General features: G+C 60.6%; 47 protein-coding genes (2 of these 47 cut by a window edge). 21 read left to right on the top strand and 26 right to left on the bottom strand.

Features of this window, described 5'->3' with window-relative positions; genetic code table 11:
• Positions 1 to 489, top strand: partial view of an ABC transporter permease gene (locus ACJJV2_RS10125; protein WP_284891729.1) — the 3' portion only. It extends 411 nt beyond the left edge of the window; the window shows 489 of its 900 coding nt (coding positions 412–900); its start codon lies beyond the left edge, outside the window; the stop codon is at positions 487 to 489.
• Positions 490 to 512: 23 nt separating this feature from the next.
• The gene (locus tag ACJJV2_RS10130; protein WP_284891727.1) at positions 513 to 2,471 is read left to right on the top strand and encodes an ABC transporter ATP-binding protein; all 1,959 of its coding nucleotides are present in this window, start codon (positions 513 to 515) and stop codon (positions 2,469 to 2,471) included.
• A gap of 392 nt (positions 2,472 to 2,863) precedes the next feature.
• Here ACJJV2_RS10130 and ACJJV2_RS10135 read toward each other — a convergent pair whose 3' ends face one another.
• The 9 genes from ACJJV2_RS10135 to ACJJV2_RS10175 all read right to left on the bottom strand — a co-directional run bounded on the left by ACJJV2_RS10135 (position 2,864) and on the right by ACJJV2_RS10175 (position 10,740).
• Positions 2,864 to 3,211 (bottom strand): hypothetical protein, encoded by a 348-nt coding sequence (locus tag ACJJV2_RS10135; protein WP_175090546.1) that lies wholly within the window; start codon positions 3,209 to 3,211, stop codon positions 2,864 to 2,866.
• Positions 3,212 to 3,288: 77 nt separating this feature from the next.
• Positions 3,289 to 3,627: a hypothetical protein gene (locus tag ACJJV2_RS10140; protein ID WP_175090547.1), complete on the bottom strand. Its 339-nt coding sequence runs from the start codon at positions 3,625 to 3,627 to the stop codon at positions 3,289 to 3,291.
• Between the two features lie 69 nt (positions 3,628 to 3,696).
• Positions 3,697 to 4,035, bottom strand: a complete 339-nt coding sequence (locus ACJJV2_RS10145) for a hypothetical protein (protein ID WP_054555881.1) — start codon at positions 4,033 to 4,035, stop codon at positions 3,697 to 3,699.
• Between the two features lie 66 nt (positions 4,036 to 4,101).
• Positions 4,102 to 4,446, bottom strand: coding sequence for a hypothetical protein (locus tag ACJJV2_RS10150; protein ID WP_043334022.1), 345 nt, complete (start codon positions 4,444 to 4,446; stop codon positions 4,102 to 4,104).
• An 837-nt stretch (positions 4,447 to 5,283) separates the two neighbouring features.
• The gene (locus ACJJV2_RS10155; RefSeq protein WP_043334023.1) at positions 5,284 to 6,378 is read right to left on the bottom strand and encodes an ADP-ribosylglycohydrolase family protein; all 1,095 of its coding nucleotides are present in this window, start codon (positions 6,376 to 6,378) and stop codon (positions 5,284 to 5,286) included.
• A 309-nt stretch (positions 6,379 to 6,687) separates the two neighbouring features.
• Positions 6,688 to 7,728, bottom strand: a complete 1,041-nt coding sequence (locus ACJJV2_RS10160; RefSeq protein ID WP_284891725.1) for an Ldh family oxidoreductase — start codon at positions 7,726 to 7,728, stop codon at positions 6,688 to 6,690.
• Positions 7,729 to 7,759: 31 nt separating this feature from the next.
• Positions 7,760 to 9,088: a TRAP transporter large permease subunit gene (locus tag ACJJV2_RS10165; protein ID WP_054555879.1), complete on the bottom strand. Its 1,329-nt coding sequence runs from the start codon at positions 9,086 to 9,088 to the stop codon at positions 7,760 to 7,762.
• A complete protein-coding gene (locus tag ACJJV2_RS10170) occupies positions 9,085 to 9,600 on the bottom strand; it encodes a TRAP transporter small permease subunit (RefSeq protein ID WP_043334025.1) in 516 nt (171 codons plus the stop codon). Before ACJJV2_RS10170 ends, ACJJV2_RS10165 begins: the two co-directional genes overlap by 4 nt.
• Before the next feature lie 81 nt (positions 9,601 to 9,681).
• On the bottom strand, positions 9,682 to 10,740 hold the full coding sequence (locus tag ACJJV2_RS10175) for a C4-dicarboxylate ABC transporter substrate-binding protein (protein ID WP_284891724.1): 1,059 nt from the start codon (positions 10,738 to 10,740) through the stop codon (positions 9,682 to 9,684).
• A 327-nt stretch (positions 10,741 to 11,067) separates the two neighbouring features.
• On the opposite strand from ACJJV2_RS10175, the gene ACJJV2_RS10180 reads away from it, so the two are divergent.
• The gene (locus ACJJV2_RS10180; protein ID WP_165873916.1) at positions 11,068 to 11,676 is read left to right on the top strand and encodes a helix-turn-helix domain-containing protein; all 609 of its coding nucleotides are present in this window, start codon (positions 11,068 to 11,070) and stop codon (positions 11,674 to 11,676) included.
• A gap of 136 nt (positions 11,677 to 11,812) precedes the next feature.
• Here ACJJV2_RS10180 and ACJJV2_RS10185 read toward each other — a convergent pair whose 3' ends face one another.
• Positions 11,813 to 12,208, bottom strand: a complete 396-nt coding sequence (locus ACJJV2_RS10185) for an RcnB family protein (RefSeq protein ID WP_043334027.1) — start codon at positions 12,206 to 12,208, stop codon at positions 11,813 to 11,815.
• Between the two features lie 807 nt (positions 12,209 to 13,015).
• Between ACJJV2_RS10185 and ACJJV2_RS10190 the strand changes: the two genes are divergently transcribed.
• On the top strand, positions 13,016 to 14,776 hold the full coding sequence (locus tag ACJJV2_RS10190) for a cytosine permease (protein ID WP_213115214.1): 1,761 nt from the start codon (positions 13,016 to 13,018) through the stop codon (positions 14,774 to 14,776).
• Positions 14,777 to 14,915: 139 nt separating this feature from the next.
• Complete coding sequence (locus tag ACJJV2_RS10195) at positions 14,916 to 16,397, top strand: mannitol dehydrogenase family protein (RefSeq protein ID WP_347421073.1); 1,482 nt, start codon at positions 14,916 to 14,918, stop codon at positions 16,395 to 16,397.
• Positions 16,398 to 16,513: 116 nt separating this feature from the next.
• Here the strand turns inward: ACJJV2_RS10195 and ACJJV2_RS10200 are convergent, their stop codons facing one another.
• The 8 genes from ACJJV2_RS10200 to ACJJV2_RS10235 form a co-directional block, all read right to left on the bottom strand.
• Positions 16,514 to 17,410 (bottom strand): drug/metabolite transporter, encoded by an 897-nt coding sequence (locus ACJJV2_RS10200; protein ID WP_347421072.1) that lies wholly within the window; start codon positions 17,408 to 17,410, stop codon positions 16,514 to 16,516.
• 359 nt (positions 17,411 to 17,769) lie between these two features.
• A complete protein-coding gene (phnX, locus tag ACJJV2_RS10205; protein WP_347421071.1) occupies positions 17,770 to 18,588 on the bottom strand; it encodes a phosphonoacetaldehyde hydrolase in 819 nt (272 codons plus the stop codon).
• A 13-nt stretch (positions 18,589 to 18,601) separates the two neighbouring features.
• Complete coding sequence (locus tag ACJJV2_RS10210; RefSeq protein ID WP_347421070.1) at positions 18,602 to 19,741, bottom strand: 2-aminoethylphosphonate--pyruvate transaminase; 1,140 nt, start codon at positions 19,739 to 19,741, stop codon at positions 18,602 to 18,604.
• Between the two features lie 49 nt (positions 19,742 to 19,790).
• Positions 19,791 to 21,479 carry a putative 2-aminoethylphosphonate ABC transporter permease subunit gene (locus ACJJV2_RS10215; protein ID WP_404326922.1) on the bottom strand — a complete coding sequence of 563 codons (1,689 nt, stop codon included), beginning with the start codon at positions 21,477 to 21,479 and terminating at the stop codon, positions 19,791 to 19,793.
• Positions 21,479 to 22,702: a putative 2-aminoethylphosphonate ABC transporter ATP-binding protein gene (locus ACJJV2_RS10220; protein WP_347421069.1), complete on the bottom strand. Its 1,224-nt coding sequence runs from the start codon at positions 22,700 to 22,702 to the stop codon at positions 21,479 to 21,481. The genes ACJJV2_RS10215 and ACJJV2_RS10220 overlap by 1 nt, the downstream gene beginning before the upstream one ends.
• A 62-nt stretch (positions 22,703 to 22,764) precedes the next feature.
• The gene (locus ACJJV2_RS10225; protein ID WP_347421068.1) at positions 22,765 to 23,811 is read right to left on the bottom strand and encodes a putative 2-aminoethylphosphonate ABC transporter substrate-binding protein; all 1,047 of its coding nucleotides are present in this window, start codon (positions 23,809 to 23,811) and stop codon (positions 22,765 to 22,767) included.
• A 145-nt stretch (positions 23,812 to 23,956) separates the two neighbouring features.
• Positions 23,957 to 24,670: a UTRA domain-containing protein gene (locus tag ACJJV2_RS10230; RefSeq protein ID WP_054555867.1), complete on the bottom strand. Its 714-nt coding sequence runs from the start codon at positions 24,668 to 24,670 to the stop codon at positions 23,957 to 23,959.
• A 162-nt stretch (positions 24,671 to 24,832) separates the two neighbouring features.
• On the bottom strand, positions 24,833 to 25,042 hold the full coding sequence (locus ACJJV2_RS10235; RefSeq protein ID WP_347421067.1) for an antibiotic biosynthesis monooxygenase: 210 nt from the start codon (positions 25,040 to 25,042) through the stop codon (positions 24,833 to 24,835).
• A gap of 429 nt (positions 25,043 to 25,471) precedes the next feature.
• Between ACJJV2_RS10235 and aldA the strand changes: the two genes are divergently transcribed.
• From aldA to ACJJV2_RS10255, 4 genes are all read left to right on the top strand, one after another.
• Positions 25,472 to 26,896, top strand: a complete 1,425-nt coding sequence (gene aldA, locus ACJJV2_RS10240; protein ID WP_347421066.1) for an aldehyde dehydrogenase — start codon at positions 25,472 to 25,474, stop codon at positions 26,894 to 26,896.
• 173 nt (positions 26,897 to 27,069) lie between these two features.
• Positions 27,070 to 28,305 (top strand): mandelate racemase/muconate lactonizing enzyme family protein, encoded by a 1,236-nt coding sequence (locus ACJJV2_RS10245; protein ID WP_347421065.1) that lies wholly within the window; start codon positions 27,070 to 27,072, stop codon positions 28,303 to 28,305.
• A 5-nt stretch (positions 28,306 to 28,310) separates the two neighbouring features.
• Positions 28,311 to 29,939 (top strand): GMC family oxidoreductase N-terminal domain-containing protein, encoded by a 1,629-nt coding sequence (locus ACJJV2_RS10250; protein ID WP_347421064.1) that lies wholly within the window; start codon positions 28,311 to 28,313, stop codon positions 29,937 to 29,939.
• A 178-nt stretch (positions 29,940 to 30,117) separates the two neighbouring features.
• Complete coding sequence (locus tag ACJJV2_RS10255) at positions 30,118 to 30,876, top strand: IclR family transcriptional regulator (RefSeq protein WP_107335081.1); 759 nt, start codon at positions 30,118 to 30,120, stop codon at positions 30,874 to 30,876.
• 307 nt (positions 30,877 to 31,183) lie between these two features.
• On the opposite strand, the gene ACJJV2_RS10260 is transcribed toward ACJJV2_RS10255, so the two are convergent.
• The 5 genes from ACJJV2_RS10260 to ACJJV2_RS10280 form a co-directional block, all read right to left on the bottom strand.
• Complete coding sequence (locus tag ACJJV2_RS10260) at positions 31,184 to 32,617, bottom strand: aldehyde dehydrogenase family protein (protein ID WP_347421063.1); 1,434 nt, start codon at positions 32,615 to 32,617, stop codon at positions 31,184 to 31,186.
• Between the two features lie 108 nt (positions 32,618 to 32,725).
• Positions 32,726 to 33,685 carry an NAD(P)-dependent oxidoreductase gene (locus tag ACJJV2_RS10265; protein WP_131431804.1) on the bottom strand — a complete coding sequence of 320 codons (960 nt, stop codon included), beginning with the start codon at positions 33,683 to 33,685 and terminating at the stop codon, positions 32,726 to 32,728.
• A gap of 350 nt (positions 33,686 to 34,035) precedes the next feature.
• Positions 34,036 to 34,950: a LysR substrate-binding domain-containing protein gene (locus ACJJV2_RS10270; protein ID WP_347421062.1), complete on the bottom strand. Its 915-nt coding sequence runs from the start codon at positions 34,948 to 34,950 to the stop codon at positions 34,036 to 34,038.
• A gap of 291 nt (positions 34,951 to 35,241) precedes the next feature.
• The gene (locus tag ACJJV2_RS10275) at positions 35,242 to 36,489 is read right to left on the bottom strand and encodes a Xaa-Pro peptidase family protein (RefSeq protein ID WP_215824260.1); all 1,248 of its coding nucleotides are present in this window, start codon (positions 36,487 to 36,489) and stop codon (positions 35,242 to 35,244) included.
• 82 nt (positions 36,490 to 36,571) lie between these two features.
• The gene (locus ACJJV2_RS10280) at positions 36,572 to 37,477 is read right to left on the bottom strand and encodes a phytanoyl-CoA dioxygenase family protein (protein WP_324692257.1); all 906 of its coding nucleotides are present in this window, start codon (positions 37,475 to 37,477) and stop codon (positions 36,572 to 36,574) included.
• A gap of 98 nt (positions 37,478 to 37,575) precedes the next feature.
• On the opposite strand from ACJJV2_RS10280, the gene ACJJV2_RS10285 reads away from it, so the two are divergent.
• The 5 genes from ACJJV2_RS10285 to ACJJV2_RS10305 all read left to right on the top strand — a co-directional run bounded on the left by ACJJV2_RS10285 (position 37,576) and on the right by ACJJV2_RS10305 (position 45,089).
• Positions 37,576 to 38,493 (top strand): LysR substrate-binding domain-containing protein, encoded by a 918-nt coding sequence (locus tag ACJJV2_RS10285; RefSeq protein ID WP_225347896.1) that lies wholly within the window; start codon positions 37,576 to 37,578, stop codon positions 38,491 to 38,493.
• 362 nt (positions 38,494 to 38,855) lie between these two features.
• The gene (locus ACJJV2_RS10290) at positions 38,856 to 40,466 is read left to right on the top strand and encodes a BCCT family transporter (RefSeq protein WP_131431800.1); all 1,611 of its coding nucleotides are present in this window, start codon (positions 38,856 to 38,858) and stop codon (positions 40,464 to 40,466) included.
• 315 nt (positions 40,467 to 40,781) lie between these two features.
• The gene (locus ACJJV2_RS10295; protein ID WP_215824259.1) at positions 40,782 to 42,404 is read left to right on the top strand and encodes a BCCT family transporter; all 1,623 of its coding nucleotides are present in this window, start codon (positions 40,782 to 40,784) and stop codon (positions 42,402 to 42,404) included.
• 813 nt (positions 42,405 to 43,217) lie between these two features.
• Positions 43,218 to 44,921 (top strand): sodium:solute symporter family protein, encoded by a 1,704-nt coding sequence (locus tag ACJJV2_RS10300; protein ID WP_347421060.1) that lies wholly within the window; start codon positions 43,218 to 43,220, stop codon positions 44,919 to 44,921.
• A 39-nt stretch (positions 44,922 to 44,960) separates the two neighbouring features.
• The gene (locus ACJJV2_RS10305) at positions 44,961 to 45,089 is read left to right on the top strand and encodes a putative transporter small subunit (RefSeq protein ID WP_215824257.1); all 129 of its coding nucleotides are present in this window, start codon (positions 44,961 to 44,963) and stop codon (positions 45,087 to 45,089) included.
• A 97-nt stretch (positions 45,090 to 45,186) separates the two neighbouring features.
• Here the strand turns inward: ACJJV2_RS10305 and iolB are convergent, their stop codons facing one another.
• From iolB to ACJJV2_RS10320, 3 genes are all read right to left on the bottom strand, one after another.
• Entirely contained in the window at positions 45,187 to 45,990 is an 804-nt protein-coding gene (iolB, locus tag ACJJV2_RS10310; protein ID WP_192838006.1) for a 5-deoxy-glucuronate isomerase, read from the bottom strand.
• 48 nt (positions 45,991 to 46,038) lie between these two features.
• On the bottom strand, positions 46,039 to 47,034 hold the full coding sequence (iolG, locus tag ACJJV2_RS10315) for an inositol 2-dehydrogenase (RefSeq protein WP_215824256.1): 996 nt from the start codon (positions 47,032 to 47,034) through the stop codon (positions 46,039 to 46,041).
• Positions 47,035 to 47,159: 125 nt separating this feature from the next.
• Entirely contained in the window at positions 47,160 to 48,047 is an 888-nt protein-coding gene (locus tag ACJJV2_RS10320) for a MurR/RpiR family transcriptional regulator (RefSeq protein ID WP_215824255.1), read from the bottom strand.
• 283 nt (positions 48,048 to 48,330) lie between these two features.
• On the opposite strand from ACJJV2_RS10320, the gene ACJJV2_RS10325 reads away from it, so the two are divergent.
• The 7 genes from ACJJV2_RS10325 to ACJJV2_RS10355 all read left to right on the top strand — a co-directional run.
• Positions 48,331 to 49,323: a sugar ABC transporter substrate-binding protein gene (locus tag ACJJV2_RS10325; RefSeq protein ID WP_225347893.1), complete on the top strand. Its 993-nt coding sequence runs from the start codon at positions 48,331 to 48,333 to the stop codon at positions 49,321 to 49,323.
• A 79-nt stretch (positions 49,324 to 49,402) separates the two neighbouring features.
• On the top strand, positions 49,403 to 50,521 hold the full coding sequence (locus ACJJV2_RS10330; protein WP_192838003.1) for an ABC transporter permease: 1,119 nt from the start codon (positions 49,403 to 49,405) through the stop codon (positions 50,519 to 50,521).
• Positions 50,522 to 50,631: 110 nt separating this feature from the next.
• Positions 50,632 to 51,414, top strand: coding sequence for an ATP-binding cassette domain-containing protein (locus ACJJV2_RS10335; protein WP_192838264.1), 783 nt, complete (start codon positions 50,632 to 50,634; stop codon positions 51,412 to 51,414).
• A 117-nt stretch (positions 51,415 to 51,531) separates the two neighbouring features.
• Entirely contained in the window at positions 51,532 to 53,523 is a 1,992-nt protein-coding gene (iolC, locus tag ACJJV2_RS10340) for a 5-dehydro-2-deoxygluconokinase (RefSeq protein ID WP_215824254.1), read from the top strand.
• Entirely contained in the window at positions 53,520 to 55,397 is a 1,878-nt protein-coding gene (gene iolD, locus ACJJV2_RS10345; protein WP_347421059.1) for a 3D-(3,5/4)-trihydroxycyclohexane-1,2-dione acylhydrolase (decyclizing), read from the top strand. The genes iolC and iolD overlap by 4 nt, the downstream gene beginning before the upstream one ends.
• Before the next feature lie 111 nt (positions 55,398 to 55,508).
• Complete coding sequence (iolE, locus tag ACJJV2_RS10350) at positions 55,509 to 56,414, top strand: myo-inosose-2 dehydratase (protein WP_347421058.1); 906 nt, start codon at positions 55,509 to 55,511, stop codon at positions 56,412 to 56,414.
• Between the two features lie 198 nt (positions 56,415 to 56,612).
• Positions 56,613 to 57,671: the 5' portion of a CoA-acylating methylmalonate-semialdehyde dehydrogenase gene (locus tag ACJJV2_RS10355; protein ID WP_192837999.1), read on the top strand. It continues 447 nt past the right edge of the window; the window shows 1,059 of its 1,506 coding nt (coding positions 1–1,059); it begins with the start codon at positions 56,613 to 56,615; the stop codon falls past the right edge of the window.

Below are 57,671 nucleotides of genomic sequence, written 5' to 3' on the forward strand. Positions count from 1 at the left end.
CTGTCGATTCCCTGGCTACTGTTCCTCTTGCTGGTCATCGGCGTGATGGGCCCCGGCCCGCTGGTCTTCATCCTGACCCTGGGCATCTTCTATGGCGTGGCGGTGGTGCGCGTGATGGTCACGGCGTGCCGCGAAGTGCTGTGCCTTGACTATATACAGGCCGCACGACTGCGCGGCGACAGCCTGAGGCGCCTGCTGTGGCGCGAGATCAAACCCAATGTGCTCGACACCATCCTCGTCGAGTTGGCGATGCGCTGGTCCTGGGCATTGCTGGCCTTCAGCTCGCTGTCGTTTCTCGGCTTCGGCGTCTCCCCGCCGACCCCGGACTGGGGACTGATGGTCGCCGATGGCCGCGGCTTCATGTCGTTTGCGCCCTGGGCCGTGCTGCCGCCCATCGTGGCGCTCTCCAGCCTGATCATCGCCATCAATCTGGTCGCCGACACCCTGGCCAAGACACTGGGCATCGACCGTGCGGGGCGCCCCGAATGATTCCGAACTCCAAAGGTGACGCCATGACGGACAACGCCGTGATCCGCGTTCGCGATCTCAACATCGGCTTTCATGATCGCCAGCAGACCTGGCGACCCGTGCTGCGCGGTATCGACCTGAGCCTGGGCCAGGGCGAGATTCTGGGTCTGGTGGGCGAGTCCGGCAGCGGCAAGAGCACCTTGGCCACGGCCATGCTGGGCCTGTTGCGTCGGGGCAGCCTGGTGCGCACCGGCGAGGTGAGTGTCGCCTCATCTGCGCCCGCCACTGCCTCCACTTCTGCCACTGCCTCTACCTCTGCCACTGCCTCTACAAGTCATGACCCTCTTCACGACGAGCACCGCCAGCTGAGCTTTCATCATCAACCGGGGCGCTGGCTGGGCGAACTCAGGCTCGGGCTGGTGTCCCAGCATGCCGAAAAGGCCATGACGCCTCACCTCACGCTCGGCAGCCTGCTGTGCGAGACGCTGCTGTCACAGGGCGTGAAAGGCAAGGCGGAACGTGAACAGCAGGCCGTGGCATGGCTGCGACGCGTCCACCTCCCTCACCCCGAAGTGCTGATGCAGCGCTATCCGCACCAGCTTTCCGGCGGACAGCAGCAACGCGCCAGTCTGGCGCTGGCCCTGGCGCAACGCCCACGAGTGCTGGTGATGGATGAGCCGACCACCGGCCTGGATGCCAGCACCCAGAATGAGATTCTGGCGCTGTTGGCCTCGCTGCGCGCTGAGCTGGGCATGAGCATCGTCTTCGTCAGTCATGATTTGGGCGCGGTATCTCACCTGTGTGACCGCGTCGCGGTGATGTACGCCGGTCAGCTGGTGGAGGTCGCCGCGACTCGCGACTTCCTCAACGGCCCGCGCCACCCCTATGGTCACGCGCTGCTGGCCGCGACTCCGGGCAGTCAGTGCTATCGACCTGACGCCGCGCTGGAAGGCACTCCGCCCCTGGTGGGAAGCGCCATCAAGGGCTGTGCCTTCGCACCGCGCTGTCCGCGCGCCAGTGAGACGTGCCGTGACAGCGTGCCGAGCTGGCAAGGTCGCTACGCCTGCCATCATGCGCTGGAGGGTCATGAATCAGTGGGCAGAGCGCATGCGGAGAGCGGAGAAAGTGCGAAAAGTGCGGAAAGTAACGCAGCAACCGATGAGCGGGCCGATCGCGTAAAGAACGACTCGCAGTCAGCCACGTCACTGGACATCGCGCCGCTGCTGGCCGTGGAGTCGCTGAACCTGTGCTATCGCATGCCCGGCTGGCTGGCGCGCCTGCGCGGTGAAACGCCGGCGCTCACCGTCAGCGATGTGGCATTCTCGCTCCAGCAAGGCGAGACGCTGGCCTTGATCGGCGAATCCGGCAGCGGCAAGACCTCGATCCTCAAGGCGCTGGCCGGCCTGCTCTCCCCCGTCTCCGGACAGCTCAGTCTGCGTCAGGAGTCCTTGGCGGGATTGGTCGCCGAGCGGCGTCCGGTGCAGCGTCAGAAGATCCAGTACATCTTCCAGCATGCCAGCACGGCGCTGAATCCTCGTCTGACCGTGTTCGAATCCCTCGCGCCGGTGCTGTCTCGCTGGTTCGATCTCAAGGGCGATGGCGCCCGCCAGCGTGCCCAGTCGCTGCTGGAAGAGGTGCGCCTGCCCGCGCTTTATCTCGACCGTCTGCCCAGTCAGCTGTCAGGGGGGGAGCAGCAGCGCGTCGCCATCGCCCGCGCGCTGGCCGCCGAGCCCGACATCCTGCTGTGTGACGAGATCACCTCGGCGCTGGATGTCTCGGTACAGGCGGCCATCATTCGCCTGCTGCAACGCCTCAAGCGTGAGCGCGGCCTGAGCCTGGTCTTCGTCACCCATGACCTGGGGCTGGTCAGTCATTTCGCGGACCGCGTACTGGTGCTGCGCAATGGCCGCACCGAGCATCTGGGAGATGTCGCAAGCCTCGCCACAGGGGACCTGCCGCCCTATGTGCAAACCCTGATGGAGGCCAAGCTGGTCGCGGCATGACCCGGCTTTCTGTCCCACCATTCTGTCCGGCCCGCCTGTCCCGGCTGCCTCTCCCTGCTGCCGATCTCCGCTGCTGATTACCTTCATGCAACGAAAAAAGCCCACCAATGGCGGGCAGGGAATGTCGGGACAGGACATTCAGGACAGGAAAGCGTTTGAGCAAGGGCTCTGCAGTTGACGACGAGTGCGCACTTCCACACTGGCTTCCACTCAGCCAAAACACTTGCTCAAGCGTTCTTCTCTCTCACGTATTCTTCTCTGGGACACTGACCATCATGACGCGACACGATGGTCAGTGGGTCCATTCAGCAACTGACAGGGGCAAGTCGATGGCATATCGGCATCCTTGGCTGTCTTGCAGAGTCGGAGGATGTTCATCCGCCGACGAGAGATCATGCGCTTTCGTTCAAGGCATGCTCGACGCGTGTAGCAGAGACACTCTTGCCAGCATCATTGACGTAATCAGCCGAATCGCTCGCCAGTGCACGGGTGGTGCCCTGGACGCCGGCGTTGCTGATGGACTTCTGGACGCGGCTAGCAGCGACACTCATGCCGGTTTCCACGGCGTCATCGTGATGCAGCGCGGCTTGCTGAGTCACCGGCTGTGCCTGGCCCATGATCACGCGATCACTGAGGGTGGCACGGACGCGGGCATCGGCTTCGCTGTCATTGGCAGAGGCCACGCCAGTGGCGGCAACGGACAATGCGGCAATGGCAAATAGAGACTTGAGGGATTGCATGGGGGTTCTCCTGTCGAAAAAGGTCATGTCAGTGCAGACACCTGGCCTGCAAGCGCCTGACGCAGACGTCGGGCGTCTCAGACGTTGACGTCGCTCACGGTGTGACGAACACGGGTGCCGGCAACGCTATCGCCGGAATCATTGGCGACATCGAATTCCTGCAGATGGATGGAGCGATCATGGCCACGGATCTCGTCGTCACCGGATGCCACCTGGAAACGGCCAGCAGCGGTGCTCATGCCGGTTTCCGCGAAGGTCGCCTGGGCGGTCGGAGCTTGCTGGGCAGAGCCATGGATGACGCTATCACTGACGTTGTGCTGGACGCGCTTGGCAGCCGGGCTATCGTCGGCGGCGAAGGATGCAGTGCTGACGGTGGCGAGTGCGGCAGCGGCGATCAGAGTCTTGAGAGTGTTCATGGTGTATCTCCTCGATAAAAAGCAAAGCGATGATCAGACCCGGCAATCCAGGTCAGGCTTGACGATGGTTCAGACGTTGCTGTCATTCAGGGCGTGCTGGACGCGAGTCGCTGCGACACTCTTGCCGGCATCGTTATCGAATGCCTGGCTGGCAGTGGCCACGGTGTGCGACTGACCATGGATGCGATCGGCACTGATGGACTGCTGAATGCGACCTGCCGCGACGCTCATGCCGGTTTCCGCGAAGCTGGCTTGCTGGGTAGCGGCTGACTGAGCGGTGCCGACGACGACGTCCTGGCTGATGGACTGCTGGACACGCTGGGCGGCCGGGCTGTCGTCCGCGGCGAAGGTGGCGGTGCTGACGGTAGCGAGAGCGGCGGCGGCGATCAGAGTCTTGATGGTTTTCATGATGAATCTCCTCGATGAACAAAGTGGTCAGTGGGCGTGAGTGCCCGGGCAAGACGACTGAATGGCTCAGACGTTGCTGTCGCTCAGGGCGTGCTGAACGCGGGTAGCAGCGACACTCTTGCCGGCGTCGTTGTCGAAGGCCTGCTCGCGGCTGACGGTGGCAACACCCTTGCCTTCGATGGCGGACTGATTGAGGGCAGTCTCGACACGACCTGCGGCAACGCTCATGCCGGTATCGGCGAAAGTGGCCTGGGCAGTCGGTGCCTGCTGGGCAGTGCCGACGACGACGTCCTGGCTGACGGACTGCTGAACACGCTGTGCGGCCGGGCTGTCATCCGCTGCGAAGGAGGCAGTGCTCACGGTAGCGAGAGCGGCGGCGGCGATCAGAGTCTTGAGGTTCAGAGTTTTCATGATGATTTTCCTTTGCTTGTCCTGGGCGATGTTGCCCTTGTGATGTCGTGTGCAGTCTCGGCTGCACCCGCCTAACTTGTTAACAGACTAATGATTATTGCGCTATCACACTAGCCATGTCGCTGGCAGCTCACTGTTTCCATCAAAGAACCAGATTGCGATGCCTTGTCATTGCCTCGGTACCCGTAAGTGGTTAAGTCCCTCACCACGCAAAACCCTTGCAAGCTTTTTGCATCACTTCTGTACAACCATGAAGGTGCATGTCGCCAGTGATCGAATGTCGATCAGTCACTCAGGTCTGCTCCGGTACCGCTGCCTGACACTTCAACTTTGGTCGCGATCATGAGGAAGGCATTCGTCAGCAGTATGTCTTTCTACCCTGCTGAAACCCTCACCGTTGTGCTTGTAGAGTCTTACGCTTGCGCCAACGGGTTGGATGCATGCCATCTTCAAAAAAGTGGAAGACGTCTTGACAGGCGCCAGCCATCGACCGAATCCAGACTGCCGTTTCGTGCAATGTGGAATGAGCGCATTGTGGACGAAACCCGCCACGCGAGATATCCCTCCACTGGAACAGCATTGATTCCAATCACGAACCAATGCGTCACTCACCTGACCCGCTGGACAGACGCTCATCTACGACTTTGGTAATAAGCATAGTATTATCAACCGCTTACGAAGCCCGTGGACGCCCTCTCAAGTCACCTGTTTCAAGCACTCCCTGCGCCTCTGCGCTCCCCTTGCATCGCGACGGGCGATGAAAATTGTTGTCCAGACACGAAAACGCGGAGCCATTGGAAGATGGCTCCGCGTTTTTTCATGCTGCTGCACCGCGCCTCAATAGCCCGGGTATTTCTCCCAGGCCCACTTTTCATCCTTGCCCCCACCATCGGTGTAGAGCTCCCAGCGGGGGCAGTCGTGCAGGTCTTTGGCGATCTCGCCGATGACGTCACGCAGTTCAAGGGGCGCCAGCCAGTCACTCGGTATCGCCTCCTCGCCCCATTGCGCCCCGAGCAGATTGCCCGTGATGGCCCCGGTGGAATCCGAATCCCCATCGTGATTGACCGCGAGCTGAATCGCAGAGCGGTAATCCCGGGCAGTGAGCGCGCAGTAGACAGCGATTGCCAAGGCTTCTTCCGCGATCCACCCCAGCCCCAGCAATACCACTGCGGCCGGCGCCGACGTTTCGGACTCGGCCAGCGCGCGGGCTTGCTCCAGGGCCTGCAGAGTGTCATCACAGCTCGGCTTGCGCTCGAGAATACGCAGAGCATGCGCGAGTGCCTGTGCCATCGAATCCCCCGCCACCAGACACTGGATCATCACCGCCAGCACGCCGCCGGTCAGCTGGCCGGTCACGTGCCCATGGGTCAGCGCACAGACCTCTTCTCCGAGTTCGAAGCACATCTCATGGGAGGCTCCCATCGCATGCGCGAACAAGCCGACAGGTGCCACACGCATCACCCCACCACAGCCCTTGCTGTCGTTTTGCGCCTTGTCACCGTAGGCACGCATCTGCTTGAGCGCTGACAGGCATGTCATGCCCGGGGCGCGCCGCGAATGGAGCTCGCGCTGCTTGATCAGCCAGCCACTGTCCAACCATTCCTGCTCGGTCTCCTGCCGCGAGCGTTCGCCTTGGGTGTAAAGCCAGCGCTCGTAGGCGCTGCTGACCAGACCACTTTGCGTCGTGATGCCTCTCAAGCAGCCACGCACATGACTGCGCAGCAGGCCCTCGGCAGTAAACAGCGTCATCTGCGTATCATCGGTAATCCGCCCCAGCCCACCATAGGCCGGTGCATAGTCGGCTATTCCATCACTGCCGAAGCGCGCCTGGATCTCCTCGTGCGACAGGAATTCCACCGCCGCCCCCAGGGCGTCACCCACCGCACCGCCCAACAGGCAACCACGAAACCGCGATGTCATCTCAAGCGTCATGTGCCTCTCCCCTGCGTGACCTTCAGGTGGCGTCAGCCACCCTCAATACGTCTTACGCTATCAGCATCTGCGCATTTGCTGAAAAGCAGGCTCAACCAGTGGTGCGCATAATCAGGCAGAACTGGATGGGCGCTCAGTATCGGCAGGCGTGAGGTTGGCAGCACCGAAGACAACGCCGATGACAAGCCCGACGATAGAGACCTTCATACAAGAACGGCCGCCCAGGAGGCGGCCGTTCTTCTTCATGCAATTGTGACTTTCCGCGGTGTGCTCTCAGCGATCACTCTGCTGCTCGGTCTACACGGAGGTTCATGAGGCCAGCTTGAGGATATCGTCATACAAGCCTCTCGAAAGCGTGACGCCCTCTTCTTGATGCTTCTGGCGAGCCTTGAAGCGACGCTCGGAGGAGAGCCTTGCGCCCTGCTGCTTCACGAGTTCGAACAGCCTTTCAGAGCGCAGCATGTGCTGCTGGGTGCTGCCGCCCGTGAGGCGCGCGGGATCTATCGCGATGATCAACTCCCCATGATACGGCAGGCTCCCCTTGCCCTGATCGTGTTCGCTGGATTCGATACTCAGCATGTCGCCGATCAGCGGCCCTGCGATCAACTCGATCATGATCGCCAGCGCAGAGCCCTTGTGATCACCGAAGGGCAGCATCGCGCCATGGTCCAGCACTTCCGTCGGGTCCTGTGACGGCTCGCCCTCTCGATCGACACCCCAGCCGAGCGGAATCTTGTCCCCCTGGCGACGATGCAGCTCGATATCGCCGCGCGCGATGGCACTGGTGGCGAAGTCGAATACGTACGGGTTTCCGTCCTCACGCGGCCAGCCAAAGGCGAGGGGATTGGTCCCCAGCAGAGGCTGACTGCCACCATACGGCGCCATGTACGACTGAGTCGGATTGCAGGCGATAGCGACCAGTCCTTCACGCGTCAGCCGCTCGATCTCTACCCACAATGCCGTGCCATGCACGCAATGATTGATGGCCAGAATGGCAATGCCATTGGCACGCGCCTTGTCGAGCAGCTCAGGCACGCCCTGCTGGAAGGCCAGCGACGAGAAGCCCCCCTTGGCATCCACCTTGACGATGGAGGGTGCCGTATCCTCGACGACCGGCACGGCGTCCGGCACCACACCGCCATTGTTCAGTGTCGCGACGAACCCCATCAGGCGATAGAGCCCATGGGAACGACAGCCGTCCATTTCAGCCGCTACCAGCGCGTCACTCATGGCATCGACATGTGGCTCACTGAACCCATGGTGGCTCAGCACCTCGTGACATAGCGTCTTGAGCGCTGCCCGATCGAGATTGACGTCCATTCCTGTCTCTTCCTGTGTTGCATCACTCATACGAACTCATTCCTTTCCAATAAGGTGTCCATCATTTCCATGACGGTCCGCTGATGGCATCAGGCAACCACAGCGCCAGTCCCGGGAAGGCCAGGATCAGCGCCAACACCACCAGCTGCAGGAAGATGAAGGGCATCACCCCCTTGTACATGTGCTTCAGCGTCACTTCAGGAGGCGTGATGGCACGCAGATAGAAGATGGAGGGCGCCAACGGCGGTGTCAGATAACTCGTCTGCATCACGATCAGGAAGGCCACGCAGAACCAGATCTCATCGAACCCGAGCAGGCCGATGACCGGCATCGCCACGGGGATGACGATCAGGACCACCGAGATCATGTCGAGCACGAAACCGGCCAGGAAGGCGATCAGGAGGATGGCGCCAAGAATCAGCCACGGGCTCAAGCCGGTATCCAGCAGCAACGACTGTACGGTGGCCATCCCGCCGGAGGCGAAGAAGACGCCCGCGAACATGTTGCCGCCCAGCACGATCAGCAGAATCATCGCGGTGATGTTGAGTGTGCGTACCGCCGCGTTCCACAGGATGGACAGCGTGAGATTGCGATACCCCAGTGCCAGCAATACGGAGCCGAGCGCCCCACAGGCCGCCGCTTCCGTCGGCGTGGCGATGCCCATCAGAATCGTGCCCAGCACCACCAGGATCAGACTCATGGTCGGCAGCAGCGCACTCAGGGTAATGGTGAGCAGCTTGCCCCACCCCGGATGCTGCTCATCTTCCTTGAGTCGCGGCGCAAGTGCTGGCTTCAGCGCACAGACCACGACGATATAGAGGAGGAACAGCAGCGCCATCAACAGCCCCGGGATCAGCAGACCACTGAACAGTGATCCGACAGAGACCCCGGCTACAGGCCCGAGAATGACCACGGTAATGGAAGGCGGAATCGCCGTGCCCAATGAGCCACTGGCACAGATGGTGCCGGAGATCAGCGACTTGTCGTAGTGATGCTTGAGCATGACCGGCACGGCCAGCATGCCGATCACCGCCTCGGTGGCCCCGACGACACCACTGGCGGCGGCGAAGATGGTGCCCATGATGACCGCACCGACGCCCAGCCCGCCGGGCATCCGACGTGTCCACAGATGGATGGCCCCGAACAGTCGCTCGGCAATGCCGGAATTCTCGAGCATCGCGCCCATGAAGATGAACAAGGGCACGGCAGCCAGAATGGAATTGGACGCCGTGTCCTCGATCTTGGTCAGCAGTTGATAGGCCGCGGCATCCCCGAACTGGGCAACACCAAAGACGGTAGCGACAACGATCATCGAGAACGCGATCGGGAAACCGAGCACGATCAGAGCGATGAGCGCAGGGAACATGATGAGGGCAATGAAGTCGCTCATGAGGACACCTCCGCGCCATGATCATGGCCCAGCAGTGTGCTCCAGAGCTTCAACATCTCCGCGATCACCTGCAGCGTCAGATAGACGAAGCCCAGCCACCACACGCCGAAGACCGGCCAGATCACCGGATTCCAGGCAGAACGTCCGGAGCGCTCATTGCTGGAGAACGCCTCGAGCGCATAGAGCGACAGCTCCCAGACAAGCCACATCAGTACCGGCAGCAACACCGCATAACAGGCCAGATGAACTCCAGCCCTGAGACGCGGTGCAAAATTCTGGCTCAACACATCCACACTAACGTGCTGGCCGACACGCAGGGCATTTGCCATGCCAAGCATGAAGATGGCGCCCATCACCATGTAGCTGACTTCAAACGCCCATAAGGTGGGCTTTCCCAGCACATAACGACTGAAGACTTCATAGACCAACGCAAGCACCAGCGGCAGTATCAAGACTGCCCCCAGATACCCGGCCCAGCGGGTCTGGCGCTCAATGACAGCGACGATTTTCATGGCAACTCACCAGGATGACGACAAGGAGAGAGCCCGGGCGATACAGGTATCGCCCGGGCCAGGGACATCATTAAAGAAGACTCAGCGTCCCATTTCCCCGATCGGCAAACGATAGTCCTGCCAGGTCGTCATGCTCTGCTTGAAGGTACGTTGCGACTCAAGCACACGTGCGAACCACTCATTCTCGCCCGCCTTCTCATCTTCCCAGGCACGGGTCTCTTCGTAGATGGCATCGATGAAGGATTGATCCAGCTGCACGATTTCGTTGGGGCCTTCCTCCAGTTCCTTGAAGGCCTTGAGATCGGCAAAGGAGCTATCCAGCCAGGACTCGAACACGCTCAGCTTGCCCGCGAGACGCAACTGGCTCTGCTGGGCTTCGCTCAGGCCATCCCAGGCATCGACATTCACTTCACACTCAAGAATGCCGCCCGACTGATGGATGCCAGGCAAGATGACGTACTGCGCCACATTCTGGAAACCCGTCGGCTTGTTGAGCTCAGGACTCCCCCACTCCGCCGCATCAATCACACCTCGATCCAGCGCCGTATAGATGTCACTGCCGGCCATCACCACGGTAGAGGCCCCAAGGCGTGAGGCGATTTCAGCCCAGGCACCCGATGTTCTCAGGCGCAGTCCCTGGAAGTCTTCAAGAGTCTGCACCTTCTTGCTCGAGTGCAGGAATATCTCGGTGCCCAGGGTCGAGCACGGGAAGGCCACGACGCCGAATACCTCGCGACGGAAGGCTTCATAGAGCTCGACGCCGCCGCCCTCGTACATCCACAGCATGAATTCTTCCGGCGTCAGGCCGCTGGAGTGCCCGGCCAGCAGCGCTGCCGTCGGGTCAGTTCCGTAGTCATAGTTGATGTAGTTATGGCTGATCTGTGCAACACCGGACTTCACGGTGTTGGTGACACGCAACGCACCACCCAAGGTGCCGCCGGGGAACACCTGGATGCTCACGTCACCATTGGTCAATTCGTTTGCATAGTCCGCGAAGGTCTTGGCATCCCGTTCAAGCCAGGGCCCACCGCCCCACGGAGTCGCCATCTTCCACTCGGTGTCCGCCGCCTGAGTCGTGGCAGTCGCCAACAGACTGGCAGCGATACCCATACCGAGGAGCTGTTTCTTGAAGTTGTACATTATTGTTTTCCCGAGATTATTTTAATTAGAGTGCAATGCTATGCGTACCTGCAGGCGAATGCCTGATACAGGCTGAGGCCTGATACATGCCCAATGAGCGGCCACTGTCGATTGCGCATTCGCCTCCACAATTGCATATACGCAATATTGGGTCAAATATGGATATCAGGCTCGACATTTTGCTCATGGAAGCCCTAAATGGTCCCCATCATGGCGTTCATGCCTCCCCCTGCCGCAGCATGACCTGAAAGCTCGTGCCCTTGCGCTACACCGGCATAGGCAGCACAGACGCCACCCCAGCAGACGAACACGATGGAGCACGCTGACATGACCCCCCACCAGGAAACGCCGATCGCCCTGAAGCACCGAGAACGCAAGGCAGGCGCCATTGGTGACAATCTCAAGGCACTACGCAAGGAGAAGGGGCTGACCATCGCGGCCGTGGCCAGCGCGTCGGGCATCTCGGCGGCCAGCGTGTCGAGAATCGAGAATGGACGCATCTCACCGACCTTCGAGGCGATCGTGAACCTCGCCAAGGGCCTGAACGTGGATGTCAGCGAGCTGTTCTATCACACGGAGGACACGTCATTTCGGGGTTGGCTCGCCTTGACGCGAGCGCAGGAGGGAGAAGTCATCGAGACGCCCAACTACCGCTATCGACCGCTTTGCAACAACGTGGCGTCCAAGGAATACATGGTATTGGAAACCACCGTGCTCAATCGCAGTCTCGAGGAGTTCGGCGGCCTGCAAAAACATTCCGGCCAGGAACAGATCATCGTGACCAGCGGCGAGGTGACGGTCTGGACCGAACTCTACGACCCCATCCAGCTCAAGGTCGGTGACAGCCTGGCCTTCGACAGCACCCTCGGACACGCCATCACCTACAACGGTGACACCCCAGCGACCATGACCTGGGTATGCAGCGCCTACGCCTGAGAATGCTGCCCGGGCCTGGCGAGCGTTGGCAGCCTCGCCATGTCAAAACGTGAACGACAAGCACGAGAAAGGGCCTCACTGGAGGCCCTTGTCTTTGGTCTTGCTGACTTACTGACGTATGAACACGCGGCTGGAATCAGCGATTGAGAATGATGGCCGTGATCGCGCCACCCGCCACCGCAGCCAGCACATAGCGCCCATCGATGTTCAGCCAACGATGACCGCGCGGCGGTTTGGACAGATGACGATGGTGCCAGTCCTTCACCCAGTAGCGGCTATCGGAGTAGTAATGACGTGGCAGATGGTCGCCACGACGCCACTGGTGATGGCGTCGCGCCTCATGACGGCGGCGTTCATGGTGACGCTGCTGCTTGTGGTGCTTCTTGTGCTGTTTGCCGTGATGGCCGCGGTCATGGTGGCCATGCCCACGGTCATGGTGCCCATGGCCTCTATCGTGCGGTCCTGCCTGAGCCAGCGGGGCTCCCAGCAGCGTGAATATCATCATCAGAATGGTCAGTGTGCGCGTTCGCATGGCTGGCCTCCTCGCCTTGCCCCGTCACCAATCAAGCGCCGGGAGTCGTGTTGGGGGCTTCCTAGTTAGGAAACAGTGTTGCGCAACCTTAGCGAGAACTGGGGAACGCCGCAAGATGTCTCATTTTTCTCGTTCTTTGTCGTTATTTCATGCACTTTCCGTCGCATTGTACCGAAACCGATGTCGCCACTGACCAACACCCACCTTTATATGCCGCCACCTCTATAACGCTCTCTATATAGTTCTCTCTCGCAGCGACCCGACTTTCGCTGCCCTTTCCGCTGCCCTCCCCGCTTCCCTTCCCGTTACTCCTTTTCCCCTTTCGACTTTCGGGCCTCGATCAGGAGACTGCTGAGGCATGGCAAGAAAGCGACGATGCCTGATACGCCGATCGCACCACATCGGTGCAAGACCACCCTCAAAGTTGTGAGATATCTGGCCCTGGATCGTTGGCCGTTTTAGCCAGGACACAATGCTTCAGGCGCCGAACGGGGTGTGAGAACGGAAAAATTCATTTTGCTGAATCGTGTCATTGAATCGAGACACCTTTGCACAATCCCAGATTTCATGCGGTCTTCAGCGCCTTCCTGACTTCCATAGCAATGATCACTCGAGGTCATAGCCCAAAGTTCAAGCACGCGGGCTTTGCGTTTTGATGACCATTCACCGATCATTTGCACCACACCTGAGTCATTTGATCGATAATAGACGATCTACCCTCGTCATCGCCGACAGGATCGCCAAGGCGGCTGCGTGACATCTCGGGTAGGAGCAGCAAGACAAGCCGTAAAAAAACAGGAGCCAATCATGGCCAGTACTGCGCCAGATTTGGATCGGCAGATCGCCCATATGGACGATGAGCTACTGCCGGTGCCACGTCATAAACTGCACCGGTGGCCGCACTTTGCCGGTCTCTATGCCGCCGAGCACGTTGCCGCGACCGAGTTCGTCATCGGTGCCACCTTCGTGGCGCTCGGTGCCGGTATCTGGGATATCCTGCTGGGCCTGCTGATCGGTAATGGCCTCGCAGTGCTCAGCTTCTGGTTGATCACGACGCCAATCGCGATCGAGACCCGTCTGAGCCTCTTCACCTATCTTCACCGTATTGCCGGTGATTCGATGTCACGGCTCTACAATTGGGCCAACGTGGTCATATTCACCGCCATATCGGCGGCCATGATCACCGTTTCCGCCACGGCGGTCAGGCTGCTGTTCGACATCCCGGCCCAGACCCAGGCCTATCCCACCAGCTTCGAGTTCATCCTGCTGGCACTGGCCGTTGCCGCCATCGTGGTGCTCGTCGCGGTCTATGGCTTCAACGCCCTGACCGAGTTTGCCAGCATCTGCGCCCCGTGGCTGATGCTGATGTTCACCGTCGGCGGCATGGTACTGCTGCCGGAACTGGCGGAGTCCGTCACCGGTGAAACCAGCCTGAACAGCTTCTCGAGTTTCATTGATGTCGCCGGCAGTACCGTCTTCACAGGGATCAACTCCCAGGGCGAGGCAGGCATCGGTATCTGGGAAGTCATCGGCTTCTCCTGGGCAGCCAACACCTTCTCCCATTTCGGTCTGATCGACATGGCGCTGCTGCGTTATGCCAAGCGCATGCGCTCCGGCCTTGCGACCAGCACCGGCATGATGTTCGGTCACTATGTCGCCTGGATCTCCGCCGGCCTGATGGGCGCGGCCACCGCAGCCGTCGCCGGTATCAGCATTGATGTGCTGGAACCGGGTGAAGTGGCACTGCACGCCCTTGGCGCCGCCGGCTTCGTGATCGTGGTCGTTGCAGGCTGGACCACCGCCAACGCCAACCTGTACCGCGCGGGCCTTGCCGCCCAGTCGGCCATGCCGAACCTGTCGCGCAACAAGGCGACGCTGGCCGTGGGTATCTGCGTTGCCGTGCTCAGCTGCTTCCCGTTCGTCTATCGCAGCATGCTGCCGCTGCTGACCTATGCCGGTCTGGTACTGGTGCCGGTCGGCGGGATCATCTTCGCTGAGCATCATCTGTTCCCGAAACTCGGCTTCAGCCGTTACTGGGCGCGCTACAAGGGGGTGAAGCACAACACGCCGGCACTGGCGACCTGGGCGCTGTCACTGATCTTCGGCTTTGGCCTCGAGATGGTCGATGTGATTCCGTTCTACTACCTGTTCCTGCCGACCTGGTTCGTCTCCATCATCCTCTACACCCTGATGGCCAGATCTGCCGGTGCTGCCGCCTCCTACCCGAAAGCCGAAGCGGCCGAGCGGGAATTCCAGGAGCGCGTCGAGGCTCTGCACGCCAAGCAGGCCGAGACGACCAACCATGCCCCGGTCAAGGACACTTCGGGTCTGACCAAGGCCATCAGGGCCGTCTGGATGGTGCTGGGCCTGGCGGTGCCGATGGTCCTCGCACTGCGCGTGCTGTTCGGTAGCCCGGACCTGGCCAGCTATGAAGCGAATCGTGAGATGTTCTATGACGTGACCATCTGGTCGACGATCATCTACTTCATCTTCGCGTACTGGGAGCTGCAGCGCAGCAAGGCGCTGTTCAACAAGCAGTCCCCGAAGCAAGCGGCCACCGCTAGCTGAGTCGGCAGGGGCTAGCCCCCTGCCATGCCAGCGGCGAAGGAAGCCTGAATCACACGGGTGACCTTCGCCGCTGGCCGTTACGACCTACCCTTTCTTTACCCATCTCGACTCGACCGCGACACGCGGCAGGAGACCTCCCATGACCCGTCTCTCCAATGCCAGTCTGACTCAGCTGGACGCCAAGGTAGCCACTCCGAACTATGACCGCACTGCAGTCAGCGCCGGTATCGTCCACTTCGGCGTGGGCGGTTTCCATCGTGCGCACCAGGCCATGTACCTCGACGAGCTGATGAATCAGGGCAAGGCGCTGGACTGGGGCATCGTCGGCGTCGGCGTGATGCCGGGTGATCGCCGCATGCAGGAAGCCCTGGCCTCGCAGGACCACCTCTACACCGTGGTACTCAAGCACCCGGACGGCAACTATGAGCCGCGCGTGGTGGGCTCCATCATCGATTACCGCTTTGCCCCGGATTCTCCGGAGGCCGTCATCGAGCTGATGGCTGACCCGGCGATCCGCATCGTCTCGCTGACCGTCACCGAAGGGGGCTACAACTTCCACCCGGTCACCGGCGAATTCAATCTCGAGAATGCCGACGTCCAGCACGACTTGGCCAACCCGGGGGAAGCCAAGACCAGCTTCGGCCTGATCACCGAAGCCCTGGCCCGTCGTCGCGAGCGTGGCGTCGCCCCGTTCACCGTAATGTCCTGTGACAACATCGAAGGCAACGGCAACGTCGCTCACAAGATGTTCACTGCCTACGCGCGCGCACGTGATGCAGAACTGGCGACATGGATCGAAGCCGAAGTGCCCTTCCCCAACTCCATGGTCGACCGCATCACGCCGGTGACCACGCCGGCTGACATCGAAGAGCTGTCCTCACGTTTCGGCGTGGAAGACGCCTGGCCGGTGGTCTGCGAGCCCTTCACCCAGTGGGTGCTGGAAGACCACTTCGCCAATGGCCGCCCGGCCTTTGAAGATGCCGGCGTGCAGCCGGTGGAAGATGTCGAGCCCTATGAGCTGATGAAGCTGCGTCTGCTCAACGCCGGTCACCAGGCGCTGTGCTACTTCGGCTATCTGGCCGGCTATCGCTACGCGCATGAAGCCTGCAACGACCCACTGATCGTCGACTTCCTGCTCGGCTACATGAACGAGGAAGCTCGCCCGACGCTGGCCCAGCTGTCGGGTATCGATCTCGACGCCCATTGCCGCACGCTGATCGAGCGTTTCGCCAACCCGGAAGTCAAGGACACCCTCGCGCGTCTGTGCGCCGAGACCTCCGACCGCATTCCGAAGTTCCTGATCCCGGTGGCACACGCCCAGATCAAGACCGACGGCGAACTGCGTCGTACCGCAGCCGTCGTGGCCAGCTGGGCACGTTATGCAGAAGGCGTGGATGAGCAAGGCGAGACTATCGACGTGGTCGACCCGCTCAAGGACGAGCTGATGGAGCGTGCCAGCCGTCAGCGCGAAGAGCCGACTGCCTTCCTGGACAACCGTGAACTGTTCGGTGATCTGGTCGATCAGCCGCGCTTCCGCGACGCCTACCTGGCAGCGCTGAAGAGCCTGCACGATAACGGCGCGCGCGCCACGCTGGAAATGCTGGTGGCAGACGCCAAGTAAGCATGGCGGTGAAGGGGTTCACGACAACGTGATGCCCCGCCAGCGCCCGCAGAAAGACAAAAGCGAGACAGGCAGCCGCCTGTCTCGCTTTTTTGTGCCTCACGCCACGCCTTTCCTCATACCAGCGCAACGGTCCACAGTCCCGCCAGCATGATGACGATGCCGATCCACTTGGCGATGGCCGCTCGCTCGCGCAACCAGAGCACCCCGAGCATCACGCCCAGCGGGATCGACAGTTGACGCATCGCCACGACGAGGCTGACCTCCGCCGTCAGCGTCATGGCAACCAGCACCAGCCCGTAGGTCGCCATCACCATCACGCCGGTCAGCACCATGCTGCTCCGCTCCCCCCGCCATAGCGCGGGCAGACGGCGACGCTCTGCCGGCAGCAACATCACCAGCAGCGCGCCCCAGGCGACGGTCATGATGGCCTGCAACACCAGAAAGACAGCGCCCGCCGAGGTGGGCGAGTAACCGACACTCACCATGATATCCAGCGCCTGCTTGTCGATCAGCGAATAGCCGGTGGTGCCGACTGCTGCCAGCAGCGCGAACCCCAACGCGGGCGTCAGGTAGGTCGAGGGGCGCAGGCCCTGCGGACTGCTCAAGGGCAGCACCAACGCGCCGAGCACGATCAGCCCCATGCCGACCAGATCCAACGCCGTAAGTGCCTGACTGCCCAGCAGACTCAGTGACACCAGCGGCACCAGCACCACCGGCAAGGCCCGCGCGATGGGATACAGCACACTGACCTCGCCGCGCGCATAGGCCCAGGCAAGTCCGCCCATGTAGAGCACCTGACACAACCCCGTGGCCACCAGCCAGCCCCAGAATTCAGCGGGCAGCACGGCAAACGACGGCCCCAGTCCCAGCAGCGGCGCAAAGATCAGCGCACCACTGGCCATGGCCAGCATGAAGAAGGCCAGCGACGGCGCCCGCCCCTTGCCGAGCAGATTCCAGCCGGCATGCAGACAGACCGAGATCAGGATGAGTCCCAGCGCCAGTGGGCTCAAGAGGCACTCACGGCAATCGTGTGGGCTTGAACTTGAGCTTGAGCTTGAGCTTGAACTTGAGCTTGAACATGAGATTGGGCCTGAACATGAAATTGGGCTTGAGAGTGAGCTTGCCCGTGCATGCGGACGGGCATGCGGGAATTACGGGCTTTCAGGGCAACCAGGCGGCAATCGCCAATGAGCATATGTCCTTACCTTTTGCGAGAAGACGCCAGCCTCAAGGCCTTGTGCAAGGACCCGAGGCTGGCGCCTGAAGGGGTGGAGTGAAGTGGTGGGGTGAAATGGTAGATCAAGGTGGGCGAGCGAGGTGACAGGCAGTGCAGCATCAGGCCTGGCGTCGCCACCCCGTCACCAGGCTGTCAGGGGCGCTCACCGCGCGCCAGACGCGCCTCGATCTCGCGGATCACCTCGGGCAGCTGCGCGATGGTGTCGATCATGAAGTGCGGACCGGACGGCGCGAACTGGGCTTCGATGGCGCTGCGCCTTTCATTTAGCTCTGCCTCTGACAGGGCCATGAACGCCGCGTGATCCAGCCCCATGGCGTTGCCGGAGCAGGTCAACGCGACTGTCCACATGCCGGCACTGCGACCTTCCAGCAGCCCCGGCGCCGTGTCATCCACCTTCACGCAGGCCGTCACGTCAGTGATGCCCAGCGCGATGACATTGGCCAGAGACTGCGCCGGAGAGGGTCGCCCCTTGGGCACCTCATCGGTGGCCACGACATGATCCACCACCAGCCCATTGCCCTTGCCCCGTGCGACCACCTGCTCGAGCACTTCGCGGGGGTAGCCGGAGCAGGAGCCGATCTTGATGCCCTTGTCGCGCAACCCGTTGATGACCTCGAGCGCGCCGGGAATCAGTGCAGAGTGCGCTCCGATCTTGTCGATCTGCAGCGGCATGAAGCGCTCATAAAGCGCCGTGACATCGGCATCACTGGGGGCGTGGCCACAGGCCGCCTCGAAACGGGCCGCGATTGCAGGGTCATCACACAGGGTGCGGATGTGTTCCCATTTGCCCATGCCCATCGGGCCGCGCGCCTCTTCCAGACTGATGGCCACGCCGATTTCCGCGAAAGCCTCGACGAAGATCTGGGTCGGCGCGAAGGAGCCGAAATCCACCAGGGTGCCGGCCCAATCGAAGATGGCAGCCTGCAGACGATCCGGGGTGTGATATTGCATGACAGTTCTCCAGTCAGTTGAGTGCGACAGCGTCAGCGCACGGGCGGGCATCGTCGACACCCAGGGTGGCCAGCGCGTCATCCACGGCGGCCAGAAGTTGATCCATCACGCGGACATCCAGCTGCCCGATGCTGCCGATGCGGAAGCTCTCCACGTCGGTGAGCTTGCCCGGGTAGATGATGAAGCCACGTGCCTTGAGCTCGGCGTAGAAACGTGAAAAGTCGAAGTCGGGGTGTGCCGGGCTCAGGAAGGTGGTGATGATCGGCGACAGCCAGGCATCGTCGAGCAGGGTCGTGAAGCCGCGCTGACGCATGCCTGCCACCAGTCGCTGCATGTTGGCGTGATACCGGGCGTGGCGGCCCGCGACGCCGCCCTCCTCGGCGTGTTCCTTCAGCGCCTGATGGAATGCCGCCACCACGTGAGTCGGCGGGGTATAACGCCATTGGCCGGTGCGCTTGAGGTACTGCCATTGATCGTGCAGGTCCAGCGACAGCGAGTGACTACGCCCCTGTGCCGCCTGCAGCGCATCACGCCGGGCGATCACGAAGCCGAACCCCGGCACCCCTTCGAAGCATTTGTTGGCCGAGGAGATCAGCGCCAGAAACGGAATACGTTGCGCATCGATCTCCAGTGCCCCGAAGCCACTCATCGAATCGAGGATCAGCTCACGGCCGTGTGCTGCCACCACCTCGGCGATGTCCGCCACCGGATTGAGCATCCCGGAGCTTGTCTCGCAATGAATCATGGCGACATGGCCGATCTCGGGCCTTGCCGCGAGTCTGTCGGCCACGGCCTTGGCACACGGCGCCTCGGCATCGCCCCACGCCAGCACGTCGCAGTCGCGCCCCATGCGGGTCAGTAGACTGACCAGACGCTTGCCATAGGCGCCATTGACCAGCACCAGCGTCGTACTCGTCGGCTCGATCAGACTGCCCAGCGCCGCCTCGACCGCGAAGGTACCGCTGCCCTGCATCGGCACGCACTCATGGTGCTCACTGGCATTGGCACAGCGGAGCAACTGCTGGCAGATCTCGGCGGTCTTGGTGTTGAAGTCCTGATCCCAGGAGCCCCAGTCCTTCATCATGGCGGCCTTGACGCTCTCACTGGTGGTCAAGGGACCGGGAGTCAGCAGGTACGGATGTTGAATACTCATTGGTATATACCAGTTAATTTGCACAAAAAAAAGACGGCCAACGGCGTAATCAGGTCGCCTGTCGCCAGCGTTGGGCACGGGTCAACAGCAAATGACTGACCACCGCATGCAGCAGCTTGACGCCCAGACAGGTGAAGAAGATCAGTACTGCCATGGCGGCCGCGCTGGCGAAGTGCCCGGCTTCGTCGAGATGCATCACCGCGATGGAGGCCAGTCGGGTATCGCTGTTGTAGAGAAATACCACTGCCGAGACGGTCGTCATCGCGTTCATGAACAGATAGGCCGAGATATCCAGCACTGACGGCAGGGACACCGGCAAGGTGATGCGGCAGAAGGTCTTCCAGAACGGCACCTTGAGTGAGGCACCGACCGCCTCGAATTCCCCATCGAGCTGCTTGAGCGCAGTCACCGAGGTCAGGTGGCAGACGGTATAGAAATGCACCAGGGTGTTGAGCACCAGAATCGCGAAGGTGCCATAGATCCAGTTCAGCGGGTTGTCGGCCTGGTTGAAGTAGAAGATGTAGGACAGACCCAGCACCATGCCCGGCACGGCCATCGGCATCATCGCCATGAAGTGCAGCCCCTGGCGCAGCGGGCGATAGCCCTGACTCTTCTCGGTCAGCCAGGCGTTGAAGAAGATGACCAGCGTGCCGATCAAGGTGACCCAGAAGGCCAACGTCAGCGAGTTGAGCCACGCGTCCCAGCCACCACCCGCCAGCGCCTTGAAGGCGTAGTGATCGAGGGTCAGGCTCAGGTTGTAGGGCCAGAACTGCACGAGCGAGGCATAGATGGCGGTGCCGATCACGGCCAGAATCGCGGCGGCCACGCCATAGCAGAGCAACGCGAAGACCCAGTCACGCAGCGGGCTTGGCGTCGGCTGCCAGGGCACGGCGCGCGCCGAGAGCTGTGCGACCTGACGGCGCTGGATCCAGCGGTCCACCGCGAAGGACAGCAAGGCCGGCAACAGCAGGATGACGCTGACCACCGCACCCATCTGGAAGTTCTGCTGCCCCACCACCTGGCGATAGACATCGGTGGCCAGCACACTGAACTGCCCGCCGATGATCTTCGGCACGCCGAAATCGGTGATCGCCAGCGTGAAGGCCACGAACGCACAGGAGATGATGCCGTAGCGCGCGCCCGGCAAGGTGATGGTCAGAAAGCTGCGCCACTTTGGCGTTCCCAGCGCATCCGCGGCTTCATAGAGACGGGCATCACTGTTGCTGAGCGCCGTCATCATGATCATCAGCGCATGCGGGAAGATCCAGAAGGTCATGCCCATCACGATGCCGATGGGGCCGTAGATGCTCTCCCCCAGCAGCACATCCTTGAACCAGCCCTGATTGCCGAACAGATACACCAGACTGATGGCTGGCAGCAGTGACGGTGCCAGTAGCGGCAGGATGGACAGCATGCGGAAGACGCGCTTGCCCGGCATGCAGGTACGGGTGATGCCGTACGCGCACAGGAACGCCAGACTCACCACCGTGAGGGTACTGATCAGCGCGATGCTGACGGAATTGATGATCGAGCCGACCAGCGCCGGCGTCTGCACATAGCGCGCGAAGTTGGCCAGGCCGACGAAGTCGCCGCTGCGGTCCTGCACGCTCTTGATCAGCATGGTGGCCAGCGGCAACAGCAGCCCGATGACCAGCAGCGCCAGGGCCAGCAGCAACATCAACAGACGCAAGCCGGACTCGCCTGATAGCCTTCCCGACAAGGGCAATGCGCGCGCCATCATGCCTGCGCCTCCACCAGCGGATACAGGCGGATCGCCTCGGACGGCAGACGCACACCCACCCTGGCGCCGACCCGCACGCCCAGTGACTCACTGTCCTTAAGCGCCACATCCGCCGACAGTGTCTGCCCACAGCCCTCAAGCGTCAGAGTGATACGCAGGAAGGCGCCGAGAAACTCGACGTGCTCCACCTGCGCCGACAGCCCCTCACCCACTGCGCACAGCGAGACGGCTTCCGGGCGAATGGCCAGACGCGCCTGATCCAGCCCTTCAAGATCATGCGCCGCGCATTCCAGTCGCTGCTGGCCCAGACGCAAAGTACTGGCGTTTTCGGGACAGCATTGCAGGAAGTTCATGCTGCCGATGAATTCGGCCACGAAGGCGCTCGCCGGCTGACGGTAGATCTCGGCGGGGGTGCCGATCTGCTCGATCACGCCATGGTTCATCACCACGATGCGGTCCGCCATGGCCAGGGCCTCTTCCTGGTCGTGGGTCACCATGATGGTGGTGACGCCCAGCCGTGCCTGCAGCGCCTTGATCTGACTGCGCAGATGCAGGCGTACGCGCGCATCCAGTGCTGAAAGCGGCTCATCGAGCAACAGTAGCCCCGGCTCGGTCGCCAGCGCCCGCGCCAGTGCCACGCGTTGCTGCTGGCCCCCGGAGAGGGCCGCCGGATACTTGCCTTCACTGCCGGCCAGGTCCACCAGGGTGAGCAGCTCCGTCACGCGCCGGCGCATCGCGTCACGCGCATCGCGCCGATTGCGCAGCCCATAGGCCACGTTGTCGAACACGGTGAGATTGGGGAACAGCGCATAGGACTGGAAGACGATGCCGAAGTCGCGCGCCTGCGGCGGCAGCCGTGAGATGTCCTGGCCGCGCTGGTGGATGGTGCCTTCGCTCTGCGGCGCAAGCCCGGCGATGGCGCGCAGCAAGGTGGTCTTGCCACAGCCGGAGGGGCCGAGGAAGCACACGAACTCGCCTTCGCGGATCGCGAGGTCGATCTCGCTCAGGGCCGTGAACTGGCCATAGCGCTTGGTGAGGCCGCTGATCTTGAGGTGGATGCTGTCCGACGACGCAGAACGCGTGGTGAGTGCCTGAGGCGCTGCGTTATGCGCAGGCGCCCGGGCTGCAGGGCCGGAGGCCGCGCGTGGCGAGGCGCCGGCAGTCGATGGCGGCGCTTGACGCGAGGCGTGATGACGCGGGGGGGCGGTCACAAGAGACATGCGAGAAACTCCCGACCCCGGCGCAAGGCGCCGGGGCAATGACGAAGGTGGCTGGGCGTGACTTACTGACTGTCGGACTTGCCGTCGTAACGGCGCTGCCATTCGGCGAGCACTGCATCCCGCTGGTTGGCCGCCTTGGCAAAGTCAGCCTCGATCATCATCTCGGTGATATTGGCCGGATAATGCTCGATCGGCTTGGCCACCCCCGGATAGGCCACGACCGCATAGCCTTCGTTGTAGAGTTCATTGGCCGGCTTGGACACTGCCCAATCCATCAGTGTCTGCGCCGCCTCACGCTTGTCGGTGCCCTTCATGATCGCCGCGGCTTCCATGTCCCAGCCCAGCCCTTCCTCGGGGAAGACCAGGTCCACCGGTGCGCCCTGTGCCTTGAGGCGCGCGCCTCGGAAGGCGAAGGACACACCGACCACGGCCTCGCCGGAACCGGCCAGGTTGCAGGGCGCGGAGCCTGAGTGGGTATAGCGGGCAATGTTGTCGTGCAGGCGGTCCATGTAATCCCAGCCGCCCTCGTCACCCCACAGCTGCAACCAGCTGGCGACGTCCAGATAGCCGGTACCGGAAGAACTCGGATTGGGCATGATCACGTGGCCCTTGAACTCGGGACGCGTGAGGTCTTCCCAGGACGTCGGCTTGGGCACTCCCAGTCGCTCACCTTCGACGGTGTTGTAGCAGAGCGAGGCGACCCAGGCGTCCATCCCGACCCAGGACGGGTCCTGGCCATCACGGTAGGCGGGGTCGACGAACTTGGTATCCAGCGCCTCGACTCCCTTGGGGGCATAACGCGACAGCATGCCTTCCTTCTCGAGCACCAGCAGGCTGGTCGCGGCCAGGCCCCACACCACATCCGCCTGCGGGTTGTCCTTCTCGGCAAGCAATCGTGCGGTGATCACGCCCGTGGAGTCGCGTACCCATTTGATGTCGATATCCGGATGCGCCTGCTGGAAGCGCTCGGCATATTTCTGCAGATCATCGGACTCCACCGCGGTATAGACGGTGAGCTCGGTGGCCGCCTGGGCATTGAGGGAAACGACCAGACCAACGGCACTGGCCAGCAAGGAACGGGTGAGGAAGGAACGGGTCAAGAAGGACATCGGGACTCTCCAACGCTTGGAATGAATGGCTCTCGCCATCTGGTATATACCAAGAGTATGGGCGGGCCGAATGACACCCCCGTGACAGTCAGTTGAAGGCCCGGTGAAACAGTGTTATCTCATATAGTGTCCCTGCAGCGCGGGCTCAGGGCTTGTTCTTGAGCGTGACGGTGATGCACAGCGCATTGTGCAGCCAGCGCTCTTCGTCATAGCCGATGGGTCGATGCTGCTCATCGAAGGTAGCGCGACGCACGGTCAGACCGGGGCTGCCCATGGCGACCCCCAGCTCCCGGGCGGCCTGCTCCCCCAGCGACTCGGAGTAGAAGCGCAGCTCACGATGGGCCAGCGTGAGGCCATAGCGCCCGCGCAGCTCCGCCCACAGTGACACCCCGAACTGGCCCTCCTCGAGCAGTCCCGGGGCGCGCTCCGGCACCACCCACATCGACTCGCTGAGCACGGCGCGCTCATCCACGAAACGCCGGCGGCGAATATGATAGAGCGGTGTCTGGGCCGCCAGGCCCAGCGCTTGCGCAGCCGGTGGGTAGGCCTGAACATCGGTCAGCAGCACTTCCGTGCGTGGCCGCCGCCCCTGCGCCGTCACATAGTCATTGAAGCCGGAGTCACGCGTGGGGTCGTAATCCAGCCGTGGCGGCGACACGAACCACCCACGGCGATTGCTGCGATGAATGCGCCCTTCTCCCTCCAGCTGCCCCAACGCCTGACGCAACGTCACGCGCGTGGTATCGAAGCGCTCGGCCAGCACTCGTTCAGAAGGCAAACGCCCCTCTTCAAAGGCATCAGGATCCTTCAGCTGTTCGCGCAGGCGATCGGTAAGGTGGAGGTAATACGCATCACTCATGACGAGGAGTCCTGACCAAAGATGAAGAGGGTTGCCACTACCGGGTAATAACATGGCGCCGCTTGCCCCGCCGGCGAAGAAAATGCCCGGGACTCTGCGCCGACAAACGGCTGGATGCTCCAGAAACTATCACATTCGCGTGACTCGCACTGGCCTGCCAGCTTATGTGCCGCTGACGCTGCAGGATTTCATGACAGCCGCCTGGTTGAGCTCACAGGCGTGGATGGCGGTGGGAGAATCCTTGGCCGCGAAGAAACGCATTTCCAGCATCCCCGGTTCATCCGCTGAGCCCAGCTTGTTGTCAGCCAAGGCCCGCTTGAAGGTATCGAGTTGTTCGGGCTTGACGTCGAATTTCACGATCAAGGTGAGCATGGAGATGCCCCTTATAGTCAGTGGTTGTCATCGGCTCATCGGCAAGAGCTGTTGCGTCACGTGGCAGCAGGTCTGTCTCGGGAAGTGACTGACACTATCTTTCGCTGCCTGGCTGAAAAACCCGCGGCGCGGAGAAAGACTTTCAATGAAACCTTGAACGCGGAAACGCTGGAGTACCCGACAACAAGGCTGACCAGTTGGTGCTGAACGCACTGACAGGACGCTGAGCCCCCTGTTTCCCGACTGATGGCCATGGGTAGGCAATGGCGTACGAAATCATCTTCACGCCATTCCCACCAGCAGTACTCTCCCACCCATAACTCCTGCAAAAAATTCCATATACGGAAATCTATTTCTACATGTGAAAAACAGTTTGACACCTTTGACGTCACTTCATAGCCTGTAGGCCAAATTCAGGAGGAGTGATGCATGCGCACTGACAAGAACTTCATCAACAACGAATTCGTCGCCTCATCCCAGGGCGAGATGATTTCGGTCTACAACCCGGCCACCGAAGCACTGGTAGGTCAGGTGCAGGCAGCAACCACTGACGAAGCGCTTGAAGCGGTGAGCATTGCGGCCAAGGCTCAGAAGGACTGGCGTGCCAAGACCAGCACCGAGCGTGCCGGCTACATGCACAAGCTTGCCGAGGCGCTGATGGCGCGCAAGGATGCCATCGGCCAGGCATTGGCAGATGAGTCCGGCAAGAGCCTGGAAGACGCCACCAATGAAGCCGTCTACGCCGCCGACATCACGCGCTACCACGCCGAGTGGGCACGTCGTATCGAGGGCGAGATCGTCCCCAGCGACACTCCCAATGAAAGCCTGCTGCTGCAGCGCGAGCCCATCGGCGTCGTGGCCTGCCTGATTCCGTTCAACTACCCGGTGTTCACCCTGCTGCGCAAGATCGCCCCGGCGCTGATCACCGGCAATGCCGTGGTCGTGCGTCCGAGCAACAACACCCCGACCTCCGCCTTCGAGATCGCCAAGGCGATTCAGGATGCCGGCATTCCGGCAGGCATCGTCAACATCCTGGCGATGGACCACGGCACCGCGGAAGCCGTCTGCACTCACCCCAAGGTGGGCATGATCACCCTGACCGGTAGCGTCGGCGCCGGTCGCAAGGTGCTGGAATATTCCCAGGTCAACATCGCCAAGTCCTCACTGGAACTGGGCGGCAAATCACCGGCCATCGTCGAGCCGGATGCCGACCTGGCCAAGGCAGCGGCACAGATCGCGGCCTCTACCCTCACCAACTGTGGCCAGCTGTGTACCGCCATCGAGCGTGTCTATGTGCACGAATCCGTCTATGACGATTTCGTCGCCCAGCTGAAGCAGCAGATGGAAGGCGTCAAGTTCGGCAACCGTCTGGAAGATGCCAGCCTGATGGGGCCGCTGATCAACGAGAATTCGCGCCTCAACATCCATCAGATGGTGGAACGCGCCATCGATGACGGCGCTACTCTGGAAATCGGCGGCTACATCCCCGAAGGCAAGGGTCACTTCTACCCGCCGACCCTGCTGACCGGTTGCCGTCAGGACATGGAAATCGTGCAGGAAGAGATCTTCGGCCCGGTACTGCCGGTGCTGACCTACAGCGATGTGGATGAAGCGCTGGCACTGGCCAATGACCACCAGTTCGGTCTGGCCTCCGTGGTCTTCACCGATAACTATCGCACCGCCATGAAGGTCGCCAACAACATCGAAGCCGGCGAGCTCTACATCAACCGCACCCCGGCGGACCCCTACCAAGGCTACCACGCCGGCTGGAAGCGCTCTGGCCTGGGCGGTGATGATGGCAAGCACGGCATGCTCGACTACACCCAGACCCGTCTGGTCGTGATGAACTACTGATCACGCCATTCCGTTTTACCTGTCACGCCTCCGGGGGGCCCTACTCCCCGGAGGCCCTGACGCCCCACCCCATTTCTTTCCGGAAGCACGCTGTTGGCGTCGAATGTCTGCATCCCAGGCAGTGCGCTTCCACACCATCCTGCTAGCCAGTGACCACTGAAAGGCCTGCCACCATGAAAGTTGTCAGTTGCGAGACACACATCGTCGCCACCCCGCCGCCCCACGTCGGCGGCATGTACTGGATCTTCGTTCAGCTACGTACCGCTTGCGGCATTGAAGGGGTCGGTGAAGTCTACGCCGCCACCTTCCATCCGGAAGTCATGAGCAAGGCGATCGCCGATGTCTTCTCGCGTTATCTGGAAGGCAAGAACCCGCATCATATTGAACGCCTGTACCGCGAAGCCTTTTCCAGTGGCTTCACCCAACGCCCTGATCTCACCATGATGGGCGTGCTGAGTGGTCTCGAGATGGCCTGCTGGGACATCGTCGGCAAGGCGGCTGGCCTGCCGGTCTATGAGCTGATCGGTGGCAAGGTCCACGACAAGCTGCGCTCCTACACCTATCTGTACCCCAAGGATGTACGCGGCAACTACGACTATGACAACGTCGAGCTGGCTGTCGAATGCGCACTGGAAAACCGCGAGAAGGGCTTCACCGCGCTGAAGTTCGACCCGGCCGGCCCCTACACCGCCTACTCCGGCCAGATGCTGTCTCTGGAAGGCATGGACAAGAGCGCCACCTTCTGCCGCCGCATCCGCGAAGCGGTCGGCAACAGCTGTGATCTGCTGTTCGGCACCCACGGTCAGATGACGCCGGCATCCGCCATTCGTCTCGCCAAGTATCTCGAGCCGTATGACCCGCTGTGGCTGGAAGAGCCGGTGCCGCCGGGACAGAGCGAGGCCATGGCGCGTGTGGCAGACCACACCTCCATCCCGGTCGCGACCGGTGAGCGCCTGACCACCAAGTACGAATTCCACGATGTGCTCAAGAACAACGCGGCCTCCATCCTGCAGATGAACCTGGGACGCGTCGGCGGCATTCTGGAAGGCAAGAAGATCGCGGCGCTGGCAGAAGTCCATTACGCCCAGATCGCCCCGCATCTCTACAACGGCCCGGTCGGCGCCGCGGCCAGCATCCAGCTGGCGACCGCCACACCCAACTTCCTGATTCAGGAAAGCATCGGCACCTGGGATGGCTTCCACGCCGATGTGCTCAAGGAGAAGATCGAGTGGCGTGATGGCTACATCATCCCCTCCACCAAGCCGGGCCTGGGGGTTGAACTGGACATGGACGTGGTCAAGGCCAATTCGCCTTACACCGGCCGAACCCTGCACCTGAGCATGGACCCGCGTCCCTATGACGTGAAGGAACAGTCCAGCACCGACTGGAAGCGCAAGCCGGAGGCGTAACGCCGATGCAATACGATTTCATCATTGTCGGTGCCGGGTCGGCGGGGTGCATCCTCGCCAACCGGCTGAGCGCCAGCGGACGCCACAGGGTGTTGCTGCTGGAGGCCGGCGGCAAGGACACCTCGCCCTGGATCAAGGTGCCGGTCGGGTTCGCCAAGACCTACTACAACCCGACCTACAACTACATGTATTACAGCAAGGAAGAAGCCGCGATGGGGGGGCGCAAGATCTATACCCCCCGCGGCAAGGTGCAGGGTGGCTCCGGCTCCATCAATGCGATGATCTATGTCCGGGGCCAGGCCTCGGACTTCGATGACTGGGCGCGCGCCGGCAACGACGGCTGGTCCTATCGCGAGGTACTGCCCTACTTCAAGCGTCTTGAATGCCACCCGGATGGCGACACCGAGTATCGCTCCGGCCAGGGGCCGATCGGCATCACGCCGCTGAAACATGGCGCGCACCCGATCTGCCAGTCGTGGCTGGAAGGTGCCCGCGAGCTGGGTTACACGCTCAATGATGATTTCAATGGCGAACACTTCGAGGGTGCTGGCATCTATGAGGCCAACATCCGCAAGGGACAGCGGGACTCCAGCAACACCGCCTACCTGAAGCCGGCACTGTCACGCGACAACCTCACGCTCAAGCATATCTGTCGGGTGGAGCGCGTGACGCTGGAAGAGGCATCCGATGGCGGCAAGCGCGCCACGGGTGTCGTCTACCGGCTTGATGACGAGGTCATCGAGGTGACGGCACGGCGCGAGGTCATTCTCTGCGCTGGCGCCGTGGACTCCCCGAAGCTGCTGCAGCTTTCGGGGATAGGCGAGCGTGAGGCGCTGGCCACGCATGGTATCCAGACGCAGGTAGACCTGCCGGCCGTCGGGCAGAACCTGCAGGACCATCTGTGTGCCAGCTACTATTACCGCGCCAATCGCACCACGCTGAATGACGACTTCGCGTCCTTCTGGGGCCAGGCCAAGGCGGGACTGCAGTATCTGGTCAATCGCAGCGGCCCGCTGGGCATGAGCGTCAATCAGGCCGGGGGATTCTTCCGCGGCAGCGACGCGGAGTCAGAGCCGAACATCCAGCTCTACTTCAACCCGATGTCCTACCAGATTCCCAACGACCCGAAGGCCAAGCTGACGCCGGAGCCGTATTCCGGCTTCCTGCTGGCCTTCAATTCCTGTCGACCGACCAGCCGTGGCAGCATTTCACTGACCTCGGCAGACCCGGCGGCGCCGGCGACCATCTGCCCCAACTACCTCAGCACCCAGAAAGACATTGATGAGGTCATCCAGGGCAGTCGTCTGGTGCGCAAGCTGATGGGCGCGCCCGCACTCAAGGCCATCACCGAGTGCGAGGTCGCCCCGGCCGAGACGGTCCAGGATGAGGACAGCATGCTGGCGTACTTCCGCGCTCAGGGAGGCTCCATCTACCACCTGTGCGGCTCCTGCGCGATGGGCCCGGACAAGGCGAACGCCGTGGTCGACAGCCGGCTGAAGGTGCATGGTGTGGCGGGGCTGCGCGTCATCGATGCCGCCATCTTCCCCAATATCACCTCCGGCAACCTGAATGCGCCGGTGATGATGGTGGCGGAAAAAGGCGCGGACCTGGTGCTGGCCGATCACGCCGAGTGAGCCGAGGTCAGCCACCAATCCCGCGCACGGCCCATGGGTCTGGTACCCTATGGGCCGTTTTATTTTCAGCGCATGAGAGATGCCGTGTGTGGCATCGTTCATCCGTCGTCAAGGTGTCACAGCCCCGGATGCACGCCGCCTGTGGCCGAGATTCGCGTTTCGGAGTGTCCCCGCGTTCATGAATCACGAGAAGACCAAAGCCCCTGCCGTCGACCACAGTGTCATGATTCTGGATCTGCTTGCGGCAGCCTCCTACCCGCTGACGCTCTCGGAAATCTGCGAGTCCACCGGCATCTCGCCTGCTACCGGACACCGCGTGATCAACTCCCTGCTGCACCATCAGCTGGTCGCCCATGATCCCGGACGCAAGAAGTCCTACTGCATCGGCTCGCGCATCTTCCAGATCTCCTCGACGATCTACAACAAGCAGAGCCTGATTCCGGTCTTCTACCCCATCGCCGAGATTCTCAAGAACGAGATTCACCGCTCGATCTTCCTGTGTATCCCCATCGGGGATCAGGTGGTGGTGATCTCGAAGGTCGATGCCTCCGGCAGTGGCAGCTACAACCTCTACATCGGCAAGACCATGGCCCAGCACGCCTGTGCTGCCGGCAAGGCGATTCTCGCCATGCGCCCCGAGGCCTCATGCCAACTGTATCTGGAGGCTGCGACGCGGAGCACGCCTGGCCTGGCCGAACGCCGTGACGAGATGGATGCCGAGCTTGAACGTGCACAACGCCTGGGATATGCGGTGTCCAGCGGCGAGGCTGAAGGACAGCTGAGCTGTATCGCGGCGCCTGTGCTGAACATGCGCAACGAGCCCATTGCCGCCATCAGCGCCGTCATCAGCCAGGACTGCCTGAATCCGCAGCAGGCTCGCGCCTACTCCAAGCATCTGGTTCAGGCGGCGCGTCAGCTCTCCTCGCGCATCATCTGAGGTCGAAAACGGCACCTGGCGAGCCAGCCATGCTGCACCGCACAAAGTCTTGCCACTATATATAGGTATTTTTAGCACTGAGCATATAGGTATTTTTCAGTACTCAGCGATGTGACAGACGCGATGGGCGTTGCTCTGATAGCGAAGCGCATCCGCGACAGCCGACAAGCGCCTTGAGGGTGTCTTTTGTCGATGGCGCGAATGGTCGATGGCGCGAATGCAAGATACCCGTGATTCACAAGGCCAGCCTGGCCTCACGAATCACGGGCATCTTGCGTGGCATCACGGCAGCGTCATTCGCCTCCTGTCAGGAGATGACCGGCGCGCCGAGCAGTGCCTTGACCTCGACATATTCCGCCAGGCCTTCGTCGCCCCATTCACGGCCGTTGCCGGAACGCTTGTAACCACCGAAGGGCGCATCGAAGGAGAACTCTGCCCCTTGCAGATAGCATTGCCCTGCCTGCATGCAGCGGGCGATCGGCAATGCTGCCTCGGCGTCACGCGCATAGACCGCAGATGACAGGCCATAGATGCTGTCATTGGCGATGGCGATCCCCTGCTTCACGTCGTCGTAGGGCAGGATGCACAGCACCGGGCCGAAGACCTCCTCACGGGCGATCTCCATTTCATTGCTGACATTGGTGAAGATGGTCGGCCGTACATAGCAGCCCTTCTCGAGCCCTTCGGGCGGCTCGACGCCACCCAGCGCCAGCTCGACACCATCGTTGATGGCCCGCTGCACCAGATCAAGCACCCGCTCGCGCTGACGCTGGGAGACCAGCGGCCCCATGGTGGTCGCCGGATCATTCGGGTCACCCACCACCTGCTCATTGGCGATCTCGACCGCCAGGCGGGTCGCCTCTTCCATGCGCGAACGCGGCACCAGCAGACGCGTGAAGGCGTCGCAGGTCTGGCCGGTGTTGGCCATCACGTTCTCGACGTTCAAGCGCACGGCTGCGGCCAGGTCGGCATCTTCCGTCACCAGCAGCGGCGACTTGCCGCCCAGTTCCTGACAGACCCGCTTGACGGTGGGCGCGGCACTCTCGGCGACCTTGCTACCGGCAATGGTCGAGCCGGTGAAGGACACCATGTCGACCTGCGGATGGCCGGACATCACCGGGCCTATCTCGCTGCCCTCGCCCGTCACCACATTGAAGACGCCAGCAGGCAGACCGACCTTCTCGAAGATCTCGGCCATGATGAAGTCCTGCAGCGGCGTCTGCTCCGCCGGCTTGGCGATCACGGTGCAGCCTGCCGCCAGCGCCGGGGCCAGCTTGCCGATCAGCTGATGCAGCGGATAGTTCCACGGGTTGATCAGCGAGCAGACACCGATGGGCTCGCGCATCAGAGTCACATCGCCCTTGCGCTCGTCCTCTTCCATCTGGAAGGCACGTTCGGCGTAGTAACGCATGCCTTCGATGGGGCCTTCCACGTGCAGCGCGCCGGCCAGTTGCACCGGGCAACCCATGGTGAGCACCTGCACGTCGCGCAGCTCATCGAAGCGACGCTGCATCTCATCCGCTGCCGCCATCAGGATATCGTGGCGTTCCTGCGCGGATGTCGTGGACCAGGCAGGCAGCGCCTGACGTGCTGCCATGATGGCAGCCTCCACATCCTGCTCACCGGCGCGCGGCACACTGGCGCACAGCTCGCCGGTGGCCGGATTGATGACCTCCATGCGCTCGCGCCCGAAGGGTGCCTGCCAGTGACCATTGATGTAGAAGTTGTCGTGATGTTGCATGCCAGACCTCTCGTTGCTGGTGGGAGATAACACTTTCCCTGAGGGTGAGTCTCAAACGCAAATGCCCCGGAGGCCATTCACACGGCACTCCGGGGCAGTCTTCACGGCTCAGCTGCGGCCGGTAACGCCGACTTCGTAGCCGACTTCTTCCGGCTCGTCATCGGTCAGCTCTGCCGGGAAGCCGGTGCCGAGCACACGGACATCGGCGGCTTCCTCGAGACGACGGATGATATTGGAGGACCACTCACGCGGACCGAAGCGTTCCTGACCATCGCGGAAGATGTCCATCAGCATCGGGGAGATTTCCAGCGGCACATCCAGGTTCTTGGCCAGGGTGTCGAACAGGCCGACATCCTTGAGCACCAGATCCATGGTGAAGCTGATGTTGCGGCTTCCGTTCAGGATGACCTGGGACTCGGTCTCGTGGACGAAGGAGTTGCCCGAGGAAATCTTGATCGCCTCGTAGGTGGTATTCATGTCCATGCCGGCCTTCTTGCAGACGGTCAGGGCTTCGGCGACGGCGCACAGGTTGGCGGTGGCCAGATAGTTGGTCATCACCTTGAGCACAGAGGCGGTACCCAGCTCCCCGGTGTGCAGGACACGACGCCCCAGATTGGTCAGCACCGGCAGCACCTGCTCGAAGGATTCGCGGTCACCGCCGACGAAGATGGAGATATTGCCGGTGGCAGCGCGGTGGCAGCCGCCGGAGACCGGCGCTTCCAGTGCCTTGGCACCGGTGGCCAGCACCTTGTCGGCGATGCGACGCAGTTCGCCGTCGTCGGTAGTGCTCATCTCGAGCCAGATCTTGCCTTCACGCAGACCGGCGATGATGCCGTCGTCGCTTTCCATCACGGCGCTGCAGGCAGCCGGAGACGGCAGGCAGGTGATGACCATGTCGTTGGCTTCGGCGAGTTCCTTGGAAGAATCCGCCCACTTGGCACCCTGCGCGAGGAAAGGCTTGGCGGCTTCCGGGTCAAGGTCACGCACGGTGACGTCATGTCCATTGCGCAGCAGACTACCTGCCAGCTTGCCACCCACGTTACCGAGACCGATGAATCCGACTTTCATGTGCTGTCCTCTTTGCTGTCTGCCTGCTGGCTGTCCGGTGTACTGCACAGGGCCGCTTGGGACGGAGTGGAATCCTGTCCGTCGTGGCCCATGTCATCTTGAAGCTCACCCTACTGGCCGACCTGCCTGCCAACAATTCATAAGAATTTGGCGATTGGTAACAATTTTTTGTGAGCCCCCAGACCCCACGTCTCCGAACGAACAGCAAATGGCGAACAGCGATCAACCGGCAGCTGCCAGATGCCCAGCCCCCCCATAACTCAGAACACAGAACACAGAAGTCAGAACCCGGAAACAAAAAACGCCACCCGAAGGTGGCGTTGTCACGTAACAGCTCTCGCTCTGGCGGATCAGATGGGCACGCTGCGACTCTGTGCCTCCAGCCAGCCAAGGAGGGTCGCGACGCGGGGGTCCCGCTCCAGCTCGCGATGACAGACAGCCCCCCATTCACCGCGCCCGGTCGTCACCTGTCCGGTCGGGTTGATGAGTCGACCGTTCGCCAGGTCATCGTCGGCAAAGGGCCCGTTGACCAATGCGACGCCCTCCCCGCGCGCCGCCATCTCCAGGGCGACGGCCAGGGTGTCGACCACGATGCAATTGCGGGTGGGACACGGGCCTAGCGACAATGCCTCGAAGTAACTCTCCCAATTCCAGCCCTCGGTGTAGACCCCGATCAACGGCAGCGTCTTCAAGGCATCCGCGGCAACCGGGCGTGCATCGTCGCCCAGCAGCTGGGGGCTGCATACCGGGAGGAGGCGTGACTCGAACAACGGCTGCCAGTGCAGGTGGTCCGCCAGCGGCGCATCGCGAAAGACGATACCGACATCGGCATTGGCCTCATCGAACTCCCAGCCGAGACTGCACGTCATCAGCTTGAGCTCGACTTCAGGATGCATGGCCTGGAAATGCGACAAGCGAGGTGCCAACCAGCGAATCGAGGTCGTCACATAGACCTGAATCGTCAGCGGCTGGGCATGCTGCATCTGGCGCAGAGACTCGGCGCCTTGCACCAGGCCCGCCAGCGCTTCACGCACTACCGGATAGAAACGCTCGCCAGCCGCCGTCAGCACCACATGACGGCCTTCACGGGCAAACAGTTTCACCTCCAGACTCTCTTCGAGACGCTGAATCTGGTTGGCGATGGCCGGATGCGTCAGGTTCAGTTCCTCGGCAGCCGCGCGGAGACTCAGCAGACGCGCAGCAGCTTCAAACCCTTTCAGCGAACTCAAGGGCGGCAGTTTCTGCAGTGGCAGAGGGGTTGGCATAGACGACACTCACGAAAGGCAAAAGGCGAGCAGGAAGCAACCGGTATCCCATGAACGATAGACGTTCTCGACACACTCTCCCGTTCACGGCACACGGCTGCCATCTGGCTCTCTTTCGCCATGAGACAATGGCAAAGCGGGTGACCGTCGCTGACAGCCACCCGCACAATTGACCTCATGTTACCAAAGCCGCCATGCCGCGTAATGCCGATGCGCGTCGGCAAGCTACCCGGGGCCGGCTCAACAGGCCCGGCTCAACAGGCCCGGCTCAACCGGCCTGACTCAGACGGCCTAGCTCAGCAGGCGCTCGTCGAAGGGGTAGTCGGACAACAGCTCCACCTGACCATCGTCACGAATGTACAGCTGCTCTTCGAGCTTGACGCCTTCACCACCGGACTCATGCCCGATATAGCTCTCCACACACAGCGTCATCCCCGGCTTGAGGATGCCGTCGTAACCCTTGTCCTCGATATCCTCGCGATGAACGATGTAGGGATACTCGCCGTTCATCCCGACACCATGCGCCAGGGCAAAGTAACGACGCGCGCGGTAAGCGGGAGGGATTCGCCAGGCGCGTTCGGCGTATTCCTTGAAGCTGACCCCGGGCTTGAGATTTTCCATGTTGGTCTGGATCTGGTCATACGCCATGCGATAGAGCGATTTCTGCTCGGCGCTGGCCTCCCCCGAACCACACAGGAAGGTTCTCGAGAAATCCGCATAGTATCCGTAACGTCCCACCACATCGGTATCCAGTGCGACCAGTTCTCCTGCCTGGATGACACGGTCGGAACATTCCTGGAACCAGGGGTTCGTGCGCGGCCCGGAATTCATGAGGCGTGTCTCGATGAAATCGGCGTCTGTCTCGATGATGTGCTGGTGCAGCCGCGACCAGGCGTGATTCTCGGTGACGCCAGGACGGATGGAGGTCTCCAGTTTGCGCACCCCCTCCTCGACCGCTCTCAGGGAGGAGCGAATCATCTTTATCTCGTTGGGTACCTTGATGGCACGTGCCTGCTCAAGGGGCTCATGGGCATCCAACACCTGATAGCCACGCTGCTCGAGCATGAAAGCGGCTTCCGCAGTCGCGCTTTCGAGGGCGATCCGCTCACCTCCGCCACACTGGCGCACTAGGTCAATGATTTCATCCGCCCAGGCCCTGGTGACGTCTTGTGTATTCTTCTCATTGAAGTAATAGGAAATCGCCTTGGCCGGACGAATCTCGTCCACGGTCGGCAGATGGCTGGCCAGGTGTTCACACCCCGAGAACTCGAACAGCACGACCGGCCCTGCCGCGGGGACGAATACGTAGCGAGCGGGATTGCGTGAGCTGTATACCTGCATGTTGCGAGACCCGGTGGCATAGCGGACATGGGCCGGGTCGAACAGCACTGCCGCCGAGATATCGCGACGGGCCAGTTCCTGGCGAACACGCGCGAGTCGGTCGCATTGGATCTGCGCAATCTCTTCCGAAGTCGGTTCGCAGTCTTCCAGTGCATGGGTCGGGGCCAGAATGCCCATCGCTGTCAGGTCCATTTTCATGTGAAGTGCCCTGTGGGAAAAGTTCGGTCAAGCGCCAAGGCGCGTACAAGGGGGAAGGCGTCACGGGAATGTCGCGCCCGTCTCAGTCGAGCAGACCATCGGCACGCTGGACGTGCTGAGCTTCCGCCAGAATGTGCTGCTCCGAGACTCGTCCATACAGCTGACGCGTACGTTCAAGCCGGCCGACCACTCCCGGCGTTTCGGAATACGCGAAGATCGCCGTCAACCGGGGAACCTCACCCGACACCTGCGTGACGCGGTGCAGACTGAACCGCCCCTTGAACAACTGCAGATCGCCCGGGTTGAGGCTCAAGGTCTTCACCGCTTCACGCGACTCTCCCCGGATCACTTCGCCTACGGCAGCGTAGTGCTCATCGTTGGGGGTACGGATGCCGGGGCAATACTCGAACTGACCCCCGCTCTCGGGCTGTTGCGTCATCATGGTGACGATGAATTCGTTGGTGTCGTAGTGCCAGGGTTGCTCGGTGCCATCTGGCAGCACGTTGAGCACGAGCCCGGCAAAGGGGTCGGCATACTCGTACACCCGCTCACGACCAAGACAGGCCGACACCAGTTGCTTCATGGCCTGCGAGACGTACAGCCGCTGCATCAGGCTATCGGCAGGGATCATGTCACGCGTCACGAAGCCACTGGTGCGCGTCATGAACAAGCGACGCGGGTCCTGTTGGGGCAAGCGGTCGTCATCGGCCGTGAAATAGGCATTCACCTCACGGGTGTTGTAGAACGCGGTCTCGGCGAGACGGGCCGTTTCCGCTTGCATCTGCGCAAGGCGCTCCGGACGCAGAAATCCTCTCAATACGGCGCAACCCTCACGCTCGAGATCTTCACGCGCCTTGGCGATCGTGGCCTCAAGCGCTGGAGATCGGGGGTCATGCAGGGGGTAACGCTCGGTATCAACCAACGCGGAGAGATCGACGGTCTCGGCATCGGCCAATTGCGGGGGCATCGCGGAAGTCAGGTCAGTCACGGAGGTATCCTCACGTCGTGGGGCTGGGGGACAAGACAGCTCGTGGGTCAGGCACTATGCTGGCCAGAATCCATGCATTTGAGAAACGAGTCATTCCAATGAAATCCATCGGCAAACCCGATACATCAAGCGCAGACGCCCCTCGCCCGCTGCCATCGCTGGATACGGATCTCCTGCTGGCATTCGTGACGGTGGCCGACAGCGGGAGCTTCACTCAGGCGTCGCGGCATCTGCATCGCACGCAGTCCACTGTCAGTCTGCGCATCAGCACCCTCGAGGAGCGTCTTGGCTATCGACTGCTGATGCGAACCAGCCGTCATATGGAATTGACCAATGCCGGCCGAACGTTCCTGCGTTACGCACGACGCATCCTGCAACTGCAGCGCGAAGCCGTGGCGGCCCTCAGCGAAAACGACCACCCGATCACGTTGCGCCTCGGCTTGCCGGAGGATTACGCCACCACCTGGTTGCCAGAGCTGCTGGCACATCTCGGCGAGCGCCACCCCCAGATCCGTCCGCACATCCACTGCCGGATGTCCACGGAACTGCTGGAACAGCTCGATGCCGGCCAGCTGGATCTGGTCATCGCGGTCAGCCACAACCAACAACGCCAGGGGGAACTGCTGTCTCGCGAGCCTGTCGTGTGGGCGGCGCATCAACGCTTTGTGCTGGACCCCTCCGCTCCGCTGCCGTTGGCGCTGTTCCCCGAACAATGCATCTATCGCGAAAGGGCATTGTCCGCCCTGACCCAGGCAGAACGCAGTTGGCGTATCGATTCCACCAGTCAGAGCCCCAGTGGCTTGAGAGTCATCGTCAATCAGGGCCATGCCATCACGGTGGCAGATCGACGCTCGTTGCCTGAGGACTGGTGCGAGCTGGGCACCGAAGCGGGGCTTCCGGCGCTACCCACTGCCGAAATTGAACTCCATCGTTCCCCCAGCCTGACGCATCCGATCTTCGATACTTGCGCAGAGATGATTCGCGAATTGTTGCGAGAGAAACCTCAGGAGCGATGAGTCCTCATCAGGATCACTGGTCTTGCTGCTTATACGGGCGTTTTTACTATCTCCATTACGACCCCTGACATTCTGCCTGCGACAGGATGGAAGATTTTCCGATCTGCCCTGCAATACGCTGCACGGCAGTTCGCTGCATGTCACAGGGAGCCCGGAAAGCTGACGTCATTCCGCCTCCTCCTCGAGCACTGACGTTGCAAAATCAGATGATCGTCCCTACATGATCAGACGCTCATTCCCCCCCTTACCGATGAGGCCCCTGATCGGCGCAGACAAGACGTCAAGCGTCACCCCGAGATGATCGGTAACACCTGACAACAAGATGATCGGCTACACCCGACAACAAGATCGAGGAGTATCAAATGTTCGGAGCATCCGTGCGCCCACTGGTCTTCTGGCCACCTTTCATTCTGCTGTTCGCCTCCGTATTGGCGAGCTTGATCGATCTCGACAGCTTTCTGGCTGTCACTACCAATCTCAACAACCAGGTACTGAGCAAGTTCGGCTGGTTGTTTTCCATCACGGCGCTCAGCATGGTGGTGGCCTGCCTCATAGCCTATCTTTCGCCGTTGGGCCGCACGCGTATCGGCGGCGAGAACGCGACGCGACTGTTGTCCCCATGGCGTTGGTTCTCCATCACGTTATGCACCACGTTGGCCGTGGGCATCATGTTCTGGTCGACCGCAGAGCCGCTTTATCATCTGCACTCGCCGCCCACCTCGCTGGACATTGCCGCCAATAGCCCGGAAGCCGCGCGGTTCGCGCTCTCGACCATGTTCCTGCACTGGTCGTTCACGCCCTATGCGATCTACACCGTCCCTGCGCTGATCTTTGCCCTGATGCATTACAACCTCGGCAAGCCCTTCTCGCTCGGAACCCTGTTCGTGCCGCTGCTGGGAGATCGACTGATCGGTCGCAAGGGACGTGCGCTCGATGCACTCGCGCTCTTCGCCCTGGTCTGTGGCATGGCGTCGTCCCTCGGTACAGGGGCCATGACATTGGCAGGCGGCATCGACCGCTTCCTCGGCACTGGCTCGGGCCCGCTGATGCTGGGCATCGTCACCCTCGCGATCGTGCTGTGTTTCACCGCTTCGGCGGCCAGTGGTCTGCAAAAAGGCATCGCACGCCTGTCCGCCATCAACGCCAAGGCCTTCTTCGCCTTTCTCATCTTCGTGTTCGCCTTCGGTCCGACGCTGACCATCCTGGGCTACGGCACGGAAGCGGCTGGCGAATACTTCACCAACTTCATGAGCAAGAATCTGTTCACCGGGGCCTTCGACAATGACCCCTGGCCACAGAGCTGGACCATCTTCTACTGGGCCAACTGGATGGCATGGGCACCGATTTCGGCTCTGTTCCTGGGCAAGATCTCACGGGGGTATACCGTGCGGCAGTTCATGCTGATCAACATGGTGGCGCCCTCACTCTTCTCGATCATCTATGTCGCGGTGTTCAGCAGCACGACATTGAAGCTCGACATGGATACCGCCGGGGCACTCAACACCATCCTCAGCGAGGCCGGGGCTGGCTCGGTGATCTACGCACTATTCGATGAGCTACCGATGAGCTCTCTGGTGGGAGGGATCTTCCTGGTCATCGCCTTCCTGTCTTTCGTGACAGCGGCCGACTCCAATACCGATGCCATCAGCCAACTCTGCAGCTCGGATAGCCAGGAGGCTCTGGCAGGCAACGAAAGCGAAGACCGCAGCAAGGGCCGCCTGATGATGAAGATCATCTGGGGCTCGACCATCGGTGCCGTCGCCTGGATCATGACCTCCTTCGTCGGCATCGATGGCATCAAGATGCTCTCCAACCTCGGCGGGGTACCAGCGCTCTTCATCGTGATCGGTGCCACGGCGTCTCTGATACGACTGGTCTCGATCGGCACCGCCAAGATCGGCCTCGAGCACACGCCGTCACGCAGTTATTCGGCGGAAGCTCACCAGCGCTGGCAATCTTCCCAGTCCAGCTGAGCCAACTCGAGATGGCGTGACACTCAAGTCCTCAAGGAGAAACCACGACACCCCCGGGCCGAGAGGCGACGGGGGTGTCGTGGTTTTCTCTTGAGTGTCATGGCCCGCACAGTGGCATGGGCCATGCAGCCTGCGTTACGGCTAGGGTGCGTTAGCCACTGAAGCGATTTCCTGACAGAACCCTCAAAAAATAACCCAGATTCCTTACCTGAACGCGCGCGTGTATACCCATACAAGGCTGAAAGCACAACGCTGACAAAACAGAATTTTATGGGTTAGCATCCTCAGACACACAAGAAAATTATAGGAACGCGTATGTTTAGTTCTTCCATCCGCCCCCTCGTCTTCTGGCCACCGTTCATCCTGCTGATAGTCGCAGTGGCAGCAAGCCTTATCAATCTCGAAGGCTTTCTCGCCACCACGACGGCCTTGAATGACTGGGTACTCAACAAGTTCGGTTGGCTGTTCTCGATTACGGCACTGGCGATGGTGGTGACATGCCTGATCACTTACCTGTCACCACTGGGCCGCACGCGGATCGGTGGTGAAAATGCCACGCGAATCCTGACACCCTGGCGCTGGTTTTCCATCACGCTATGTACCACGCTGGCCGTCGGCATCATGTTCTGGTCGACCGCAGAACCGCTCTATCACTTACACACTCCGCCCGGCTCACTGGAGGTGACGGCGAACTCTCCTGAGGCAGCACGCTTTGCACTCTCGACGATGTTCCTGCATTGGTCATTCACGCCCTATGCGATCTATACCGTCCCGGCATTGCTGTTCGCTCTGATGCATTACAACCTGGGCAAGCCGTTCTCGCTCGGCACGCTCTTCGTGCCGCTGTTGGGTGATCGCCTGATCGGCCGCAAGGGCCGCGCGCTGGATGCACTGGCATTGTTCGCACTGGTCTGCGGCATGGCATCGTCATTGGGCACCGGCGCCATGACACTGGCCGGCGGCCTGGACCGCTTCCTGGGGACCGGCACTGGCCCGCTGATGCTGGCACTGGTGACTCTCGCCATCGTGGCCTGCTTTACCGCCTCCGCGGCCAGTGGTCTGCAGAAAGGCATTGCGCGTCTGTCCGCCATCAACGCCAAGGCCTTCTTCGTCTTCATGGCCTTCGTCTTCCTGTGCGGCCCGACCCAGACCATTCTTGGCTATGGCACCGAAGCTGCGGGTGAGTATTTCAACAACTTCATGCAAAAGAGCCTGTTCACCGGGGCCTTCGATGACGATCCGTGGCCGAAAAGCTGGAGTATCTTCTACTGGGCCAACTGGATGGCATGGGCACCGATATCCGCCCTGTTCCTGGGCAAGATTTCCCGTGGCTATACCGTGCGACAGTTCATGCTGATCAACCTGGTCGCGCCGGCCCTGTTCTCGATCACCTACGTGAGTGTCTTCGCAAGCTCCACTATCCAGTTCGACATGCAAAGTGGCGGTGCGCTTTACCAACTGCTGAATGAGTCTGGTGCAGGCTCCGTCATCTATGCCCTGTTTGACGAACTGCCGATGAGCACCTTGGTCAGCGCCGTCTTCCTGATCATCGCCTTCCTGTCCTTCGTGACGGCAGCCGACTCCAACACCGAAGCGATCAGCCAGCTGTGCAGCACTGACAGCCAGGCCGCCATGGCCGGTGACAGTGATGAAAATACCAATGATCGTCTGCTCATGAAGATCATCTGGGGTTGCACCATCGGCGCCGTCGCCTGGATCATGACGGCCTTCGTGGGCATTGATGGCATCAAGATGCTCTCCAATCTCGGCGGTGTGCCGGCGCTGTTCATCGTGATTGCCGCCACGGCGTCCCTGCTGCGTCTGGTGTCGATCGGTACCGCCAAGATCGGTCTCGAGCACACGCCGTCACGTAGCTATTCTCCCGAAGCGCACCTGCGCTGGGAAAGCACTCGCAAGACAGCAGAAAGCTCTCGGTAAGCCAAACCCTGCGTTGAGCATGCCCACTACGCCCTGTCTTCGGACAGGGCGTTTTACTGTGGGTAGGCCGCTTTGAAGACTCGCTCTCCCATGGGTCAACACCCCCTCCAAGCCGAGTCAGTCGTTGCCTGAGCCATTGAGGGAGTCTTTTCTTCAAGCATTGGACAAGTAATACGCATGACGTAATAACAACGATTTATTCCACTTTCTGGCACCATTCAGAACACTCAGCAAATAAACACAACTCATGCCGAGTAATATTATTTATATATAATAAGTCATGTCTTCCATGCTGCTCTGGCACGTGTCACGCAACTGAACATCGTCGCACCCGCTCGTCCAACCACCGTTGACGTGAATGAGAGGCAAGCTTTGCCCGCCAGGGTGTAGACATTGACATGCGCATAATTTATCGTTGTCAACGAATTTGATAACGAGAGAAAATAAAAACACCGTTTTGCCAAGCTTGGGGCTGACCAACAACTCGCATCAGCGCCCTTGCAAGGCTTGACCGATAACAAGGACGCGTATGCGATATCATTATTCCGATGAAGGCAGATGCATGCCACGCCGCCCTCCCCCAAGTTCCCGCCTGACCGGGAAGTGCCACCAACTCCGTCTTTATTGACCGAGATTGCCGATTATTGATGACGCGGCCCACGTGCTGCGCTGGATGCCATTTGCTTGAGCAAATGACGCAGAACTACGTCCACGGCTAAGAACCTTCCCCTCCTTACTCGTCGCTATCGACAACCGTTTGCCCTCGGGCGACTGCGTTGCGTAGCGCCCTGTTTCCCTACCGAGGGCCAGTTCTTGAACAACGAATCGCTATATCAATTCTCTACCCTGACTGTCGTACTGCTGCTGCTTGCCTTCTATGGCGGCACCTACCTGATGACGCTGGGGATCCGCAAGAAAAATGAAGATGCCGATGCCTTCATGGTCTCCAACCATCGCGTTGGCTTCGGCATGGGCGCGGCGAGCATGACGGCTACCTGGATCTGGGCGGCCTCCTTCTATGCTGCCGCCACCTCCGGCTATACCTATGGTGTCTCAGGGCCGATCCACTATGGCCTGTGGGGCGCACTGATGATTCTGTTCATCTACCCCTTCGGCCGCCGCTTCCGCAAGCTGGCGCCCAATGCGCATACACTGGGCGAGCTGATCCATGCGCGCCACGGCTCCTCCAGTCAGCTGATTCTGGCGCTCTCCAACCTGCTGGGTAGCGTGATCAGCCTGATGGTCAACTTCACTGCCGCCGGGGCGCTCGTCTCCGTGCTCTCGCCGCTGTCCTTCCAGGCGGGCGTGATCATGGCGGGCGTGGGGGTGCTGTTCTATACCCTGTGGTCGGGCTTCCGCGCCTCGGTACTGACCGACTTCGCGCAACTGGTTGCCCTGATGGCGATCGCCATCGTGATCATTCCGGCGGTGTTCTTTGCGATGGGTGGCCCGACAGAGCTGGTCGCAGGCCTGGATAACCTGACGCCCGAGCAGGCCAACTTCTTCTCGACGGATGCCATCCTGAACCAGGGGGCGCCCTTCTTCGTCGCGGTACTGGCCTATGCGATCGGTAACCAGACCATTTCCCAGCGCCTGTTCGCCGTCAACGAAGACCACATCAAGCCGACCTTCCTCACCGCGACACTGGGCTATGGCGCCATCGTCATCGGCCTGGGCATGATTGGCCTGATGGCACTGACACTCGGGGTGGAGCCGCTCAACGGCGACATGAACAACCTCATCCCGCAGATGGTGTCCGAGTACCTGCCGCCGTTCTTCATCGCGCTGTTCTTCATTCTGGTGATCGGCTCGCTGTCCTCCACCGCGGATTCCGACCTTTCCGCGCTGTCCGCCATCATCATGGCCGATGTCTATGGCAAGAATATCGCCCGCGGCAAGCCAGACCCGAAGCGCATGCTCTTCATCGGCCGCTTGACCATGATCATCGCCACGGTGCTGGGCATCGTCTTCGCCAGCTTCTCACTGGATATCCTGGTGATGCTGGTCTTCGTCGGAGCTCTGTGGGGCGCGATCGTCTTCCCGGTCATCGCCAGCTGCTTCTGGAATCGGGTGACCAACACCGCCTTCACCACGTCGGTCATCGTCGCGATGGTGATGTTCTGCCTGGCACGCTTTGAACTGGTGCCGCTGACGGGCATGAGCGGTCTGTTCTTCGAGCTGCTCGCCAGCATCGGCGGCGGCGTGATCATCGGCCTGATGGTATTCGGCTTCCTGGGGCGCATTCTCGGCATCCTTGCGGGAATCGCGGCCATGATCGCCATGCTGATCTTCGCGACTGACTTCCTGCGCGACTACACCGTCCTGCTGGCATCGTTGACCGCTTACGGCACCAGCACCCTGGTGTGTGTGGTCATGAGCCTCAACAGCCGCCAGGAACGCTTCGACTTCGACACCATCACCGCACGTGTCGGCAACTATGACGAAGCACTCGACTCAGGCGATCGTGATACGACAACACCGATCCAGACGCAGCCTGCCGCCTCCACCGGCGCATGATTCTGGATACGTCCTAGACAGAACAAGGAGACAACACTCATGACATTGCTATTTGCCACCTACGTACTGGTATGGCCAGTGCTCACCCTGGCGGTATTGATCGTCATCTGCCGCGCGGTCGCACGTGATCGCCGCATCGCACGGGAAGAAAAGCGCGAGCTGGTATGAAGCTCCTGGCGTAATGTGACGCCAGGAACGCAAAAGCCCGCCTCTGGATTGTCCAGAGGCGGGCTTTTTTACGACTTACCGAAGAATAGCCTGTCTATCACGCCTGCTCGACGATCCACTCATGCGCAGGATCATTCTTGAACTTCCACACCCGCTTGGGGCCGGCCATGACATTGAGGTAGTAGAGCTCGTAGCCGTGCGGGGCGGCGGCGGGATGATATCCCTCCGGCACCATCACACAGCAACCGTCCTCCACCGCCATGGTCTCATCCAGAGAGCGATCATCGGTATAGACGCGCTGGAACGCAAAGCCCTGTGACGGATTGAGCTTGTGATAATAGGTTTCCTCAAGGAAAGACTCCTCCGGGAGGTTGTCCGCACAATGCTTGTGCGGCGGGTAGCTGGACCAATTACCCGGCGGTGTATAGACCTCAACCACCAACAAACTATCAGCAGGCTCTGTCTGCGGAAGAATGTCCTGCACATGGCGCGTATTGGTCCCCTCGCCTCGTGTCGAACAGGCCACCTGCTCGGGGCGAATCAGGCGCGCGGCATGGTTGCCATGCCCCGGAGCACTACAAACTGCTATTTCAAGCTCTGTCAGGGCTTCTACCGAGTAGGCGACGCCATCTGGCAGGTACACCGAATAGGGAGGCAAGTGATCGAAAACACTCATGCGCTCGCCGATATTCTCGAAAGTCTGGTCACCGGTACGCACGGTCGCGCGCCCCGAGAGCAGCACGAGGCATTGCTCACGACTCTCGGTGTGGCGCTCGAAACGCTCACCTTGTTTCAAGCGATGCACGCGAAAGCCCACGTGTGTCCAGCCTGCAGATTCCGGGGTTACCTCGAGCAAGGTGCCATCTTCACTCGGGGCATGCGGTCTTACCAGAAGGCTCATTGGTCGACTCCTATCATGGCGATGGCAATTCAAGTTACTGAGCAGGTCTCAGCGGATTTCACTGAGCAAGACTCGCCGACCTTCTCGGTAGGAAATCAGCGCGGCTTCTGCTAGTTCAAGTGCCGCCAGACCATCTTGCGCTCCTGCCAACGGCGCCCGATTTTCCTGCCAGGCTGCCACGAAGTCGGCGACTTCCTGTGCATAAGCGCGCGAGTAACGCTCGAGGAAGAACCACTGTGGACGCTCATCCACGACCCCCTCGGCACCCGTGAAACGCAACTGAGTATCCGTTTCGTTGCGCGCCTCCAACATCCCCTTGCTGCCAAACACTTCAATACGCTGATCGTAGCCATAGCAGGCCCGGCGAGAATTGCTGATATTGACCAACTTGCCCGACGCACTCTTCAGATTGATCAGGACACTGTCGAGATCACCTGCCTCACCAATAGCCGGGTCCACAAGACAGCTGCCACTTACTGTCACTTCCGTTACAGGCTCTCCGAGCAACCAGGCAGCCATATCCAGATCATGAATGCTCATGTCACGGAAGATACCGCCCGAGGCTGCAATATATTCAGCGGGGGGCGGCTCAGGGTCACGGCTGGTGATCGTGATCATTTCCAACTTGCCAATGCGTCCTGAGTCCATTGCGGTCTTCAGCGCGGAAAACTGGGGGTCGTGACGACGATTGAACCCCAGAGCGCAGGTGACCGGATACTCTTCCAACACCGCGAGACAATGGCGCGTACGCACTAGATCCAGGTCAATCGGCTTTTCGCACAGTACGGCCTTGCCAGAACGAGCGGCGCGTTCCAGGAAGTCAGAATGCGTTGGTGTTGAAGACGCAATCAAGACACCGTCAATATCGTCAGAGCTGAAAACATCATCAGCACTTAGCACCGGCACGCCGTACTCGCTAGCCAGTGACTCGGCTGCTGCAGAAAAGGCGTCGCTAACCGAAGCCAGCTCGGCCGTCGGGTGGTCAGAGATAGCGCGAGCATGAACACGGCCGATGCGACCGGCACCTAACAGAGCGATTTTCATATAAGACTTCCTCTTCATGGCGTTTGTTGTTGAGCTTGTTGCAACTGCATTGCGAGAAGTCGCGGGGCTGGAAGGCAACACCTCCTGTGTTGACTTGCCAAGAGAACCCGCTGGTTATTGAAACATCAGTTTTCTATCTGCAATTTCTGACTATCTGTTGCCATATTGGCTTCATTGCGAACCCCCAGCCCGATTGCCAGCACTTGTGCCAGACATAACGTGGAGGTCAATCCTCTGAATCCCTGTACTTCCGCCTCATTGACGACCAATGCCACATCCGCTTGGCGAGTCAGAGGGCTCAACGAGGAATCCGTAATCAATATGATGGGGACCCCTCGCTCCCTGACCGACCTGACGGCGTTTTGTACCTCCTCGGCATAGGGGGCAAAGCTGGTCACCAATAGACAGTCCCGTTCAGACACTGCCTCGGCCTGCTCGCGATACATCGCCCCCATCCCATCCATGAGAAACGCACGCTTGGCCACGTGACGCAGCGAATAGGCCAGGTAACTTGAGACCACGAAGCTACGGCGAGCACCCAACAGATGAATGGCCTCCGCGGCCTGCATGAGGTCCAGCGCCCGCTCGATATCTTGCGTCGGCACGCGATGAGGCAACTGAGCCAAAGCTTGCAGATTGGCCTCGGCGAAATTCATCAGTAGCTCGTTGACGCTTGGGCTCGTCCCAGTGACCTCACGAGCCACACGAATGCGTTCGTTGTAATCGGGCTCTGCCTCAACCAAGCGTGAGCGGAACAGCTTCTGCATCTCCGAAAAGCCAGAGAATCCCAGCGCATTCGCAAAGCGGATCATGGTGGAGGGTGTCACCCCAGCTTTGTCAGCCAGTGCGGCTACCGTGCCGAATGCCACTTCCTGGGGATGATCCAGAAGAAAGCGAGCACTCTGCTGCAAGCGCTTGGAGAGCTCGGGATATTGCTCGCCTATATGCGCCTCTAGGGCTTCAAAAGTCTGCAGCTGACGCGCGGCGCGCTGCAAGGAAGTGGGATCTGGCATAAATACTCCTCGCTGTGCCTACCTGACTGGGCGCTGAGATCTTGGCGATCCCCCGGTAGGCGATAGGGAGGAGTCTAGGCGCATGGAATGAAAATTCCAAGATCAAAATAAAATGAATATTCCGGTTGCATTCCATCCGAGTGGAATCTACATTCCAACTACCGGTCGCGATGGAATACGCCATGTTCCAGACCACCGGGCACTCGCATACTGGAAGAGAGCAGCGCCAGTCCGCTCTTCCTCACTGACAAAGACAATAACCAAAGAACGTCAGGAGCCAACCATGTACAAAGTCGAGCCTCTCGCCACCTCTCCGAACTCTCACAGAAGGATGCCACGCCTGCGTCGTGCGATAGCCAGTCTCACGACAGCCTTGTTAGCAGTCTCTGTGGCCAATGCCGCCTGGGCAGCCGAAACCGAGCGCTACGTCATGATCACGCATGGCCAGAACTCCGACCCCTTCTGGTCAGTCGTCAAGCGCGGCGCTGACGATGCAGCTGAAGAACTTGGCGTCGAAGTCGAGTACCGCGCACCTTCTACCTTTGACATGGCAAAGATGGCGCAACTGCTGGATGCTGCAGTAGCTTCAAAGCCAGATGGCCTTATCATTTCCCTGACCGACGCTGATGCACTGGGCAAAGGCATCAAGAATGCTGTGGATCAGCAGATCCCGGTCATCACCATCAATTCTGGTGGCGATAAGTCCAAGGAGGTCGGCGCACAACTTCACATTGGTCAGAGTGAATATGAAGCAGGGCGAGGTGCGGCAGAACGCATGGTAGAGAGCGGCGCCAAACACGGACTCTGCATCAATCAGGAGCAAGGCAACGTAGGGCTAGATGCACGGTGCGCGGGCTTCATCAAGGGGTTCGACGGTAGCGCCAGTGAACTAGCCACCAGCACCGATCCCACCGAAATCAAAAACTCTCTCGTTGCCTACCTCAATCAGCACAGCGAAGTGGATGCCATCCTCGCCTTGGGGCCTCTCGGTTCCGAGCCAATGCTCAAGGCAATGCAAGAAGCTGGCGCTACTCAAAAATTCCAGCTCGGCACCTTCGATCTCTCCCCCGACATACTCGCCGCCATTCAGTCGGGTGAAATGAACTTTGCCATTGATCAACAACAGTACCTGCAAGGCTATCTGCCGGTGGTCTTCATGCATCAGTACCACATACACGGTCTGATGCCGGCTGGCGATGTCGCCACAGGCCCCGGATTTGTCACCGCCGAGAATGCAGGTCAGGTCATCGAGCTTTCAGAGCAAGGCATTCGCTAAGCGAAAAGCTAAATTTGGCAAAACTTTCATTTCCATGACATGGCGTCCTCCCCCTATGAGGACGCCCGGAGAGAGCATCATGACTGATCATACTATCAGTGCCGTTCCGGCCGCTGATGACGAACGGCTTCGCCGCGTCCACCCTCTCAAGGCCGCACTGAAACGTCCCGAATTTGGCGCCATTGCCGGCACCATCCTGGTATTTGCCTTCTTCTCTGTCGCCGCTTCGGGGACCGGCATGTTCAGCCTGGCGGGCATTCTCAACTTCCTGGAAGTCTCTGCACAGCTAGGCATCCTCGCCATCGCGGCATCGCTCCTGATGATCGGTGGTGAATTCGACCTTTCCCTAGGCTCAATGATCGGCTTTGCCGGCATCTTGATTGCCATCCCTGCCGTGCAATACGGCTGGCCCCTCTGGCTGGCCATTACTTTCGCCTTTGCTTGCGCCGTCCTGATTGGCTGGATTAACGGCTATCTGGTGATGCGCACAGGTCTGCCCTCCTTCATCGTCACACTGGGCTTTCTGTTCATCCTGCGCGGCCTGGCCATCGGCCTGACCCGCTTGACGACTGGACGCACCCAAGTCAGCGGTCTGCAAGAGATTGCCGATCATGACTGGTTGGCACCGTTTTTCTCCGGCGAGGTATTTACTGGCCTCTTCAGCTGGATGGCAGCCCAAGGCTGGATTGCCACCAACTTCGCGGGAAATCCAAGTGTCACTGGTGTCCCGGTCTCTATCGTCTGGTGGATTGTACTGGCCGCTGCCGCGACCTGGCTGCTGCTTTACACCCGCTTCGGCAACTGGATATTCGCCTGCGGCGGTGATGTGAATGCTGCACGCAACGTCGGCGTCCCTGTAATGAAGGTCAAGATCCTGCTGTTCATCTTTACCGCTGTCGCCGCCACCATCTTTGCCTGCCTGCAAGTCATGGATACCGGTTCAGCCGACACGACTCGCGGTCTGCTCAAGGAACTGGAAGCCATCATCGCCGTCGTGATCGGCGGAGCTCTGCTGACAGGCGGCTATGGCTCTGCCGTGGGTGCCGTATTCGGTGCGCTTATCTTCGGCACGGTACAGATGGGCATCTTCTACACCGGCGTTAACACTGACTGGTTCAAGGTCTTCCTCGGCGCCATGCTCCTGATCGCAGTACTGTTCAACAATTACGTGCGCAAGAAAGCTCTGGAGGCTAAGTAATGACTACTAACGCCAACCTGCAACAGACGCCGGAACAGACTACGACCGCCGCCGATCGCGCCAGAGGTGATACTCCGAAAGCCGCTGACACCCGCACTCCTCTTATCGAGATGCAGGCTGTCGACAAGCACTTCGGCAACGTAGTCGCCCTTTCCAATATTTCATTGAAAGTCTACGCAGGCGAGGTCATGTGCCTGCTCGGCGATAACGGCGCCGGCAAGTCGACCCTCATCAAGACGTTATCAGGAGTGCATGCCCCGACTCACGGTGAACTGCTGCTGGAGGGGAATCCTGCCAATTTCACGTCCCCCGGCCAGGCACTCGATGCCGGCATCGCAACGGTCTTCCAGGACCTCGCAATGATTCCCTTGATGTCGATCACCCGTAATTTCTTCATGGGCCGTGAGCCCACCAAGGGGTTCGGTCCTTTCAAATATGTGGACTGGGAGTTTGCAGATCGGGTGGCACGTGAAGAGATGGCCAAGATCGGGATCGATGTGCGTGACCCGTCTCAACCAGTCGGCACGCTGTCAGGCGGCGAACGCCAGTGTGTCGCAATCGCACGCGCTGTCTACTTCGGTGCCAAGGTGCTCATTCTGGATGAGCCAACGTCAGCACTAGGTGTCAAGCAGGCATCGAAGGTACTGCGCTATATCGCTCAGGCGCGCAACCGAGGGCTCGGCGTCATCTTCATCACGCATAACGTCCATCACGCCTACCCCATCGGTGATGCCTTTACTCTGCTCAAGCGCGGCACCTCATTAGGAAGCTGGCGCAAAGAGGACATCACTCGTGAGGAAGTGCTCAACATGATGGCCGGTGGCGAGGAAATGGCCAGCCTGGATGCAGAGTTGGCGGAGTTCCAACGGACGGATTCCGCCTCTGTTGCCTGACCGCGAGCAGGCGTACACGTAGATCATCAATAAGCACTACGGGGCTCCCCCCGATACCTCGATCTACATCGATTATTGTCAATGCCGGGTAACACCGGCCCATTAAGGGATATGCCCATGACGCGCCACTCTCCTCACTCACCGGATCTGGATGTCATTTGCCTCGGCCGCGTCGCCGTTGACCTCTACGCTGAACAGATCGGTGCGCGTCTCGAGGACGCCACCAGCTTCAAGAAATACCTGGGCGGGAGCTCCGGCAATATGGCGTATGGTACGGCACGCCTTGGACTCAAATCCTCGATGCTAGCTCGAGTTGGCAACGAGCAGATGGGGGAATTTCTGCGCGAAGAGCTCACCTCGGCCGGTTGTGATGTCAGCCACTTAATCCGCGATCCTGAACGCCTGACGGGCCTAGTGCTCCTCGGCATCAAGGACAAAGACCAGTTCCCCCTACTCTTTGTTCGTAACGACTGTGCTGACATGGCCATTGATGAAGATGATGTCGATCCGGCATTTATCTCCCGAGCACGTGCCTTAGCCATCACCGGCACTCATCTCTCTACACCGCGTACGCAGCGCGCTGCTCGCAAGGCACTGGATGCTGCACGAAACGCTGGTGTAAAGCGTGTCTTGGACATCGACTACCGGCCAGTACTCTGGGGGCTGACCAGCATTGGCGATGGCGAGACTCGGTTCGTCGCGGATGAAAGCGTAAGCCAGCACATGGCACGTTGGCTTGGCGACTTTGACCTGATCGTCGGCACGGAAGAAGAGTTTCACATTGCCGGCAACAGTACCGACACGCTAGAAGCGCTGCGTGAAGTTCGCCGTCATAGCGAGGCAGTGCTCGTGTGCAAGATAGGGGCGCGTGGCTGCGTCATCTTCGAAGAAGAGATCCCGCAACAACTTGAAGACGGCATTCTGGTCGAGGGCGTCAAGGTCGAGGTCATGAATGTACTCGGTGCCGGCGATGCTTTCATGAGCGGTTTCCTGCGTGGCTACCTGCGCGATGAAAGTTGGGAAACTTGCGGCCATTACGCCAACGCGTGCGGCGCCTTGGTGGTGTCCCGTCACGGGTGTGCACCAGCCATGCCCACAGAAGCGGAACTGTTCGATTATCTGAGCCGCCGCGAGTCCGTGCCTCGCCCGGATCTTGATGATCATCTAACCCACTTGCATCGCGTCACCACCCGTCGTGTAGCGCACTGGGACAGCGTGCTGGGACTGGCATTCGACCATCGCCGTCAATTCCTGGACATGGCACGCGATGTCGAAGGTAACCCCGATCGCCTGCCTCGCTTGAAGCAGTTACTGGTACAAGCCACCCGCACAGCGGCACAGCAGGCCGGCATCACACGGCCGGCGATCCTCTGTGATGATGTCTTGGGCCAGGATGCACTCAATGACACCGCTGAACTGGAATGGTGGGTCGGCCGCCCGGTCGAGCTCCCCAGCTCACGCCCACTTCGCTTCCAGCATGGCGATGACATCGGTAGCCAGCTGAGACGCTGGCCGCGCCACCACATCGTGAAGTGCCTGGTGTTCTACCACCCCGATGACGAAGCCACACTGCGCCTTGACCAGGAAGCCCGCTTGCGCCAGCTGTATGACGCTTGCTGCATTTCCGGACATGAACTGCTGATTGAAGTGATTCCGCCACGTCAGGCAGACGCCCCCACCTGCGATGAGACCACCATTCCGCGCAGTCTGGAGCGTCTCTACAACCTCGGCATTCGTCCCGATTGGTGGAAACTTCCGGCTCTTACAGCCCAGGGCTGGGAAAAGGTGAATCAAATCATCAGTACACGCGATAGCTGGTGTCACGGTGTCGTACTTCTGGGACTGGATGCCCCCATCGAAGACGTAAAGCGTGGATTCGAACAGGCAGCACGTTTCCCGATCTGCAAAGGGTTCACCGTCGGCCGTACATTATTCACCGCCCCCAGCCAAGCTTGGCTTTCGGGCACTATCGATGACGCGACCCTGACCCGACAGGCCGCTGACAACTATCTCGAATTGATTACCCATTGGCAGAAACTGCGTGATGCCTATTGCAACGCAGAGGATGCCAGTCCTGCCACCACGCTCGCAGAAGGAGTCCTGCAATGAGCTCTGTTTCTCACTCAGCGGCAGCGCCGGGTACCGTGCGCCTGACAGTCGCTCAGGCATTGGTGCGATACCTGAGTGCGCAATATATCGAGCAAAACGGACAGGAAGTCCCCTTGTTCGGTGGCTGCTTTGCCATCTTCGGCCACGGCAATGTGGCAGGCCTTGGCGAGGCCTTGCACGCTGCAAGTGATGCGTTCCCCACCTATCGTGCTCATAACGAACAAGGCATGGCCAATGCTGCCATCGCCTATGCCAAGGCGAACAACCGTCGCCGAATCATGGCGTGCACCTCGTCCATCGGACCTGGTGCCACCAACATGGTGACCTCTGCCGGGCTTGCCCATGTCAACCGATTACCGGTGCTGTTCTTGCCCGGTGACACCTTCGCCAGCCGCGCACCAGATCCGGTGCTTCAACAGGTCGAACATTTCAACGACCCCGGCCTGAGCGTCAATGATTGCTTCCGACCTGTTTCGCGCTTCTTTGATCGCATCACACGGCCGGAACAGTTGCTGACCAGCCTTCCCCAAGCATTGGCGATGCTGTTGGATCCCGTGGACTGCGGCCCTGCCACCCTGTGTCTGCCACAGGACGTCCAGACGCTGGCATACGACTGGCCTACCGATTTCTTCGACCGCCAGCTCCATCGTATCCGCCGTGCTCCTGTCGCCCAGGAAGAGCTTGTGATGGCGTTAGACACGCTCCGCTCAGCCAAGCGCCCACTTTTGATTGCAGGCGGTGGCGTGCACTACAGCGAGGCGTGCGATGCTCTATCCACCTTTGCCGAGCAGCACGGTATCCCCGTGGTCGAAACACAGGCAGGCAAAGGTGCCCTGCCTTGGAGCCACGCTCGCAATATGGGCGCGATTGGGGTGACGGGCGCGGCCAGCGCCAATCAGCTGGCACGTGAAGCAGATGTCATTCTGGCCATCGGTTCACGACTCCAAGACTTTACCAGCGGCTCTCGCACGCTCTTTGAAGCCGCCGATCAAACACTCATCAGCCTCAATGTCGGTCGCTTCGATGCCGTCAAGCATGGCGCACAGCAGCTGCAGTGCGACGCACTGCGCGGAATAGAAGCTTTAACGACGGGGCTAGCCGACTGGGCTGCACCAGATAGCTGGGTGCAACGCCAATCTGGGCTCAAGCAGGAATGGGAAGCGGCCAGGGAAAGCGTGATGGCTGACCAGGCGCTCTCGCTGCCAACCGATGCTCAGGTACTCGGTGCCGTAAATCGTCAAGCGACAGAAGACACCACCGTGGTCTGTGCCGCCGGCGGCTTACCAGGTGAGCTTCACAAGCTATGGGCAGCCACTGTCCCCGGCAGTTATCACGTGGAATATGGCTTCTCATGCATGGGCTATGAACTGGCCGGCGGGATGGGCGTCAAGATGGCTCACCCATCGCGTGATGTGACCGTCGTAGTGGGAGACGGTAGTTACCTGATGCTTAACTCCGAGCTGGCCACCTCAGTGATGCTGGGCCACAAATTGACCGTCGTCGTGCTCGATAACCGAGGCTACGGCTGCATCAATCGCCTACAACACGCGACTGGCGGTGCCGGTTTCAACAATCTGCTCAAGGACTGTCGCACCGTTCCGGAAGGCGCTCCCAAGGTGGATTTTGCGGCACACGCTCGTGCGCTGGGCTGTCAGGCCGAACAGGTCACAGGGATTGGCGAACTGGAAGCCGCCCTCGAGCGTGCCCGGGCCTCAGAGACAACCTACGTCATCGCGCTAGACACTGATCCGTTGCCCTCCACCCAGGAAGGCGGGCACTGGTGGGAGGTCGCCATTCCCGAGGTCAGCGAACGTACTGAGGTCCGTGACGCCTACCAGGGCTATGTGACGCAAAAACAGCAACAAGCTCACTAAAACATCCACAGGGTCGGGTGCAGCCAGCCTCTCCGGCCCTGAGTCTACGCCATGCCCTCGGAGGCCACGGTGCCTCCTTGCACACTCAATATCTCGAAGAAGGATACCGCCATGAGCATTCGCCTAGGCATCAACCCGCTGACCTGGACCAATGATGATCTACCGAGCCTCGGTGCCGACACACCGCTGGAGATATGTCTCAGCGAAGGCCGCCAGGCAGGTTTTGCTGGTTTCGAGCTAGGAAACAAATTCCCGCGCACCCCCGACGCCCTGTCTCAGGTACTCAATGCTCACGATCTGGCGTTGGTATCTGGCTGGTACTCAAGCCGCCTGCTGGAGCGTAGCGTCGAGGAAGAGCTGGAAGCCCTGAATGATCATCTTCAGCTGCTCAAGACGTGTGGCGCTACTGTCATGGTGTATTGCGAAGTCAGCCGCTGTGTACATGGGGATCAAGACACTCCTGTCTCACGCCGCCCCGTCATGAATGATGCCGATTGGGAGCGTTTAACAACCGGCCTGGATGCTGTCGCAAAAGAGATGGCGTCTCAAGGCGTGGAAATGGCTTATCACCATCACATGGGCACCGTCATCGAGAGTGAAGCCGATGTGGACCGTTTGATGGCCTCCACACAACACGTGAAGCTGTTGCTGGATGCCGGTCACCTGACCTATGCCGGTGGCGATCCCGTCGCTGTGGCACGCAAGCATGGCAAACGCATTACCCACGTCCACTGCAAGGACATCCGTATGGCACTGATGGACAACGCGATCAACCGTGACAAGTCCTTCCTGGATGCCGTACTGGATGGCGTTTTCACCGTGCCGGGAGACGGCGGTGTTGACTTTGCCGCGCTTTTCACCGAGCTGAAGCGTCAGGGATATGGTCAGCACGATGATCGCTGGCTGGTTGTAGAGGCCGAGCAAGACCCTGCCGTCGCCGACCCGCTGACCTACGCAACGCTCGGTCACGACAATCTGGCTCATCTCGCACGCGAGGCAGAGCTGATCAACGCCTGATTCATCTGCCATTTCAAAGTTATCCGAAATATTTGGGCCGGGATGATGTGGCAACCGCGCTCAACAAATAGAACGGTTCTTATTCCTCTGCGCACGGAGGGAGCCGGCTCTAGGCCACTAGGCTGCATAGACAGCCCGCACGACTCAGATCACTTCGCTTGAGTCAGCGCCAATACCACTCTCCACGAGGACACGTTCATGCAACAGTTACATCACTTCATCAATGGTCAAACGCAACCCGGCGACAGCGGTCGTAATGCACCAGTCTACAACCCGGCCACGGGCGAGCAGTCCGCAAGTGTGTCACTGGCCAGTGCCGAGGAAACCCGCTCCGCCATTGCTGCCGCCAGCGCCGCCTTCCCCGGCTGGTCCAACACCTCAGCCCTCAAGCGCTCACGCATCCTGTTCCGCTTCAAGGCACTGCTGGAAAAGCATAGCGACGAACTCGCCACACTGATTTCGCGTGAGCACGGCAAAGTGCATTCGGATGCGCTCGGTGAGGTGACTCGCGGCATGGAAGTCGTCGAATTCGCCTGTGGCATGCCTCACCTTCAAAAAGGTGAACACTCTCTTAACGTCGGTACCGGCGTAGACAGCCACTCTCTGATGCAACCGCTAGGTGTCTGCGCAGGCATCGCCCCGTTCAACTTCCCGGCCATGGTACCGATGTGGATGTTCCCCATTGCCCTGGCAACCGGCAATACCTTCATCATGAAGCCTTCGGAGAAAGATCCCTCTGCTCCGCTGCGCATGGCAGAACTGCTGACAGAAGCCGGACTGCCGCCGGGCGTATTCAACGTCGTCAATGGGGACAAGGAAGCCGTCGATGTCCTGCTGACCGATGAGCGCGTCGAGGCCGTTTCCTTTGTCGGTTCCACCCCGATCGCCGAATACATCTATTCCACAGCTTCTGCACATGGCAAGCGTGTTCAGGCCCTGGGGGGGGCGAAGAATCATATGGTCGTGATGCCGGATGCCGATCTGGATCAGGCCGCAGACGCTCTGATGGGAGCGGCGTACGGCAGCGCTGGTGAGCGCTGCATGGCGATCTCCGTAGCAGTACCGATCGGTGAGCAAACCGCTCAGCGACTGCGTGACAAGATCCTCGAGCGGATGGCCACCCTGCGAGTTGGCCCCGGCGAAGTCGAGGGGCAAGAAAATGACATGGGACCGCTGATCTCGCGCGTGCATGCCGACAAGGTCATCGAGTTCATCGACAGCGGTGTCGAGCAAGGTGCGGAGCTGGTCGTGGATGGC

The organism is Cobetia sp. Ld8 (assembly GCF_045066615.1).
Classification (GTDB): Bacteria; Pseudomonadota; Gammaproteobacteria; order Pseudomonadales; family Halomonadaceae; genus Cobetia; species Cobetia amphilecti.

Excerpts from the sequence above, each read along its gene's own strand:
- ACJJV2_RS10130 (WP_284891727.1), top strand. The coding sequence starts at position 513 with ATGACGGACAACGCCGTGATCCGCGTTCGCGATCTCAACATCGGCTTT.
- ACJJV2_RS10265 (WP_131431804.1), bottom strand. The coding sequence starts at position 33,685 with ATGAAAGTCGGATTCATCGGTCTCGGTAACGTGGGTGGCAAGCTGGCA.
- ACJJV2_RS10325 (WP_225347893.1), top strand. The coding sequence starts at position 48,331 with ATGTACAAAGTCGAGCCTCTCGCCACCTCTCCGAACTCTCACAGAAGG.
- ACJJV2_RS10150 (WP_043334022.1), bottom strand. The coding sequence starts at position 4,446 with ATGAAAACTCTGAACCTCAAGACTCTGATCGCCGCCGCCGCTCTCGCT.
- ACJJV2_RS10180 (WP_165873916.1), top strand. The coding sequence starts at position 11,068 with ATGACCCCCCACCAGGAAACGCCGATCGCCCTGAAGCACCGAGAACGC.
- ACJJV2_RS10330 (WP_192838003.1), top strand. The coding sequence starts at position 49,403 with ATGACTGATCATACTATCAGTGCCGTTCCGGCCGCTGATGACGAACGG.
- ACJJV2_RS10140 (WP_175090547.1), bottom strand. The coding sequence starts at position 3,627 with ATGAACACTCTCAAGACTCTGATCGCCGCTGCCGCACTCGCCACCGTC.
- ACJJV2_RS10270 (WP_347421062.1), bottom strand. The coding sequence starts at position 34,950 with ATGCCAACCCCTCTGCCACTGCAGAAACTGCCGCCCTTGAGTTCGCTG.
- ACJJV2_RS10305 (WP_215824257.1), top strand. The coding sequence starts at position 44,961 with ATGACATTGCTATTTGCCACCTACGTACTGGTATGGCCAGTGCTCACC.
- ACJJV2_RS10190 (WP_213115214.1), top strand. The coding sequence starts at position 13,016 with ATGGCCAGTACTGCGCCAGATTTGGATCGGCAGATCGCCCATATGGAC.
- ACJJV2_RS10275 (WP_215824260.1), bottom strand. The coding sequence starts at position 36,489 with ATGAAAATGGACCTGACAGCGATGGGCATTCTGGCCCCGACCCATGCA.
- ACJJV2_RS10320 (WP_215824255.1), bottom strand. The coding sequence starts at position 48,047 with ATGCCAGATCCCACTTCCTTGCAGCGCGCCGCGCGTCAGCTGCAGACT.
- ACJJV2_RS10250 (WP_347421064.1), top strand. The coding sequence starts at position 28,311 with ATGCAATACGATTTCATCATTGTCGGTGCCGGGTCGGCGGGGTGCATC.
- ACJJV2_RS10235 (WP_347421067.1), bottom strand. The coding sequence starts at position 25,042 with ATGCTCACCTTGATCGTGAAATTCGACGTCAAGCCCGAACAACTCGAT.
- ACJJV2_RS10195 (WP_347421073.1), top strand. The coding sequence starts at position 14,916 with ATGACCCGTCTCTCCAATGCCAGTCTGACTCAGCTGGACGCCAAGGTA.
- ACJJV2_RS10215 (WP_404326922.1), bottom strand. The coding sequence starts at position 21,479 with ATGGCGCGCGCATTGCCCTTGTCGGGAAGGCTATCAGGCGAGTCCGGC.
- ACJJV2_RS10185 (WP_043334027.1), bottom strand. The coding sequence starts at position 12,208 with ATGCGAACGCGCACACTGACCATTCTGATGATGATATTCACGCTGCTG.
- ACJJV2_RS10225 (WP_347421068.1), bottom strand. The coding sequence starts at position 23,811 with ATGTCCTTCTTGACCCGTTCCTTCCTCACCCGTTCCTTGCTGGCCAGT.
- ACJJV2_RS10135 (WP_175090546.1), bottom strand. The coding sequence starts at position 3,211 with ATGCAATCCCTCAAGTCTCTATTTGCCATTGCCGCATTGTCCGTTGCC.
- ACJJV2_RS10145 (WP_054555881.1), bottom strand. The coding sequence starts at position 4,035 with ATGAAAACCATCAAGACTCTGATCGCCGCCGCCGCTCTCGCTACCGTC.
- iolE (WP_347421058.1), top strand. The coding sequence starts at position 55,509 with ATGAGCATTCGCCTAGGCATCAACCCGCTGACCTGGACCAATGATGAT.
- phnX (WP_347421071.1), bottom strand. The coding sequence starts at position 18,588 with ATGCAATATCACACCCCGGATCGTCTGCAGGCTGCCATCTTCGATTGG.
- iolG (WP_215824256.1), bottom strand. The coding sequence starts at position 47,034 with ATGAAAATCGCTCTGTTAGGTGCCGGTCGCATCGGCCGTGTTCATGCT.
- ACJJV2_RS10160 (WP_284891725.1), bottom strand. The coding sequence starts at position 7,728 with ATGAGTGATGCAACACAGGAAGAGACAGGAATGGACGTCAATCTCGAT.
- ACJJV2_RS10155 (WP_043334023.1), bottom strand. The coding sequence starts at position 6,378 with ATGACGCTTGAGATGACATCGCGGTTTCGTGGTTGCCTGTTGGGCGGT.
- ACJJV2_RS10290 (WP_131431800.1), top strand. The coding sequence starts at position 38,856 with ATGTTCGGAGCATCCGTGCGCCCACTGGTCTTCTGGCCACCTTTCATT.
- ACJJV2_RS10285 (WP_225347896.1), top strand. The coding sequence starts at position 37,576 with ATGAAATCCATCGGCAAACCCGATACATCAAGCGCAGACGCCCCTCGC.
- ACJJV2_RS10260 (WP_347421063.1), bottom strand. The coding sequence starts at position 32,617 with ATGCAACATCACGACAACTTCTACATCAATGGTCACTGGCAGGCACCC.
- ACJJV2_RS10335 (WP_192838264.1), top strand. The coding sequence starts at position 50,632 with ATGCAGGCTGTCGACAAGCACTTCGGCAACGTAGTCGCCCTTTCCAAT.
- iolB (WP_192838006.1), bottom strand. The coding sequence starts at position 45,990 with ATGAGCCTTCTGGTAAGACCGCATGCCCCGAGTGAAGATGGCACCTTG.
- ACJJV2_RS10175 (WP_284891724.1), bottom strand. The coding sequence starts at position 10,740 with ATGTACAACTTCAAGAAACAGCTCCTCGGTATGGGTATCGCTGCCAGT.
- ACJJV2_RS10230 (WP_054555867.1), bottom strand. The coding sequence starts at position 24,670 with ATGAGTGATGCGTATTACCTCCACCTTACCGATCGCCTGCGCGAACAG.
- iolC (WP_215824254.1), top strand. The coding sequence starts at position 51,532 with ATGACGCGCCACTCTCCTCACTCACCGGATCTGGATGTCATTTGCCTC.
- ACJJV2_RS10220 (WP_347421069.1), bottom strand. The coding sequence starts at position 22,702 with ATGTCTCTTGTGACCGCCCCCCCGCGTCATCACGCCTCGCGTCAAGCG.
- ACJJV2_RS10295 (WP_215824259.1), top strand. The coding sequence starts at position 40,782 with ATGTTTAGTTCTTCCATCCGCCCCCTCGTCTTCTGGCCACCGTTCATC.
- ACJJV2_RS10165 (WP_054555879.1), bottom strand. The coding sequence starts at position 9,088 with ATGAGCGACTTCATTGCCCTCATCATGTTCCCTGCGCTCATCGCTCTG.
- ACJJV2_RS10170 (WP_043334025.1), bottom strand. The coding sequence starts at position 9,600 with ATGAAAATCGTCGCTGTCATTGAGCGCCAGACCCGCTGGGCCGGGTAT.
- ACJJV2_RS10255 (WP_107335081.1), top strand. The coding sequence starts at position 30,118 with ATGAATCACGAGAAGACCAAAGCCCCTGCCGTCGACCACAGTGTCATG.
- ACJJV2_RS10245 (WP_347421065.1), top strand. The coding sequence starts at position 27,070 with ATGAAAGTTGTCAGTTGCGAGACACACATCGTCGCCACCCCGCCGCCC.
- aldA (WP_347421066.1), top strand. The coding sequence starts at position 25,472 with ATGCGCACTGACAAGAACTTCATCAACAACGAATTCGTCGCCTCATCC.
- iolD (WP_347421059.1), top strand. The coding sequence starts at position 53,520 with ATGAGCTCTGTTTCTCACTCAGCGGCAGCGCCGGGTACCGTGCGCCTG.
- ACJJV2_RS10210 (WP_347421070.1), bottom strand. The coding sequence starts at position 19,741 with ATGAGTATTCAACATCCGTACCTGCTGACTCCCGGTCCCTTGACCACC.